The organism is Zhongshania aliphaticivorans, from assembly GCF_902705855.1.
GTDB classification, from domain to species: domain Bacteria; phylum Pseudomonadota; class Gammaproteobacteria; order Pseudomonadales; family Spongiibacteraceae; genus Spongiibacter; species Spongiibacter aliphaticivorans_B.
The window spans coordinates 57672-106275 of the sequence record NZ_CACSIJ010000002.1; the positions used below are offsets into that span (position 1 = coordinate 57672).

Genomic DNA, 48604 nt, shown 5'->3' on the forward strand with positions numbered 1-48604 from the left:
TGCACCAAACGCATCTATCCGTACTAACGCGAAAAATGTAGGGTCTTTTAAAGGCTCAAACATTGGACCGAAAAGCCGGTCGGCAAGACATACTTCACCACATACACCGTCATCAAAGGTGAGCACGAGGGTATATGCTGGCCTAACCTCTACATTGGTAACTCTACGCACACGCCTTACTCCAATGGCTCAATCTTGTTTAGGGGTTTGTGCTGCTCAGCTAAATGCCAATCATTTAGCAGGTCTTGTCGATGATCCATTGCCCATTCAATGACCAGCGCTTTTGCGCGCCTAGGCAATGCACCCTCCATTATTTCCAAGGTTTCAATCGAAACAGTTGCCTCATACTCACTGTAGTAAGCATGGAAATGCGGTGGATTATGATCGTCATAATACATTCGAATCAGAATGCCAAAAAATTCACTAATAGTAGGCACGCATACCCCTGAGCATTTTCTACGAGTAACTTACCAAAAGCTATTGTGCCGCAAACAACCCTACACACCAACCACAATTGCCTCGACGACTCTTTTGGCTTTTGTACGGGCATCTTCTATATCTTCACCCCGCGCCAAAGCAACTCCCATCCGACGCTTTCCACTCACCTCGGGCTTACCGAATAAGCGCAGCTGGGTGTCTGGTGCTTCTAATGCGTATTCAAGGTTGCCGAAGGAAACTCGCTTAGATTCGCCTTCTACTAATATCACCGCCGAGGCCGAGGGGCCGTTTTGTTGAATATTGGGGATGGGCAAGCCGAGAATGGCGCGAGCGTGCAGCGCAAATTCCGACAGGTCTTGGGATATAAGAGTGACCAAGCCGGTGTCGTGGGGGCGGGGCGAGACTTCGCTAAAGATGACCTCGTCACCTTTCACAAACAACTCTACGCCGAACAAGCCCCAGCCACCGAGGGCGCTGGTGACTTGCTCTGCAATTTGCTGGGAGCGCAGCAGGGCTGTTTCTGACATCGGCTGCGGCTGCCATGACTCTTGATAGTCGCCATCTTTTTGTAAGTGGCCAATGGGGGCGCAGTAGCTTGTTGTGGTGTCTTCGCTGTCGCCGCGATGGCGAATAGTCAGCAGCGTTATTTCGTAATCAAAATCGACAAAGCCTTCTACAATGACCCGCCCCGCACCAGCGCGACCGCCTTCTTGCGCGTAGCTCCATGCGGCGTCTACGTCGGTAAGGCGTTTTACTAAGCTCTGCCCCTTCCCCGACGAGCTCATTATGGGCTTAACCACACAAGGCAGACCAATTTCTGCAATGGCTGCGTCAAACTCGTCTTTGCTGTCTGCAAAGCGATAGGTCGATGTTGGCAATTCTAACTTCTCAGCCACTAAACGACGAATGCCTTCACGATTCATAGTGAGCTGCGCTGCTCGCGCCGTTGGCACGACGTTATAGCCTTCGCGCTCCAACTCGACGAGGGTGTCGGTGGCGATGGCTTCAATTTCTGGCACGATGTAATCTGGCTTTTCCAGTTCGATGACGCGTTGCAATTCTGCACCGTCTAACATCGAGAAGGTGTAGCTGCGATCAGCCACTTGCATGGCCGGCGCATTTTCATAGCGGTCGCAGGCAATCACTTCTACGCCTAAACGCTGCAACTCAATTGCGACTTCTTTACCAAGCTCGCCGGCACCGCAGAGTAAAACTTTGCATGCGGTGTCGCTGAAGGGGGTGCCTAAGGTAACCATGATTCCCTCTTATTTTTCGGATTCGCCAATAGCCAAATTGTCTATTAACTTAATACAAAGCACAGCTGCAGCACTAAAAAGGCATACACGCCGGCCAATACGTCGTCGATCATAATCCCAAAGCCGCCGTGCACTTTTGCGTCTAGCACACGAATGGGCCACGGCTTCCATATATCAAATAAGCGAAACAGACCAAAACCCAGCGCGACCCAAAAGATATTTGGCGGCACCAAAAACAGGGCAATCCAAAGACCGACAAACTCATCCCACACAATGCCGCCGTGGTCGTGCACACCTAAGGCTTTTGCGGTTTCTCCGCAGAAATACACCCCCGCCGCAAAGGCGATAATTAGCACGATAATATAATTTGCTGGCGACAGGTATTGCAGCAAAAACCAAAACGGTAGCGCCGCAAGTGTGCCGAACGTGCCGGGGGCTTTTGTTGCCAAACCGCTACCGAAACCGACGGAAAGCAAATGCACCGGATTTTTTAATAATGAAACTGGAATTTTTGTTGTCATAAATAAAGTAACCCAGTTTTAAAAGTGTTGGTAACCACCACGAGGTGAGTACAAATTTTGTTGCGCATCGTAGCAGCGCAGGCCATTACCCGCTTCTATATAGCCCACTTCGGTGAGTGCCAAATTCAGGCTTTCGCTCAGCACCGCGATGTCGGCGCGACGGGATGCTGGCACGGTAAAACACAGTTCGTAATCATCGCCACCACTGAGCGCCGAATCTAACGCGCCACCGGCGCGCTGCAAGGCCGGCGATATTGGCAGGTTTTGCAAATTAAGCACAGCGGCAACGCCACTGGCATTTACGATATGTGTTAAATCTGCGGCGAGGCCGTCAGAAATATCGATAGCGGCGGTGGCGAGATTGCGTAATTTCAAACCCAATGCCAAACGTGGCGTCGGCGCGTGGTAGCGCGCTAATAAATAGTGCTGATCGTCATTTAAGTTTTGCGGGGCTTGATCGAGACACGCGAGCGCCGCATGGGCATCACCGACGCTGCCAGATACAAAAATGGCATCGCCAATTTGCGCGCCGCTGCGCAACAAGGCCTGCCCAGAGGGTGTAGAACCCATTACCTGCAAACTCATACACAGAGGCCCGCGCGTGGTGTCGCCACCGACCAGCACCACGTCAAACTCAGCAGCCGCGCAGGCAAGCGCGCCAGAAAATTCGCTTAACCAATTTTCATTTACCTCTGGCAAGGTCAACGCCAAGGTAAAGGCAAGTGGTGATGCGCCGCTTGCCGCCAAGTCACTCACGCACACGGCTAAAGCACGCCGCGCCAATAAGGCGGGCGAATAATTTTTAGGGAAGTGAACGGATTCGACCAAGGTATCTACCGACAGCAGTAATTCTTCGCCAGCGGGCATAGCCAACACCGCACAGTCATCACCTATTCCGCAGCGAACGATCTTCGCGTGGGTGTCAGATACTTTGCCGGCACCCTCGCGAAAATAACGTTGGATTATGTCGAATTCAGTTGCCGGCATAATAGCTAACGCAAACTATTCTTCGTCGGCGGCTGGCTTGGCAGACTTGGGCGCCTTGCCTTTTTCTGCCGCCACTTCTACCGCGCGACACTCTACTGCAACACGATCAAGCACGCCGTTTAAATAGCGGTAACCGTCGGTGGCACCAAAGCGTTTTCCTAGATTTATGGTTTCGTTAATGGCGACTTTATACGGGACATCAATGCGGCGCAGCAGTTCGTACGAGCCCATGCGCAACAAACACAATTCAATAGGATCGAGGTCCGTTAATTTTCGATCTAGGTGCTTTTCAAACAGGTCATGCAAGGCCGTTAGTTGTGCGGGAATATTGTGCACAAGGTCGTGAAAAAATTCTTTATCGACATGACTCATATCGTAGTCAGCTTGGAACTGCGCTTCGATTTCGTTCAATGCTTGGCCGGCCATATGCCATTGATATAAAGCCTGCATTGCATAGTGACGCGCCTTGCGTCGGTCTGCCGCTAGCTGATTGCGGGATGGATTCTGAAGACGATTAGCCACAAAATATTCTCATGTTCAGTGGATAAAACCACAAATAAAAAACCGTGCTACCGCATGAGGGCCGCACGAAACAATGCTAGGCTGCTGCCCAGTTTTCAAACAAAAATTACAACTGCTTTAGAAGGCCAACCATCTCGATGGCCGACATCGCGGCCTCTTCACCTTTGTTACCAGCCTTGGTGCCGGCACGCTCGATGGCTTGCTCAATAGAGTCAACCGTCAGCACACCGAATGCCACCGGCACGCTGTATTGCATAGAAACCTGCGCCAAACCTTTTACGCATTCACCCGCAACATATTCAAAATGTGGTGTGCCACCGCGAATTACTGCACCCAGGGCGATGATGGCATCGTAGCTTTTACTGTCGGCCACTTTTTGACATACCAACGGAATTTCAAACGCTCCAGGGGCGCGCACAATAGTAACGCTGTCTTCGCTCACGCCATGACGGCGCAGTGCATCTAATGCACCTTCCAATAAACTTTCAACCACAAAGCTATTCCAGCGGCCAACCACAATCGCGTATTTTCCTGCCGCCGCGACAAAATTACCTTCGATAGTTTTCATGTTCTTTTCCTTTCAAAATTTACAAACGCAGTACCTGCCTACGCCTATTTTTTATTCCGCAGCCGTTGCAATATTATCGGGGCTGACAAATTCAACTACTTCTAAATCAAAACCAGAAATTGCGTTATATTTTACCGGCGCGCCCATCAGACGAATTTTACCAACGCCAACATCACGCAATATTTGCGAGCCCAAGCCCACATTAAAGTAGGTGGTTTGATACTGCACGCTATCGCCCTGCAATGGCGGCTGCGTACCCTGAGCAATGCCTAACTCCGCCAAGATCGACTCCGGCGTTTCGCGGTTTGCCAGCAACACCACCACGCCACCGTGGGCGGCAATGGTTTCTAAGCTCCGATGCATATTCCAGCCGGTGGTCAGACCCGGCGGCTGGGTTTGCAATAAGTCACGCACCGAGGAACCCAAATGCACCCGTGCAAGGCTTGGTGTGCTGGCGTTAATCTCACCTTTCAAAACAGCAAAATGAATTTCGCCTGCGACTGAGTCCTTGTAAGCATTCAGGGTAAAGTCACCAAAATCTGTGGTGATAGTCCCGCTGCTAATTTTTTCGATGGTTTGTTCGTGCAGGACTTGGTAGTGAATTAAGTCGGCGATGGTGCCCATTTTTAAGTCGTGCTCGGCGGCGAAGATTTCTAGGTCTTCGCGACGGGCCATTGTGCCATCTTCATTCATGATTTCGCAGATAACGCCGGTGGCTTCAAAACCTGCCAGCCGCGACAAATCGCAGGCGGCCTCGGTGTGGCCGGCGCGACTTAGCACACCGCCCGGCTCGGACATCAGCGGGAAGATATGACCAGGCTGGACAATGTCGGCGACAACCGCATTACGCGCCGCCGCTGTGCGAACGGTATGCGCCCGATCTGCAGCAGAAATACCTGTGGTCACACCCTTGGTGGCCTCAATCGACAGAGTAAATTTGGTGCCAAAACCGGAGGCGTTGCGATCTACCATTAAAGGCAGATTTAACTGTTTGCAACGCTCGCGAGTCATCGGCATACAAATTAAGCCGCGACCGTATTTGGCCATGAAGTTGATGTCTTGCGGGCGCACGCACTCAGCGGCCATGACGAGATCGCCTTCGTTTTCGCGATCTTCGTCATCCATCAATATCACCATCTTGCCCAGACGGATATCCTGAATCAGGTCTTCTATTTTGCTTGTCGCCATAGTAATGCCTTAATTAGCCACGCTTATTTGCGCGCTCTCAAAAACCCATTGTCGGCCAAGGTGGCCATAGAAATCCCATTTCCAGCAGACTGCTTTGCCTGCAATAGTCGCTCAAGATAACGCGCAAGCACGTCTACTTCCAAATTTACCGCTGTACCGGCGCGATAATGCTGAATAATCGTTTGCGCCGCCGTGTGGGGCACAATATTTAATTCAAACACGCTGCCTTCTACGCGGTTAACGGTGAGGCTCACCCCATCAACGCAAATTGAGCCCTTAGTGGCAATATAGTGCGCCAAGTTGGCGGGCGCTTCGATACTGAGGCGAATTGATCGCGCATCACTGGCGCAATTTACTATTTGCCCAAGGCCATCTACGTGACCGCTGACTATATGACCATCTAAACGGCTGCTCGCCAACATCGCCCGTTCTAGATTTACCACCTGCCCCACCTTGGCATTCGCGAAGCTACTTAGGGACAAGGTTTCGTTTGAGACATCTGCCCAAAAACCATTGCTCAATAGCGACACAACCGTCAAACATACGCCATTAGTGGCGACGCTATCACCGAGCTTTACCTCGGCCATTGGCAGCGTCGCGCTGTTAATCTGCAAGCGCATATCGCCGCCGCGCTTTTCAATTGCGGCAATACTGCCTAGCGCTTCGATAATGCCGGTGAACATTTATGACTGCTCCACAACACTGCCATCGCGCTTGGGCACGCGGCACTGTATTCGCCAATCCTTACCCACCGCACGAATGTCGACAATATCAACCGCCTGTTGTTCTGACATCGCCGCCATCGGCCAGTTAATTAAGGGCCTGCCACTGCTGCCCATTAAGCACGGGGCCATATACACAAACCATTCGTCGACCAAGCCCGCCCGCAGCGCGGCACCGGCCAAAATCGCGCCCGCTTCTAGCAGAACTTCATTGCAACTGCGATCAGCCAGATATTGCATCACGGCAGGTAACGATACCTTGCCGTGGCCGTCATCTTCCAGCACTACAACCGTCGCGCCCGCCGCTATCAGCGCTTGATGATGTTTGCTGTTTGTCACCCGCGTGGCGATGACGACCTCGCCACCGGCTTTAAATAATGTCGCGCCTACCGGCGTGCGCAGCGCGGAGTCCACAATAAGCCGCAGCGGTTGACGCCAATGACCGTCAAGCACCGACGCTGACGGATCATCCGCCGAAAAGCTCTCGCCCCTAACAGTCAGTGCGGCGTCGTCATGCAAAATGGTTTCTACGCCACTCAAAATTGCACAACTTTGAGCGCGCAATTTCTGCACATCAGCCCGTGCTGCTGGGCCGGTGATCCACTGGCTTTCGCCAGACGCCATCGCCGTTCTGCCATCAATACTGCTGGCTGACTTTAAGCGCAGCCACGGCAAACCGCCGCGCATACGGCGCATAAAACCGATATTTAATGCTTCGGCCTGAGCGGCCATCAAGCCCACGTCGACCTGAATACCCGCTTCACGCAGACGCGTAATACCGCGGCCCGCCACCAGCGGATTGGGGTCTTCTACTGCAACAACTACGCGACTCACGCCGGCATTAATTAAGGTGTCGGCACAGGGCGGAGTTCGCCCCTGATGACTACAGGGTTCAAGGGTGACATAGGCCGTGGCCGCCCGCGCATCACTAAGCTGCTCTAGGGCCTTCACCTCGGCGTGGCCTTCGCCAGCACGTTGGTGCCAACCCTGCGACACGATCTGATCATCGCGGCAAATTACACAGCCAACACGGGGATTTGGACTGGTAGAATAACGGCCGTGCTCTGCCAAGCGCAGGGCCTGTGCCATCATCTGCCGGTCAACATCAGTAAAACTCATGATTAATCAATTAGCCCAGAACGGGGCTCCGCGGACAGACGATCAATTTCTGCACGGAATTCATCTAAATCTTGAAAACTGCGATACACCGAGGCAAAGCGAACATAGGCAACATGATCTAAGGCCTTTAAGGCTTCCATCACCTGCTCGCCCACATCGCGGCTGTCTATCTCGCGCTCACCCGTCGCCTGTAGGCGACGCTTAATACCACTAATTTCTGCTTCTATATGCTCAACACTGACCGGCCGTTTTTCAAGTGCCTTCAACACGCCAGAACGCAATTTTGCCTCGTCGAAGGGCTCCCGCGAACCATCGGTTTTGATGATTTTAGGCATCAATAACTCGGCGCTTTCGTAGGTAGTAAACCGCTCGGAGCAAGACAAACACTCGCGACGGCGACGAACCTGACCACCCTCGGCAACTAAGCGGGAGTCGATTACTTTGGTGTCGTCAAAATTGCAAAACGGACAGCGCATGAGAGTGCCTCGAGGCGGTAATGATTGACCGAAAGTTTAGCACAGGAGCGGGAGATGCTTGACGGGAGATGGGAGACGCCAAGAATTACGCGGCTACGCCGCGCTGGCCCCTGCGCCTCCCGTCTCCCGTCCAGCGTTATGCGTAAACCGGGAAGCGTTTACAGATTTCCAGCACCTTCGCCTTTACTTCTTCGATTTTGGCAGTGGCGTCGCCGGCTTCCAGTGCTTCTAGCACGTCGCACATCCAGTTTGCCAATTCGATACACTCCGCTTCTTTAAAGCCGCGAGTGGTTACTGCAGGTGTACCAACGCGCAAGCCACTGGTGATGAACGGCGAACGCGGGTCGTTTGGCACCGCGTTTTTGTTCACGGTGATATTTGCCGCGCCCAGTGCTGCATCAGCGTCTTTGCCGGTGTATGACTTACCGATTAGATCAACTAGCATCAGGTGGTTTTCGGTACCGCCAGACACAATGTTAATGCCGCGCTCGATAAAGGTTTTTGCCATTGCTTTTGCATTAGCCACAACCTGCTTTTGATAGGCCACGTACTCAGGTGCCATCGCTTCTTTAAAGCTAACCGCTTTTGCTGCGATTACGTGCATTAAAGGACCGCCCTGACCACCGGGGAATACCGCTGAGTTCAGTTTCTTTTCGATCTCTTCGTTGGCTTTGGCCAGAATCAATCCACCGCGTGGACCGCGCAGGGTTTTATGAGTTGTGGTGGTAACCACGTCTGCGTATTTCATTGGGTTAGGGTAAATCCCCGCCGCCACCAAACCGGCAACGTGAGCCATGTCTACCATCAGGTAGGCACCGACCATATCGGCGATTTCACGGAATTTTGCCCAATCAACAATACCTGAGTAAGCAGAGAAACCCGCCACAATCATTTTTGGCTTATGCTCAAGGGCAAGCGCCTCAACCTGCGCGTAGTCGATCTCGCCGGTCTCATTATTCAAACCGTACTGAACCGCGTTATAAGTCTTGCCTGAGAAGTTAGGCTTGGCACCGTGAGTTAAGTGACCGCCAGCATCTAAGCTCATGCCCAATACGGTGTCACCTGGTGATACCAGCGCTTGATATACCGCGCCATTGGCCTGTGAGCCTGAGTGGGGCTGAACATTGGCGTAATCTGCACCAAATAACGCTTTTGCGCGCTCAATAGCCAGATTTTCGGCCTTGTCGACGTATTCACAGCCACCATAGTAACGCTTGCCGGGATAACCTTCGGCGTACTTATTAGTCAGAACCGTACCCTGCGCCTGCATTACTGCTGGGCTGGTGTAGTTTTCAGAAGCGATCAGCTCGATGTGCTCTTCTTGACGCACTTCTTCTTCCTGAATCGCAGACCAGATTTCGTCGTCGAAACCGGCAATTGTCATCTCTTTGCTAAACATCACTACCCCCGAGGCATACACAGGCTTTGAAAAGCCGCGCATTGTACAATAAATGTGCGTTATCGGCACCGATTAATACCATCAAAGCCAGCTTGCAAAGCAATTATTCGCAAACCGATATCCCCAGCCCAACTACTCGCCACAGGGCAGTTGCCACGCCAATGCATACCTGAGGAACGCAGCCGAGCTATTCTGCGCTCATTGCACACTACAATTGATAGAACTAGCATCCACAAAGCATTGCGGAAGCACGCCGCTTTCGGTACCTTTTCCGCCTATTTCATCGTCGCCGAATCTCGGCGGCTTAGTGCTTTGTCAGGAGTCAGCATGGCGCAATTCGTCTTTACCATGAACCGCGTAAGCAAGGTTGTACCGCCCAAGCGCGAAATTCTGCACGACATTTCATTGTCGTTTTTCCCCGGTGCCAAAATCGGTGTACTTGGCTTAAACGGCTCGGGTAAGTCCACCCTACTCAGAATTATGGCCGGCGTAGACACCGAATTTAACGGTGAAGCTCGCCCCCAGCCCGGCACCAAAATAGGCTATTTATCGCAAGAACCAGCGCTTGACCCCGCCAAGGATGTGCGCGGCAATGTGGAAGACGGCGTTGCAGAAGCCAAAAACGCACTCACCGAATTAGACCAAGTGTATGCCGCGTATGCGGAGCCCGATGCCGATTTTGACGCACTGGCCAAACGACAAGCCCAGCTTGAGGACATTATTCAAGCCACCGATGCCCACAATTTAGATCACAAATTGGAAGTTGCCGCCGACGCCCTGCGCCTGCCACCTTGGGATGCCGATGTCACCACGCTTTCAGGTGGTGAGCGTCGCCGTGTAGCGCTGTGTCGCCTGCTGCTATCCAACCCCGACATGCTGTTGCTGGACGAACCTACCAACCACTTAGACGCTGAGTCAGTACATTGGTTGGAGCGCTTTTTATGCGACTTCCCCGGCACCGTGGTGGCCATCACCCATGACCGTTACTTCCTCGACAATGCCGCCGGCTGGATTTTGGAATTAGACCGCGGTCGCGGCATTCCTTATGAGGGCAATTACTCCGACTGGCTAGAAGCCAAAGACGCCCGCCTTGCCCAAGAGGCAAAAGCGGACGCCTCGCGCAAAAAGACCATCGCCACTGAATTAGAGTGGGTGCGCAGCAACGCCAAGGGACGCCAGAGCAAAAGCAAGGCGCGTTTGGCCCGCTTTGAAGAAATGAACTCACAGGAGTTCCAAAGCCGCAGCGAAACCAACGAAATTTATATTCCACCAGGACCGCGCCTGGGCGACAAGGTCATTGAAGTTAATGGCATAAGCAAAAGCTACGGCGACCGCCTACTCATTAACGACCTGAGCATGTCGGTTCCCAAGGGCGCAATTGTCGGCATTATTGGTGGTAACGGTGCGGGTAAATCGACCTTGTTGCGGATGCTGACCGGCAAGGAAACGCCAGACAGCGGCACCATTGATATCGGCGAAACCGTTAAACTAGTGTCGGTAGAGCAGATGCGCGACAACCTAGACGACAAAAAGACCGTATGGGAAGCCGTGTCGGAAGGCCAAGATATTTTGCGCATTGGCAGCTATGAGGTGCCGTCGCGGGCTTATATTGGTCGCTTCAACTTTAAAGGCAGCGACCAGCAAAAACGCGTTGGCGAATTGTCTGGTGGTGAGCGCGGTCGCTTACATTTAGCTTGCACCTTAAAAGAAGGCGGCAATGTTTTACTACTCGACGAACCCTCAAACGATTTGGACGTTGAAACCCTGCGCGCACTCGAAGATGCCCTGCTGGATTTCCCCGGCTGCGCAATGGTGATATCGCATGATCGCTGGTTCCTAGACCGTATTGCCACGCACATTCTTGCCTACGAAGGCGACAGCGACATCGTTTTCTTTGAAGGGAACTACACGGAATACCACGCAGACTTTGTGGCTAGGAAAGGTAAAAACGCCGGACCAAAACGGGTCAAATACAAAAAACTAAAATAAGCTTAAAACTCGTCGGGAGGTGCTATTCACCTCCCGCACACACCTCTCCGACTCAAAGCTGGGTCAAAGTTTTGTCCTTTTCTAACTGATAACTTTGCAGGTCTTCTGCCAGCTGCAAATTGCCTTGGTAATACAACTTAGCCTCTATATACAGATCATTAACGCTATACTCTTTCGCGCCACTACCCGATCGGTAGCGCTGACTAAAATGGGTAAGAAGTAAGTGTTTTAGCTTGGCATTTTCTGCTGTTTTTGCGACCATCGCGGCGGTGCTATGCATATACTGCGGCCCAACACGGGCAAGCACATCCTCAGTAAAGGTCGCCTCGTGAACGAGCAAATCACTCTCTTGCAGCGCGCTTAAAAGCAAGTCTGGCTTGTCATTGTCGCCACCTATAATTGCACTGCGCGGCGCCCACGCAGCGCATCTAACCTGCTCGGCATGAACAAGCCGCCCATCATCAAGAGCAACACTTTCGCCCTGTTGCAGCAAGCCCCAAAGCGGGCCTCTTGGCACCTCTAGAGCGTCCAAGGCGCTCTCATCCAAGTGATATACCGGATGCTCCTTTACCTGAAATGCAAAACACGGAACCCTGTGCGACATGGCAATTGCCTGCACCGAAATCTGGCCATCGTCATACTGAAAAGCCTGGTCATCAGTGCGAACAAAATGCAGGGGAAAACGCAAATTATGCACATCAGTAAACGCGAAAGTGTTACGCACATACTGCTCAATACCGTCAGGAGCACAAATAGTCAGCGGCTCCTTTCGACCACTCATATTTGCACTGGCAATTAAGCCCGGCAGCCCATAGCAATGATCACCATGGACATGGGTAATAAAAATTGCCTTAAGCCGAGCGGAGGAATAACGCGATTTAAGTAAGCGATGCTGGGTACCCTCACCGCAATCGAATAGATACCAATCACGCTTGTCCTCAACAGACAAGGCGAGCGCAGTGACATTGCGACTTGCCGTTGGCGTACCGGCACTGGTGCCCAAAAAAGTAAAACGCATAAGCCAAATAAAAATAAATTAAGTTAGTTGTGGGTCTATTGTGGGCTATTTTGTGGGGAGAAGGCTAATTACACTTGGGAATATCAGGCGCGCATTGATCAAATTTCTGCGCAAGTGGTCAAGTGAGGATTAATTAAAACAAGCCCATGCCTGTTTTAACCTCTTCGGGGCTGCGTCTCTCCGCTCCTTGTTTAAATTGCGCCTAAGGCACAATTTATCGAACCTAGAGAGGGCAGCGTGGCCCGAGAGCGGAGCGAGTGCTTTGGCCATCTCACCGATCAAGCAAACCATAACCAAAACCAAAAAAACCGGCACAAGGCCGGCCATGATCAAATTTCCACACAAGCGATCAAGCGAGGATTAATCAATACAGCCTAGGGGCTGTATTGCCCCCTCTGGGGCTACGTCGCTCCGCGCCTTGTTTAAATTGCGCCTAAGGCACAATTTATCGAACCTAGAGAGGGCAGCGTGGCCCGAGAGCGGAGCGAGTGCTTTGGCCATCTCACCGATCAAGCAAACCAAAACCAAAAAAACCGGCACAAGGCCGGTTTTTTTGGTTTTGGTGCGCCCGAGAGGATTCGAACCTCTGACCTCCGCCTCCGGAGGGCGGCGCTCTATCCAGCTGAGCTACGGGCGCAAAATGGGTAATTCACGAAGCGCGACACTATAACAGAGGCTGTTTCCCTCCTCAATCTGCGCCGCCTATTTACTTGCCAATATTAGCCCTAATCCACTTTGCGGCCAAAACGTGACCATTTTGTGACCACACGAAATTACAGCTGTCAGAAAAGCCCAAATTTACGACTACTGCTCTCCGCAACCAAAATGGCGGTTTAATATATCCGCAATCCATTCTACTTTTAGTATTTTAGTCGACATATGCTCAGCCAACGGCTCAATCGGACGCGCAAAGTAATCGCGGAGGTCGTCTAGATTCTTTACTCCGCCTGCAGCTAGCTCAGCTTGAAAAAGTCATTCGGCGTATACCTGAAATCTCAACAACAGCAATGCGCCAGCGTTCACCAAACTACTTTTTCGTAAGTATTGCTTTAATACTGAGCGCAACATCAAAACATCACTCTTATGTTGTACGCCACGCTACATCATTCTAAATTCACCAGATCGCTAAACACTTCGCCTGCTAGTATTCAGATAACACTCACAACAGCCTACGCTCAAGCCATTGCTAAAGTTAACTCTTTAACTCCTTAATTATTTTAGCCCACATCTCATCAGGCGCGGCATACGGAGCATATATTGCCAATCTATCAGCATAGCTTCCGTATTGCTTTTTTAGCTTTCCAGCAATCTCATCGGGCTTGCCTCGAATACAGAAAGCATCTAAAAATTCGTCATTAATATAATCGCCTAGCTGCTCCCATTTACCTTCTTTTGAAAGCGCATTGAGCTTAGGTTGCAAATCACCAAAACCCACAGCATTCATTGGCGGAAGATACGCAGGCGTAGAGGCATAAAATCCTAATAAGCCTTTTACACTCTGCTCAGCTGCGTGATATGCCGCATCCGTTTCACCCGTTATTACTATGGCGTTAACCTGAATAATAAAATCTTCTTCACGGCGACCAGATTTCTCAAGTCCCTTTCGAACTGCAGGCAACGCATGGTCTTGCACAAAAGGTACGCTATTGAATGGATGAATGATCAAACCATCCGCAACCTCACCGGCAACCTGAGTCATCATGGGGCCAAGTGCTCCAAGTAATATCGGCGGCACACCATAGGGATTGGGGCCAGGGTTGAACATGGGTGTCATTAAAGTATGACGATAATATTCGCCCTGAAAATCCAATCTACTGCCATTCTGCCAGCAATCAAAAAACGCTTTTACCGCCAGAGTATACTCACGCATACGCGCGGCTGGTGGACTAAATGCCAAACCAAAACGTTTTTCAATATGCGCTTTTATCTGCGACCCTATCCCAAGCATAAATTTACCTTGCGAGAACTTTTGTAAATCCCAAGCTTGGTAAGCGATATGCGAAGGGTTTCTAGGGAAGGCCACGGCAATTCCCGTAGCAATGTCTAACTCAGGCGCGTGCTCAGATGCTAGCGCGAGCGGCAAGAACGGATCCCAACTGCCTTCAAGGGTATAAACTCCATCGTAGCCAATTGCCGCAAGACGTTTAGCCTCAGCGGCGGCACCCGCCATATCGGCATAAAATGGACCGTCAATTTTCATAGATATACCCTTAGATATTAATTAAAAACTCGCATTATTTACTAACTGGATTTGGCCGATTGTATTCTAGCCACCCCATGCTTTCTTCACCGGAATCGAAATGACAACGTATTAAGGTACGGCGATACTCAGTACGCTTAGGAGGCGTAAATGCATGAGTAATATCGATTTCCCCCCCCGCAACTGACTCTATTTTTCCAGCAATCAATCTGCCGCTATCGCACACCAAAGAAAAACTCCCTCGAACCGCGGCAAAGGGTTGCTCACTCATAAACTCCAACTCAAACTTGGTTTCCGACAAATGCTCCATGCCCTGCCCAAGCTCATGAAAGTAGCCCATCTGAATCAAAGGCCACTCAGGAATTTCCACCTGCGTGGCTTGCAAGCTAAATTTCTCGTTGTTCACTACAAAAAATTGCCAATTCATATCCCAAGGCCGCGGCCCCCACGAGTGATCGCGCTCACCACGCACGACGAGCTCAGTGCCATGCTGGTCAATGGTCATTCGTCCAAACGCCTGAATGGGTTGTTCATAGCGATTAGTACTAAAGCCCTGCGCGCTATGGCCTTCGACACTTCCTGCCCCGCGAGAATACGCCGAACCCAATGCGCTTACGTCAAGCTCGACGCTGACCGGCAAGACCATTCCTTGACGTGGGCCGTAGGCAACGCGAGCAAAACCGTCTATTTGTAAGCGCCCAGACTGCAGCGGTGCCATGCAATCGTAGCTAAATTTCAAACCCCATTGCTCGTAACAAAATACATCTTGGCCATCTAACTTTAATGCCGAGAATGGCAATCGATTTTCCTCAATAATTAACCATTCTTCTCCGTTCCAAAGATGTAACCAGAACAAGATACGCTGCTGAACAGGGTGCCACCCAATGCGACAATGACCTGCCGCGCTACCATCTTCGGTATACCAATCAAAAAAATATGACTCATTCCAATCGTCGTGAGCCTGGCTAAACGGATGACTAAACTCATCTTTCAGCTCAACACCAAATTGCGTTAATTCCTGCTCGGAAAGCATACCTACCCCTTGTTTAATTTTCCTGCGCGTCCGCTTTAGCTACCCAATACTGAGCAAGACGCAGAAACTACAATATGGTGACCACACCTGTATCGGCGTTCAGTCGAATCATATCGCCGGTTTTTATTTGCTTGGTACCTCGACGGGTGTTCACTATCGCTGGCAAGCCATACTCTCTTGCGATAACGGCGCCATGAGACACCGCGCTGCCAACGTCAGTCACTAAACCTGCAATCATACTGAAATACGGCGTCCAGCCAACATCGGTAATGGGTGCGACTAATATTTCGCCGGGCAGAATGGCCGCCGCCTCAGCAACACTGAACGCTACCCGCGCCCTCGCCTCAACAATGCCTTTAGAAACTGGACGCCCGACTATCTGCCCTTCAATGTCGTAATCACTATTTCGGATATCTATTGGCTGAGGAGTGCCAACACATATTTCTTCAAAATCGAGTCGATCCTGAAAATCCAGTGCTCGCCGTCGCATTTTAGTGTGCTGATTCCAATATGCCTTAAGTTCTTGGGAGCTGGCATTGCGAACAAACGTCATTAACTCATCGTGTAAAAAGAAAAACACCAAATCCGCATCATCGAGCTTATTTTCAGCCACGAGCTGCTTTCCCAATGCTCGATATCCACGCTTGAGCCTATTCGTTATATCCACTAATAAAGACTTTGTCGCCTCCCTACGTCGCACCGCGTTATGCGCCTTAGGCACGATCCAACGCAGGCCGCGATTTAATTCTGATAGCTTTGCGACGTCCGGTCGTACGCTACTCATGGTTCCCATTAAGCGTGCAGCAACAGACGCCTGCATCGTTGCCACCAATGTTTCTGGGGCATCTGACCAGCACACTTCTCGAACACAGAGTTCTCGGTAAGAGCGATGGCCATGACGATTCAAGAACGCCGAAAATTTATGACTGATACCTGATCCATTGCCGCGCAACCACGCCAAGGCCACTCTCGGTTCAGTGTCGACAAAACAAGTTTGAGCATCGTGATGACACGAAATATCTTTTACGATTTCATCAAGCTGATCGACGAGCACCGCAGACTCTACGCCCCGAGCGCCCGCCATCAATCGGCCCGCTTCAGCCTCCTCCTCAGGACTGCTTTCTTGCCCGCCAGAAATCATCGCCTGCAATATATTACTGGCAAAACCCGAGGTAGTTGATGACTGTAAATGAACCGCAAACGCCTCGTAGAAAAAGGTCCGGCTCCCATCTAAGGCTTTAGCTAATTCAGCACTGCTACCCTGAACAGGAATCTGAAAAGCGTTAGCCCGCAGCTTAAAGTCATCTATCACCGCATCGGCGCGCTGCAAATACCTAAGCATTTTTAACATGCCAAACAGACGAATAAAGATGGAGCGCTTAGCTGGCGGATTTAATTCTTCGACAATGCGCCCACATAAACTCAGCCCCATCGACTTAACGTCGATACCAAGTACGGTGGCACCAGCTGCAGCGGAGCCCGTCATATTGAGAAACATTTTACCGCTGCACATTGCGACCTGCGTCCACGCCTCTGTGACCGCGGGTCTGCCTGCGTAACTGACATGCATATGCTGCATACCATGTTCAATCGCGCGACCAGTTGTCGAAAAAGTTAGCGGGCAACTTGCACCGGGCATCATCTCGCCGATATTACACCGCGTCAGAACGTCATCTTGATTAATAGGCGTGTTTAATTCATTCAGGTCTGAACCAACCGTAGTTACGGGGCGAGCCTGCAACCAGTAAAGCTCTCCGCTTTTATCAAACGCCCATTCCATGTCCAAGGGATCACCGGCAGCAGCTACCGCTGCCCGAGCTTGCTGTACGAGCAAACATCGTTGCGCTGCCGTCAGAATCGCGGTATCACCAACAAGCTCCTCATAACAGAGGGTATTATCTAAACCGTATTCATAATGGTCTGGTGTTTCATCCCCACTAACTAGCGCCTCACCTAAACCGGGAACAGCATCTATCACCAAGCGGTCGTGCCGTCCCGATACCGGATCCACACTAAACAGCACGCCCGCCGCTTGTGCATCCACCATCCTCTGCACCACCACACACATCGCGCTCTCAGACATGCCCTGCTGATGCCGATACTCACTAGCCCTATGGCTATTCAGCGAATCAACACACTTGCGCACCGCATCTATAAGCTCAACTTCACCCACAACATTGAGTACGGTCTCGTAAAGCCCGGCAAAAGAGTGATCACTGCCATCCTCTCCCAACGCCGAAGAACGCACAGCGACCTTTCCGCCCCCCATAGATTGGTAATACTCTGTTAACGCATCTACATCCACGTCTTTTTGGGCATCGACAATGACAAAGCCAGCAGGTATGGCTAAACCCCACTCAATCAGCTTACGCAGCCCCGCAGCCTTGCCTCCGACCTCATCAACGCTGAGATCTATATCTTTTACCCACTGAACACGCATTCCCATTGATATCGTCGCCGTAATTTTATCGTTATCAAATCAGCAGACTATACGATCGTATCTTTTTATGTAAAAGTCAATCACCCAAAAGTAACAAGCACATTAATAACGGTATAATCCGCCGGCAAGCCAGTAAACGCCGCAACATCACTGACATAGACCTTGAACATGAAAGCAGCTGATCAGAAATTGCCTATCACAACTAACGAAGATGATTTTTCTCGGCGAAGTAAAATACTCGCCGCCGCCGCCGACGTCTTTGCGCAACAGGGCTTTGATGGCACCTCCTTTGGCGCTGTTGCCAAGGCCGCAGACGTAAAGAAATCTCTGGTGCAATATCATTTTAAAAACAAGGACAATCTTTGGCAGGAAAGCATTCACTGGGTATGGAAGCAACGTGACCAAGCGCTACCGAAATATTTACAAAAGTCACATTTAAATGAGGACAACGACAATTCTCAGATGGTCCGCGAACTGTGCAAACAAATTTTGCAATTCACCTTCGACCACCCGCAGTGGATAAAGCTAATGTTTCAAGAAGCGTCGACGCCCGGTCCCCGGTTAGACTGGATGGTAGCAACATTTTTCAAAAAGGATTTTTCAGATGGCAAGGCTGTTATCGAACTTGCACAGCAACAAAACTTACTACCCAAGGTTAATGCCATGGACTTGCTCCATATACTATCAGGCGCCCTGATCTACCTAGTTAACGTTGCACCGATTAGCGAGAGGGTATTAGGCGAAAATCCCAATAACGAGCAGTACATAGATAGGCACATCAATACTCTTATGTGTCTACTTCAAGGCGCCCCTCAAAACAGCCGCTAACGTCCTCCCGCTTGCGGCCCAACAAAGAGTGCCCCAACGGTGCTAACCAAAATAACATTATTGAAAATGCATATGCATTGAGAGAATGATCGGCTTTCACGATTGGGCAAGAAAGCACACGCGAGCTGTCCATCGAAAACGCCACAAACACCTCTTGGGCGATATAATGAATGAACCCAAGCTTACCGACAAATTCAAGACCTCGGCTCAACCATAGAATAATTCAACATTTGGATGCTTGTTTATTAATACGGCGCAGCGCCTTAATCTAAGTGATGTATTTACTTACGATTATTCAGCAACATCATCTTATCCGGGAGCATTCCCACACCCCCTTCAACTGTCTTGCAGAGCCACCACCGCCCGCCCTTCCAACAACAGTTTGCGCTTATGGTAAAGACTAAAGCGATAGCCAAAGCCATTCGCGACCGCTTCTTGTCGCTCTGCGATTACCGTTAACGCCTCTGGTATATCGTCCAGCCGTGAGCAGTACCATTCAACACCGGTTAATACCGCCAGATACGCTATTTTCGGCTTGTCTTCCTCGGCTTTACATAAGCTGCCATGCACCACCATGGCTTGCGCAGCGTACTCAATACCCGCATGTATCGGCAGCACACCTCGGTTTCGTAGTGGGTTATTGGGGAAGTGATGCGATACTGTTCGACAGCTAATGACCCGCTCATCCCACGAATGAACGCTGTCTAATAAACACATCGTACCGCTATGCGGTAACAGCGTTGCGAGTTCCTGCGCATTTATCACTACCTGTTCGACCACAGCGCTACTCTACCCTCAAAAGAAAACGTCTTGGATTGTAATGGAAACCCTCATTTACAGCGATCTATAATACCGGCCACTCTTAACAGGTCGTCATCCATGATTGCGAACAAAGACTCGGTTAGTCACCGCATCAGCCGTGACCACCCTTCTCTAGCGGGGCACTTCCCCGAGCAACCGATTGTTCCCGGCATGGTGATACTCAGCACGCTATTCAACGATCTGGCCGACGAATACCCAAGCTGGCATTTCTGCGGGATTAAAAAGCTTAAATTTCTGCATCCATTGCTACCGGAACAAACATTCACCATTAGCTATGGCGATATCAAAAACAAGGGATTACGCTTTAAGTGTTGGCTAGTCCAAACTAATACTCTGGCAACCGACGCCACAGCGCCCAAGGTACTGATGGCCGAGGGGCATCTAATAGTCGAACCGGCTAGAGTTTGACGTAAGCCCTGTGCAATAATGCCGCGCTAAGGATTGCGATCAGGAAGGATCTCACTGACAGTGAACAAACGGATACTTGTTATTTATTACTCCCAATCAGGTCAACTCACCGATGTGGTAAGGTCCATCACTGAGCCCTTGCAACACGCTGCTGATATTGAGCTGGTATTTGAGTGTCTGCGTCCGCTTAAACCTTATCCCTTTCCCTGGCCTTTTTTATCTTTTTTTGATCACTTTCCAGAAACAGTCTACGACGAACCACAAGCCATTGCGCCCTTGTCCTGCGCGACGGATCAGCCCTTCGATCTAGTTATTTTAGCCTACACCGTGTGGTTTTTATCACCAGCGCAGCCCATTACTACCTTCCTACAATCGGCAGATGCTAAGCAATTATTGCACAACACCCCCATTACCACCGTCATCGCGTGCCGTAATATGTGGTTGATGGCGCAGGAAAAAGTAAAACAACACCTGAGCCGACTCGGGGCTAGGCTGATCGATAATATTGTACTCACCGATCCCACGCACACCGCAGCCACGTTTATATCTACTCCTCTCTGGATGCTAACCGGCAAGAAAGGCCCCTTTTTAAATGGTCTTATTCCCGCCGCCGGCATCAGCGTTGACGCCATTAAAGAGGCATCGCGCTTTGGTGAAGCCATCGCCCAACAACTCCCCACCAGAGCGTTCGATGACAGCAGCCCAATATTGCAGAACCTCGGCGCCGTCACTGTCAGCGAGCGCTTGATTGCATCTGAACGCATCGCCTTACGCAGCTTTCGCCTATGGGGCGGGTTATTGCGAGCGCTGGGCGAGCCTGGTACGCCGTTGCGCCGCGCAGTACTCATTCTTTATATACTATTTTTGATCACCCTAATCATCACCGTAGTGCCCGTATCAGCCATTCTGAAAAGGCTATGCGCGCCGCTAATGAAGAAGCGCATCGCCGCCCAGCGGCTATATTTTGCGGCACCTTCCGGCGAATAAACCATGTAATGGATCCATTAGTTATGAGTGATAACGCCGTTTATATCACCAACATTTCTGCCTTTCTGCCCAACGCCCCAGTCGCTAACAATGAAATGGAAGGTATTCTTGGGCAAGTGGGCAGCCGGACATCACGCGCCCGCCGCTTAGTCTTGCGCGCCAATGGCATCACCAGTCGCCACTACGCGATCGACCCCGAAACGCTATTACACAATTACAACAATGCCGACATGACCGCCGAGGCTATTCGCGCCCTTGATGGCCCTGAATGGTCACTGTCAGATCTTAATTGCTTGAGTTGCGGCACCTCAATTCCTGACCAAATAATGCCCAATCACGCGGTGATGGTACAGGGTCAGCTGGGGCTACATCACTGCGAGGCCATTGCCACCTCCGGTATTTGTATTAGCGGCGTAACGGCATTGAAGTATGCGTATATGGGTGTGCTTTCTGGTATACACCAAAACGCGATAGCGACGGGCTCAGACTTATCCTCAGCAAGCATGAAGGCAGATAATTTTAGCCATGAGATAGAAGCCAACGTCGACAATCTTGAAAAACAACCCGAACTCGCCTTTGAAAAAGATTTTCTACGCTGGATGCTATCCGACGGCGCCGGTGCCATGCTGCTACAAAACAAACCAGCAGCAAAAGGCTTGTCACTGCGCATCGACTGGCTGGATATTATTTCTTACGCAGGGGAAATAGCGCCCTGCATGTATGCCGGCGCAGTAAAAAACGACGACAACTCCCTTACTGGCTGGCAAAACTTTAGTCAGCAGCACCGCGCTGAAAACTCAGTGATGGCCGTCAAACAAGACGTAAAATTACTCAACGACAACATCATTCGCTATACCGTCGAAAAACCGCTGGCCGAGCTGCAAGAGAAATATTCATTACGCGCCGACGAGATCGATTGGTTTATTCCCCACTATTCATCGGCCTTTTTCCGCGAAAGGCTTTTGGCCGGATTGATGTCCGTCGGTTTCAAAATTCCCATGACGCGCTGGTTTACCAACCTCGCCACCAAGGGCAACACTGGCGCCGCTTCAATTTATATTATGCTGGAAGAGCTGTTCCACTCAGGCACCTTAAAACCCGGCCAAAAAATGCTGTGCTATATCCCCGAGAGTGGGCGCTTTTCCACCTCCTTTATGCATTTAACCGTGGTGCAGTCTTAAATCATGAAAATCGATGAGGTTCCTCAGGACACTGAAAACAGCACCTATGGCGATGCCCGTAAGTTGGTTTACGCAGTCGACGAGCACGGCGATTTTGTCGGAGTAAAGTCTAGCGGCTGGGTGGTTGAAGCCGAGGCGACTCAATCCGCACTAAACCTAATCGAACAGCAATGCGATGCAGCTTGGCAGCGCGCCCGCAATGGTGAAACCGCTCCGCTGGAATATTATATGTGTTATCAGCGCATGGATTTGGCACTACTCTCACAGGTTAGCGGCTTGTTTCAATGGCGAATTCGCCGCCATTTCAGACCAGCGATATTTAAAAAACTTAACCATAAACTTTTGCGCCGCTACAGCGAAGCCTTAGGCCTTGGTATCGACACATTACAACAACTTCCCGACCACCCACTCCACGGCCGTCAAGCTCATGTTTAAACACCAACAATCCGCCCACTGTGAAAGTGGCGTTACCTCCAGCTTGCTAAACCACAGTGGTCTTAGCCTGTCTGAGCCAATGGTTTTTGGTTTAGCGAGCGCCTTGGCATTTGCCTACATTCCCTTAGTTAAAATAGCCGGTATGCCGCTCATCGCTTACCGCATGCCACCGCGCAGTATCATCAAGGGCGTACAAAAGCAGCTGGGCTTGAAGATGTGCTACCAAACCTTCAGCAACCCCGAACAAGGTATGGATGAGCTTGATCGTCAGCTCGATCAGGGGCGTATCGTCGGCCTACAAACCTCAGTGTTCTGGCTACCTTATTTTCCCGACGCCATGCGTTTTCACTTTAATGCACACAACCTCTTGGTGTATGGCCGCGACGGCGACGACTACCTAGTCAGCGATCCCGTGTTTGAGGACGTGGTGCGCTGCGACGCAGCCTCGCTTAAAAAAGCCCGCTTCGCCAAAGGCGCACTTGCCGCTAAAGGTATGATGTATTACCCCACCCAAGTGCCACAGAGTATTGATTTAGCCAGCGCCTCGGTTAACGCGATTAAAAAAAATCACCGCACCATGACCGGTGCGCCTCTGCCGGTGATCGGTCTGCGGGGGATTCGGCATATGGGTAAATGCATAATCAAACTCAGCCGCGAACCCAATAAGCGCGAAAAATACCTGCCGCACTACCTAAGCCACATCGTACGTATGCAGGAAGAAATTGGCACGGGCGGGGCGGGATTCCGGTTTATCTATGCATCTTTTCTTAAAGAAACAAGCAAGGCGCTCAACAATGAATTACTTGCTGAAGCCGCTGAGATTATGGCCGAGGCCGGCGATGAGTGGCGTCAGTTTGCACTGGTTAGTAGCAAGATGTGCAAGGGGCGCAAAGACATGAACGGCGAAGAACTCGCTGCGCTGCTCAACAACTGCGCAAACCAAGAAGCCAAAGCGTGGCAGCTGTTAAAGCAGTACCGCTAATCAGCAGCTAATCACCACCGCCATATAACGCCCCACTGGATCGCGGTTCAAATAAATTAAACGGCCAGCCCCGCGGCGGACAAACTCGCAAAACACGAGGCCAGCCAGACTCTTAAAGTAGGCTGGCGCTTCGCGAAAATTAAAAGGCGGCAATCCTGTTTCGACCAACCAATGATCTGCCTCGTCTGACTCAATCGACTGCCCTAAGGCCAGGCAATCGTCTGCCTCAACAGGCAGCTCTGCCAGCCACGCCGACAGCGCCTCACGATCAGTAAAATGCTGCACCGCATCCAGCGTTGCCAAAACTGTTCTATCGCTCGCATCCGCGACCAGCTGAAACCAGTGACTGCCTTCCGCCACGTCAGTTTGCGCATTGATCCTTAGTCGTTGCCTATGCTCTTCAATCGGCAACACCACCGAATCTACCGCGCCAACTAATGCCGCCTTTTGTTGGCCCTGCTCCAGCGCCAATAACGCCACTCTTAAGCTTGTTTCCACAGTAAAATAGCGGCTACTGACAAAGCTACTCGCGCCGTTTAACTGCAGTGATTGGGCAATGTAAAAACAGGCAGCGTTACTCACCGTATTAATAAAACTGAGTGGTCGCGGCGGCTCTGCCTGCCGGTAAATTGTATTTAGCACGCCCACCGTCGCCTCTACATCGCCACTACCGGAGGTAAGGTAAACCGCTGCTTCATTGGATAACTGCGAAGACGCTCGGCCTCCACCAATCAACGCCAGCTGAATAAATCGCCCCACTCGGCGTATATTGGAACCCACCGTCTCTTGAACTAATTTTTTCAAGGGCGGGAGTTCATCACCGACCGGTTCGTAATAACTACCCACAGCAACAATGTACGTTGTCATGACTCATCCTCGCCATAATGGCTAACCTGATTACTAATAATCAGCGAGGTATTATTCCCACCGAAGCCAAAATAATTGAGCATAAAGCAGCCTGATTCCACCGAGCTTAAACGCTGGTTAAGCACAACATTCAAGTCACCGGCATCCGCACTAATACCCGGTGTCGCGATCAGGAATCCAGCCTCGATAGCGCGATAAAACAAGATCAACTCATTCAAACCGCAGGCACCCAGCGTATGCCCAATAAATGGCTTTAAAGCACAAACGCGGGGTAACGACGAAAACACCGCATGCATCCCGACTGACTCCGCCTCATCGTTGGCAAGGCTTGCCGTGCCATGCACTTTAATGACATCAAGCTCTGCGGCACTCACACCCGCATTGGCCAATGCCCGTGTCATTACCTCGGCAATCGCACTGCCATCAACATTGGACATGGTGATGCTGTAGGTATCGCAAAGATTGGCGCCGCCACGCAGATGAAATCTTCGCCGCCCGTCGTTTGGGTCGCGACCAATTACCAATGCAGATACACCCTCGCCAAGCACCAGTCCATCTCGGGCACTATCAAAGGGTCGCATGACCGAGCGAGTGAGTAGATCTAAGCTGTAAAAACCCAACGCAGTGACATCGTTATAAAGTTCAACACCCACCACCAGCGCGTGATCAATCAGGCCCGCTTCTACATGCGCCACCGCAGTTAATAAAGCGTTAGCACTGGCGGTGCACGCGGTATTAAAACTGACGTCTTCACCTCGAATGCCCAACGACCCCACCAGATAATCAGCCAGATTCGCCATACTAGGGTCAAGCAAAGCGAGGGCTTTGCAGGACTCACTTTCGCCTGCCAATTGCCGCTGATAATCAGCTTCGCTTACCCCGATATCAAAAGACGATGAGCCAAGATACAAACTCATATTTCGGCGCTCAGACTCGCTCAAACCGGCGTCGCTTAAAGCCTGCTCCGCAACATCGTCGATTACCCGATACAATCTGTGCTGTAACTCGGTAAGCGGTGATTCGAATAATAATTTATAAGGAATCTGCAGGGCTTCATCAGTGACGGTGTTGTTCAGCAAGGTAGGCGCTTGCGGTGCAGTTTTAAGCGCCGCGAGGTTAGCCTCTACCCCATTGCCGAGACTGCTATGAATACCCGCACCTAAAAATACTGCCTGATGGCGTGGCCGTGTGACGTTCAAACCCGATGCTCAATAATGGTTTGCGCTAAGGTCGTAATCGACTGCAAGGCTTTCCTCGCATCTGGGCCGCCCTCAATACGTACGCCGTAATTAGATTTAACTGCCATACATATCTGTAGAGCATCAAGCGAATCTAGCTCCAGCGCGCCATCAAACAAAATTTCATCATCAAGAATGTCATCGATCTCAACATCCTTATCACACTCTTCAATTATCATTAACTTAAGTGCTTGCTTTAATTGCGTCAGCGACAAAACATTATTCATTACATTCGATCCCTCAAGATTCACTGTGCCGATGCAGTAACAACAACGCCAAGCCCAGCATAACAGCGCCCAGTAAAAACAGTGACCCAGCCTCTGGGCACACTTCGGCAACCCCGCCACCGCGCAACAATATATCCAAAAATCCCTGCAAACCCCAGGACATAGGCGACACGACTGTAAACGTCTGCATAAACTCAGGCATGACAAAAGCAGGCACCATAATGCCGCCTATCGCCGCTAAAATAATATTGCCCGCGCCACCCAGTGTGGTTGCCTGCTCGGTGGTACGACTCACCACCGCAATCAACATCGCATAACCTAATGCGGCCACGCTCAGTGCCGTTGAAATCAGCACCAAACCTGCGACTGAACTCCCCAAGGTTAAGCGGTCACCTCCTAATAGGGGCACCAAGGTCACGCCAACGACAAGCATCAACATCACTTGAATTTGATTGATAAAAAAATAGGGAATAATTTTTCCCACAATCAATTTCCAGCTAGCCACAGGGATAGTTTGTATCCGCCGCAAAGTGCCCAACTGGCGTTCATTAATTAACGTATTAGCCAGTGGTATTACCACAAAGAACATTGAAAAAACGAGCCAGGCCGGCACATTTTGCTGCACCGACGTTGGCGCTTTGGCTTCTTCCTTGGCACTGAATGCATAACGCGTCGAGACCAAGCCCTCGTTGCGCTTACTATCTGAAAAGACATCCAAACCTTTCAAGTCAGGGGAATATTCCTGCAAGGCCTTTATCGACAACCCCATATTTTGCTCTGCCGCCGCATACGTCAATGTCGCAAAAAACAATTGCGTCACCGCGGGGCTGGTAGCGGGAGCGACCAAGACATCGGCTACCGCGACACCTGCGGCCTGCTCAGTAAATGCCTGTTCTGGCACCGTCACCAAAAAACTATAACGATCTTTTTTTATCGCCAGTTCGACATCAACGTCAGTATCAAGATCAGCCACTTTAATTAAATTAAACTGTTCATTCTCTGCCACTTTAGCCAACATGTTCTGCGTGATAATTGAATGCTCTAAGTCCGCGACAAGTACATCCAACCGCACACCGGAGCGACGATCAAAGTCGCCTTTCATCGCCAGCGACATGATTAAAATAAAAACTACCGGCATAACAAACAACAGTAATAAGCCATGTAGATCACGACACAGCAGCAACAGCTCCTTACGAATAATAGCCAATAGCTGCACAGTTACTGCCTCAATTTACGATGGGTGGCTTGCAGGTAAATATGTTCAAGACTACTGCTGCCAAAATGCATTTTATTTACCACAATGCCCGCCCCCTCAGCCAACACCAACACCTCAGATAAAGTCCGGCCATCACCAAGTTCTAGTGTGAGATGCTCGCCATCCCAGACCGCAACGCCTACCTGCTGTAATAGTGCTAACGCTTCTGGTAATGGTGGCTGAGCCGGTGTAATCACCAACTGCCGGTCATTCTGCAGCAGCGCCGCCATGGGTGCCTGCAGCAAGACTTCGCCGTGGTCAATGATCGCCACCTCATCACATATTTGCTCGACCTCTTCCATATAGTGCGAGGTATACACAATGGTCATGCCACTGGCTTTTAACTGCTGAATAGCCTGTAAAATAAAATAACGTGACTGTGCATCTATACCGACCGTGGGTTCATCCAGATAGAGAATTTTTGGATTGTGTAACAAACCCAGCGCAATGTTTAAGCGACGTTTAATGCCGCCCGAATAGGTCGCCGCTCGCTGATCTAGCACATTTTCTAAACCACACACGGCCACGCAATAATCTACTCTCGCGACAACATCAGCGGTCGCTATTTTATAAAGCCCTGCAAAAAATTGTAAATTCTCACGCCCCGTAAGCGCTGGATAAAAAGCGTAATCCTGTGGTACCAAGCCAGATACTGCCTTGATCTTGGCTGCATCGGATGGATAATCGAAACCAGAAATTTGAATACGACCCTGCGGCGTTTGAACGCTTTTTTGTGGCGAGATAATGCCGGTCAACAAGGAAATCAGCGTGGTTTTACCTGCGCCGTTAGGCCCGAGTAAACCAAAACAGCAGCCCTCAGCTATCGTCAGGCTTATATTCTTTAATGCGGCAACTGCAGCGCCAGAATAATAATGATTGATAGCGTCTACTATCACTATCGGCGAGGGAGAATCATCCTGATTCATGCAGTACATATTTCCTTAAATAAAAATTATTGCGACAAGACGCATTGTGCACCAGACATAGCCGACAAACGACCAAATTGCATAGAAATTTGCTAAGCAGGTCTATTACGGCCATATATTATCTAAACCTGTGCCCGATTTTAAGGCAATGACGCCCACATTGCCTCCACACGATAATGAGCCTGCCCCCTCGCTCCGAGGGCCAGTAAATGGCTTTATCGACGATTATTCTGTCTTTCCTGATTTTGACCACAATAACACCAGCGGTAAACCGCATCAGGCAGACAATTTTGCCCCTACTACACAATTCCACTGTCCTGATACGCCACGCTTACTGTCGCCTCAAGTCATAATTACGCGCCAGCGAACATGCAAATACTCCTAGGTAGTGCTACCTTCACTACTAATGATAGCTACTGATCTGTAACCAAACAGCCAAGTACGCCCAATATAATAACGACAGAAGGTCTCCGATGCGCCAGCAATCCGTCCCCACACGTAACCTACTCCGTTTTTTAAGTACATCAGCCCTTATCGTTACGGGCAGTAGTTTGCTAAATAGCACGCTACATGCAGCCCCGCGTATTATCGAGGAGGTGATTGTTACGGCCAATAAAAAGGCAGAGAGCGCGCAGGATGTACCACTGTCTATCTCTGTTATTGGGGCCGACTTCATTCAAGAGGCCGGCCTCTCCGATGTTGGTGAAATTACCCGCTATATTCCCAACGTCAGTTTCGACTCCTCCCTGGCGCTGTACACCAGTATTACCATTCGCGGCTTTGGGACTCCGCCACTTGGCGTTGGCTTCGAACCCTCTATTGGTCTGGTAATCGACGACGTACCTTATGGGCGCTCAACCTTTGCGCAGGATGCCGTGTTTGATATCGACCGCTTAGAAGTATTGCGCGGCCCGCAGGGCACGCTATTCGGGAAGAATACCTTAGGTGGCGTGCTTAATTTCCACACCATGGACCCTACCTCCGAACCTGAAGGCTTCATCAAATTTGGTCACGGTGAGAATATTGAAAGCAACAATGTCGAAGGGGCAATTTCTGGCCCCATATTTGGCGACAACTTTCTCGGCCGATTAGCATTTCGCTACAACGACGCCGACACCCTTGAATACAATAGCACCCGTGACGAACAACAAACTCAAGAAGACAAGGCTGTCCGCTTAAAGCTCAGCTGGTTTTTAAGCGACACCTTAACCGCAAACTTTACGGGCCTGTATGCAGAGTCACTGACCAAGGGTTATACCCAATCCTTATTTATCGCCAGTGAGCGCAGCCTGCGGGTTTTCCGCGAATACGATCCGCAAACCGAGATCGACGCCTACGACCAAAATACCTCTACCGATGCGCCAACCCGATCTGACCGCGAGGTAAAAGCAGCGTCTTTAAGTTTAATTTGGCGGCCTGACGAACTAATGGGTATTATCGCCCCCGAACTCACCACTATTGCATCGTGGTCTGAAGTTATTACGCCCTACTCGCTAGACGTGGATTACTCACCCGTACCATTAGTAGCATTTAACGAGCCGCCAAAGGGCAACCCTTACACCGCTGAGGCAATAGAAGTTCGTTTGGCTGGTGGTCTAGACGCACCGTTTGATTGGGGCGAAGGTATGGACTTTGTTGTGGGTGTGTTTGCGCAAGAATCCACCAATGATGTTTTCCAAGATATCGACGTCAGCCTAAATGGTCTTGTCGCATTTGCCCGCGCTGGAGCTATAGTTCAAAACCTTCAATTACCGTTTGATCCATTACTCATTGATCTGCCGATATCACTCCCAAACTTAATTCCGGGAATTATCGAACGCGAACGTTATATTTCAGCCACACAATCTACAACACAATCCTTCGCCATTTTCTCGCAATTTAATTGGATATTAACCGACCGCCTCACCGCGACTGCTGGCCTGCGTTATGGCGAAGATGAATCTGAGGGGGCATCTTATTCTCAAGTTGCGGCAGGCCTTAGTATATCGGGCGGCTCACTCAACCAAAGCAATTTCGACGCACCTAATTTGAAGAACAAAGAGACCAATGTGTCGCCTAAGATCGCCTTTAACTACGAAGTGCTACCCGACGTAAACGTGTATGTGAATGCGGCAAAAGGCTTTAAAGCCGGCGGTTTTGATCCCGCACCGCTGAATGACAACAACCTGACCTATAAAGGCGAAGAAACCTTAACCTATGAAGCTGGTGTTAAATCCCGCTTACTTGGCGGTTCATTAACCTTGAATATGGCGGTATTCGACAGCGATGTAAAAAATCTGCAAATTCGCACCTTCTCTGGCGTGACCTTAACGACGTTCAACGCACCAGAATCATCAAGCCAAGGCGCGGAAATGGACTTCTTCTGGCTACCACCAATTGACGGTGTAAGCCTAGCCGGTAGCCTTGCCTACCTAGATGCAAAATACGATAGCTTCACCGAAGGCCCACCACTTTTCCAATCGGCACAAAACCCTCCTCAAGACTTGAGTGGCAAACCACTCCCCTATGCGCCGCGCTGGTCCGGCTCTTTGTCACCACGCTGGGAATTCCCACTGTTTGGCAGCGCGGATCTTCTGGGCAGTGTGCGTATGAATATTTCCTACACTGACGAGCGCTACTTAGATTCAGATATCGACCCCAACACCTTGCAAGATGCGGTGACTCGCACCGATATCGGTTTAGGACTGCGCTCAGAACTTGGCGGCTGGTCGGTGAACTTCCAAGCGCGCAATGTTACTCAGGAACAAGATGCAGTTCTAATTCTTGATCAGCCGCTCATTCCAGGTAACTACACGAAGACACCCCACCCAGATCAAACGACCTATCAGCTAGATTTTAGAGTTGGGTTTTAAAACAGGAAGATGATAAAAAAATAAGGCACCTAATTCTGCGCATTGCTAATACCAATGCGCAGAATAAAATATTTAAGTGAGTAAGATACTCACAGAATAAAAATTAATAACTAGAAATATCTTAACGAAAATAATCCGGTTTACCCTGCATCCACAAATCACCCCATAACTGACCACCACCATCTAAGGTAAGCACTTCGCCGGTAATAAAACTACCACTGGGACCACCTAGATACACACAGGCTTGGGCAATATCCCAGGGTGTGCCAAAACGTTTCATTGGGTTGGATTTGTCGAATTCGCTCAACGCTTCTGGGCTGTATGCACCCATACCTTCGCTAAAGATGACACCGGGAGCAACGCAGTTAACGCGAATATTATATTCCGCCCATTCCACCGCCACGGTTTTAGAAAGATGAATAACACCGGCGCGAGCAGCACATGTATGTGCGCCGCCGCTCATACCGCGCGGCACCACCGCTACGATATTAACAATACTGCCCTGCTGCTTGCGGTCACGCCATTGGCGCGCCACATGTTGCATCATATACCAGCTGCCGTTGAGGTTATTATTTACTACCGCATCCCAGCCGTTCTTTGAAAAGTCGATGGCAGATTGAGGGAACTGACCACCGGCGTTATTCACTAAAACATCCAGACGACCAAACTCAGCAAAAATCTCTGCATACATCGCAGCAATGCCGTCGTAGTCTCGAATATCTTGAGTTTTATAACTAGCAGATAAACCTGCAGAGGTGAGCGCAGCAACTGTATCAATCAGCTTTTGCTCGGTGCGGCCGGTAATAATGACATGAGCGCCAAGGCGGGCGAAACACCACGCCGTGGCTTTACCAATACCACTACCACCACCGCTAACTAATACTACTTGGCCGTTAAAACCGCCTCCGCTAAATGGCAGCGGGGCCGTTGCAAAATCAGCGTCACTGGGAACCGTCATCGGCTTTGTCATTAATTTTACTCAGCCGATGACCATACCCTTAACGGAGTAGTTCACCAGCAATAATTAGTTTACGAACTTCGGTTGTACCGGCACCAATCTCTAACAACTTGGTCGCGCGGAACAAGCGGTTAATTTCAGATTCCCAAATATAACCGCTGCCACCATGTACTTGCACGCCGTCGTCGAGGACTTTGTTCAAGGTGTTGGCTACAAACATAATTGCCGCTGCCGTTAGCTTGTGAATCTCGCCACGACCGGCTTCGCCGTGAGCAACACCCTGGCAGGCAGACAGTGCACGGTAAGTCATCAACTTCATGGTTTCAACATTGGCGTACATATCGGCCAAGCGGCTTTGTACCATTTGGAAGCTCGCGATAGGCTTGCCAAATTGCTGACGGGTTTTTGCGTAATCTACCGACAATTCCAATGCCCGTTCAGCAATACCGACACAAATTGGATTAATCATGGCGCGTTCAAGATCCAGACCGCTCATGACAACGCGGTGGCCCTGACCTAATTCGCCCACAATATTTTCTGCAGGTACGCGGCACTCTTCAAAAACCAATTCCGCAGTTTGGCTGCCACGGAAACCCATTTTAGTGAGTTTCTGTGCAACTTTAAAACCGGGAAAATCTTTCTCAACCAAAAATGCGGTAATGCCTTTTGAGCCCGCGTCTTTTTCGGTTTTTGCATAAACCAACAACACATCGGCAACGGGGCCGTTAGTGATGTAAATTTTGCTGCCGTTCAACACGTAGTGATCGCCGTCTTGACGGGCAGTGGTACGCATAGAACCTAGCGCGTCGGAACCTGCACCAGGCTCAGTCAAACCCAAAGCGCCAATCTTGGTACCGGCGCAGACATCTGGCAGGTATTTCTTTTTCAGAAACTCGCTAGCGTTTGCGTAAATATTATTGGCAAACAAATTGTCGTGAACCACCCAACTCAAACCTAGCGCATGGTTCCAGCGCGAGAACGCCTGGGCGATAACGCCGCAAGACAAAAAGTCCATACCGGCACCGCCGTACTCAGGCGCAACGGTAACGCCCAGTAAACCGAGTTCGCCTAATTTTGGAAACAGCTCAGACGGCCACCACTCTTCGTTGTCCATACGTTCAGACAGCGGATACAGCATGTCACGCGCGATACGGTCAGCGTGATCGAGTAAACCTTGATGCTCTTCACCAAGTTCAAACATATTGCTCATGACTTTTTCCTCAATTCTTTCAATGCTGTTTAGACACGCAATACGCCGTAACGCGGATCTTCAATCGGTGCGTTCATTGCCGTGGCAATTGCCATGCCCAATGCATTGCGGGTGTCGGCCGGATCGATAATACCGTCATCCCAAATTAATGATGACGTGTAGTAGGCGCTACTTTGATGCTCGTAGTCGTCAGTCACATCGCTGTAAATTTTGGCGCGCTCCTCGTCGCTCAAGGTTTTACCTTCGCGCTCAAGTTGAGTGGTTTTAATGGTCGCCAAAGTTTTTGCTGCTTGCTCGCCACCCATTACCGAGATTTCGCTATTGGGCCAGCTGAACAAGAAGCGACTGTCAAAGGCACGACCACACATACCGTAGTTACCTGCGCCGTATGAACCATTGGTCATAATAGTGAACTTAGGCACTTCACTGCCCGCCTGCACCATAATCATTTTAGCGCCGTCTTTGGTAATACCTTCACGCTCGTATTCACGACCAACCATGTAGCCAGTAATGTTCTGCAAGAACACCAGCGGCGTTTTATTCTGATTACAAAGCTGTATAAAATGCGCTGCTTTTTTCGAGCTGTCGTTAAATAGAATACCGTTGTTACCGATAATGCCTACTTTATAACCCCAGATGTGCGCAAAGCCGCAGATCAGGGTTTTACCATAGGCAGGCTGGTATTCATGGAAACGGCTGCCATCGACTACACGGGCAATCACTTCCATCATGTCGAACTGAGTTTTGATATTGGCCGGGATAATGCCGTACAACTCTTTAGGGTCGTAATACGGTGCTTCCGGCGCTTGCTGCTGGGCATCCCATTTTTTCTTTTTGCTCCACTGGGCAACAATCTCGCGACCGATAGCAATGGCTTCTTCTTCGGTGTCTGCAGGGTAATCACAGGTGCCGCTCACCGAGGTGTGCATATCTGCACCGCCCAGCTCTTCAACCGTGACTTCTTCGCCGGTTGCCGCTTTAACTAATGGCGGCCCACCAAGGAATACTGCGCCGGTGCCGCGAACGATGACGCTGTAATCACTTAAGGCCGGTACATAAGCACCACCCGCGGTGCAGTGACCAAATACTAAGGACAACTGCTTGCAGCCCATCTTACTGAGGATGGCTTGGTTGCGGAAAATACGGCCCGCAAAATATTTGTCACCAAACAATTCAGACTGCAACGGCAAGAAACCACCGGCGCTGTCGCATAAGTGAATAACGGGTAGATGATTTTCAATGGCGATATCCATCGCGCGAACAATCTTTTTGATTGTCATTGGATACCACGCACCACCTTTTACGGTGCTATCGTTGGCGTGAATCAATACTTCACGACCGCAGACGATACCGATACCGGTTATGCAGCTTGCTGATGGCGAGTCGCCGTCATAATGCTCGCCAGCGGCTAAAGTAGAAAGCTCTAGAAATGGCGTGCCTGGATCAAGCAACATTTCCAAACGTTCGCGAGGCAGCATTTTACCTTGGCGCTCTAAACGGTCTAAATCCCGCTGAGGACGCTCGTGGCGAGCGGCGTTTTGGCGACGATGGAACTCGCCCAAACGCACTTCATTGGCTTTTAGGTTTTCTTGGTACTCTGGCGAGTTAACATTAACTCGCGATTGAATTCTACGCATGGCGATAGTCCAGCCGATATCAATGAATGTCTAAAAGGTTTAGTCGTCGCTTTCGATCTCAACAAGAACATCGTCCTTGTTGAACTCAGAACCTTCACTTACGTGTATACGCCCAACAACACCGTCACAGGCTGCCCTAACGGTCGATTGCAATTTCATGCTTTCGATAGTCAGCAATTTATCGCCTTCAACGACGATGTCGCCTTCGGCAACCAGCACTTCAACCACAACACCGGGCATTGGTGCGCTAATCGCACCCGCGCCAGCACTGGCGCCAGCAGCCGCAGCACGAGGGTCAATAGCCGTAACTTTGAAATAGTGGCCGGCCATTTTTAAGTAAATGTCGTCGCCGTCACGAGCCACCCAAGACTCATAACTGCGCCCGTCCAACGTTAAGGTGCAACGTCCTTCGCGACCGTGATCAAAAACAACGCGGCAATCCTGCTCGCCAATGGCCAAAATGAGTTCATCAGCCAAGCTGCGCGGCGCGACCTTAACTAGCTCTTCGCCAATTTTGAATGTGTATCTCAACTCAGTTTCTCCATTCTTTCATGAGGCGATAGGGATAAGGCACTTCATCCATCGCGGCCACAAATTGACGATCACTCAATGCTGCCGTCGCTAGTACAGCTGTTTGTAAATCTGCACTCAGCGCATCTGGCCCAAGATCGGCCGCGTGGTCTTTAATAAAACCGGTATTCGTCTCACCAGCAATAAACGCGGGGTGACGCAGCAGACGGCCAAGGTAATCTGAATTAGTCTCAACACCGAGCAATACAAACTGCTCTAGCGCCTCACCGGCACGGGCAATTGCCGCATCGCGATCTTCAGCGTGAACAATAAGCTTGGCGATCATAGAGTCAAAGGCGGTACCCACTTTTTGACCTTCGTAACTGCCACTGTCAAAACGCATGCCTTCGCCAACTGGCGGACGCAACATGAGAACCTTACCCGCAGCAGGCGCAAAGTCGTCGTCGGGAATTTCTGCGCAAATACGGCATTCAATAGCATGACCGACCTGCTTAATCTCTTCTTGGCTGTAGCTCAGGGGATGGCCCATGGCGATCCGCACTTGCTCCGCAACCAGATCAACACCAGTAACCATTTCGGTAATGGGGTGCTCTACCTGAATACGGGTATTCATTTCCAAGAAGTAGTAATCGCCATTGGGGGCGAAAATAAACTCGATGGTACCGGCACCGGTGTAGTTGGTTGCCTTGGCGATACCCACTGCTGATTCGCAAATATCTTTGCGCAGCTCTGGGGTAAGCGCAGGTGACGGCGTCTCTTCAATTACCTTTTGGAAACGGCGCTGAATAGAGCACTCGCGCTCCCACAAATGCACGCAATTGCCGTGCTCATCGCCTAATACCTGCACTTCGATATGGCGAGGGCTTTCGATGTAGCGCTCTGCGTATACACGCGGATCACCAAAGTAACGCTGGGCTTCTACTTTTGCTGTCGCAACGATGTCGCGCAGGCCATCGGCTTCGCGAACGATCTGCATACCTTTACCACCGCCGCCAGCAGAGGCTTTAATCAAAACTGGGAAGCCAATTTCGATAATACTGGCGATCAGCTTGTCTTCATCGCCATCATCAATAACCGAGGGCGCGATGGGGAAACCGCGTTCAGCAACAAAGTCGCGCGAGCCAATTTTGTCGCCCATCAAGTTCATCACTTCTGGGCGTGGGCCGATAAAACAAACACCGGCTTCATCTAGAGCACGCACAAACGCCGCGTTCTCAGCTAAAAACCCGTAACCCGGATGCACCGCATCAACACCATGCTTTTTGCACAACTCAACAATCTGCGGGATATCGAGATATGAACTGACCGGTGTATCACCAAAGACCTCAAAGGCCTCATCAGCAAAGCTAAGCGCTGGGCTTTCAATTTCTTGACGGTGATAAAGGACGGCAGACTGCAAGCCAAGATCCTTTAGCGTGCGCAAGATCCGCATCGCAATTTCGCCACGGTTGGCGACCAAAACTTTTTTAAAACTTCGTACAGCTGACATTGAATTTTCCAGTGTGCTTAGTTGACGACAATATTTATACAACACAATTGAGTACGACTCAATATAAACCTTAAATTAATCCAAACCCTAAATCAAATATGACTACTTATTACTAAAACCCTTACAAATCCATATAAAATACAGCATCACCCTCAAAACACTTATTTTATAATTCTCAATAAGGGCTAATATTCATTACATTGACAAGCAGAGCCACTGCGCCCTACGCAGTATCACAACTGCGCATCCAGCAACCCCGCCCAGAATAAAAAACCCCGCCTGTAACAGCGGGAAAGAATCGCACCTGGAAGGGCACTTGCCTCGAACCGTGCAGCATTTCTGCCTGCTGCACGAAAAATTCCAACCCAACAAAACCGCTATTGAGTACGGATTAATATAGTAACTAATGACCAATTCGTCAATAAGGGTGGCCAATAACTGCGGCATGATGGTAAGCACGACGACACAATTAACGCCCAAATATCGTCAGAAAAATCTCCGAAAAACTGCATATCACCTTGTTTTTAATGACTTTATTTGCGCAACACCCACAAAAAATCCAGCGCCGATACGAACCTAAATACGACCGAGGCCGGCACTCACCACAGGGGCAATATTGAGCTTTACTCAATTATAAGCTAAATTACGACCAAACCCTGCGAAAGGAAAGTACCGTGTTTAAAGAAAATACCCTAGAAGGCAAAGTTGCATTCATCTCTGGCGGCACCAGCGGCATAAACCTTGGTATCGCCAAATCCATGGCGAAGCTCGGCGCAAAAGTCAGTGTAATTGGTCGCGATCTAGAAAAAGCCAAAAAAGCGGCAGCAGAAATCAGTGCGGTTGGCCCACATGAAGCTCTAGCATTCAGCGCCGACGTGCGCGATTACGCCGCAGTGGATGGCGCCATTGTCGCTACCGTCGAGAAATTCGGCCCCCTCGATATCGTGGTTGCAGGCGCCGCGGGTAATTTCTTTGCGCCAGCGGTGGATATTAGCCCCAATGGCTTCAAGACCATTATCGATATCGACCTGATCGGCAGCTATCACGTATTTCGCGCCGCCTTTGATCACTGCACAAAGCCCGGTGCGCGCTTTATTGCTATTACTGCGCCGCAAGCGGTTAACCCAACGCCACTGCAAGCGCACGTGTGCGCAGCCAAAGCAGGCGTAAACGCGCTACTTAAAACATTAGCTATGGAATGGGGCCCCGCTGGCATATGCGTTAACGGTATTGCACCGGGGTTGACGGCAGAAACCGAGGGCCTTAAACGCTTATTTGCCACCGAACCCGCAGCAGGAAAAAAACTGGTCGATGCATTACCACTGCGCTACCTCGGCTCGGTCGATGACATTGGCGCCGCTGCCGTTTATTTAAGCAGTGATCTCGGCAAATACATCACCGGCACAATTCTAGATATCGATGGCGGCTACCAAATAGGTGACGCAACCGTCGACTGCCTGACCTCAAGCAAAAAGAGCTAAGGACTAAGTTATGATTGAAGTTAGCGATAACGGCTATGTACGCACAATTGCCCTAAACGACCCAGCGTCTTTTAACAGCATTACCGAAGAATCTGCCAACGCCCTGTTAGACGCGTTGCGCGCTGCCGTAGCCGACCCACAGGTTCGCGCAATATTACTCACCGGCAATGGCAAGTTTTTCTGCGCAGGTGGAAATCTTAAAAATTTCATGGCCCAAGAAGGACCACTGGACGACTATGTAAACCAAGCCATTGAAGACACTTACAACCCGCTAGCCGAATATATGATGTCGATGCCAATTCCCGTGGTATCCGCCATCAACGGCCCAGCCATCGGCGCCGGTGTTGGGCTTGGCCTGAATGCCGACATCGTTTTAGCGGCTAAATCTGCTTATTTTTCTCTACCATTTGTACCAAAGCTTGGCGTCGTACCCGACATGGGTTGCTCCTGGCTGGTTACTCGCGGCTTGAATTATAATCAGGCACTGGCACTGTTTTTAACCGGTGAAGCCTTATCCGCAGAGAACGCTGCGCGCGCAGGAATGATCTGGAAGTGTGTTGACGATGACGCGCTAATGACCGAAGCTTCGGCTCTCGCCGCAAACTTAGCCAAGCTATCTCCTGCGGCGATACGTAGAACAAAGCAAGCTCTGCGCTCAGCCTGTGAAAGCAACTTCGCATCACAGTTAAAATTAGAGCAACAATTACAAACAGCCAGCTTCGGTGGAAATGCCTTTCAGGAAGGCTTACGCTCATTTAAAGAGCGACGCGAAGCGGATTTTGTCGCACATGGGGATGACTAAAACACCCCCTAGCGATAACGCAGCCAAGAGATAAATACGTGATCACTAAAACAAAAAAACCAGGCACCCGCACACGCTTGTCACGGGAACATCGCGAAAAAGAAATCATCACAGCGGCTCGCATAGTTTTTATTTATCGCGGTTATGAGAACGCCACCATCGCTGAAATTGCCGACTCCGTCGGCGTCGTCGAGGGCACTGTGCTGCATTACTTTAAAAGCAAGCGCGCCCTGATGGTGAAAGTCATCGAAGACTTTTACCAAGACATTACGGCCACAATGGAAAGCGGTGTTGGTGCTATATCCGGCGCACAAAATAAGCTGCGATATATTATTCACACCCATATGTCGCTGCTACATAACAACAGCGATCTTTGTACCGTTATTCTTAATGAATCTCGCGGCTCACAAACTGAATTACTAGAAAAGGTTCATAACTTTAACCGCCGCTACAGCAATATTGTCATTAACGTTGTGCGCGAAGGTAAGCAAGCTGGCGAAATTGCAGAGTCGGCTTCGCCCACGCTTATTCGCAACGTCGTTTTTGGTGCAATTGAGCATTACCTGTGGGATATCGTTGCGGGAACTAAACGTGAAGACGCCGATGTCATTGCAGATCAATTGACACATTTGGTCTTCAACGGCATCGTCAGCAACACAGAAAATTCGCAAAGCGAAATTAACCACCTCATTACCAAACTCAATAAGCTGATCGACTAATAACACTTATATCAGGAGAAATTTATGAGCGACAATGTCACCCACAAAGGTCAATGTGCTTGCGGCGACTTTACCTACACTTGCGCCGGCGAGCCTGCCAGCGTGATGGCCTGTCACTGCCGCGACTGTCAATATGCCTCCGGTAGTGCCTTTGCCACCGTAGCATTCTTTCCAGCGGCAAGCTGCGAAATGTCTGGATCAAGCAAGGTATACACCGTTAAAGGCGATGCTGGCATGACCGTAAATCGTCATTTCTGCGGCAACTGCGGCACCCCGCTTTATTCTGTATTATCAGAAATGCCAGATATGCTTTTTATTAAAGTCGGCTCACTCAACCAACCCGCATCCGTTAAACTTCAAGGGCATATGTGGTGCGCCTCTAAGGTGCCTTGGTTAAAACTAAATGACGGCTTGATGGAATTACCCGGTAACCCACCGCTATAATTTATTTTTTAATATTTAAAGTCATAAAAAAACCGCCAATTGGCGGTTTTTTTATGACTTACTAAGGGAGTCAAAGGTCTACATAAAGACAACCGTGCTCTCATGCTTCGCTTCAATTTGAGCATTAAAGTGCGCAATGATACTTTTACGCTTGAGCTTCATTGTGGGTGTTAACAAGCCATTCATAATCGTCCACTCTGGCGTAATAACAATGTGGTTCACACGTTCGTATGCAGCATGAGTCGAGTTAATACGCTCAAGCGACGCCTCCAAGCTTGCTGCCAAATCTTCAGGTGACAGCGCTTTGCCCAGCTCAGATAAGGTCGCCAGTAATATGGGTTGATCAAGACCATGACCACAAATACAAACTTGCTCTAGTTCAATAAGCGAACCGAAATCATCCTCAAGTTTGATCGGCTGTATAAACTTACCCTTGGTGGTTTTAAATACTTCGCTGATACGACCCGTAATCCAAAGATTGCCATTGTCATCGACCTTGCCAGTATCGCCAGTGTGATACCAACCATCAACCAGAGCTTCGGCAGTCTTCTCAGGATTTTTATAGTACCCGGTCATCAGACCATCACTTTTAAAACACACCTCCTCGTCATCAGTGATTTTAATTTGCACGCCGTTCAGCGGAATACCAACACAGCCGGCTTGTGGACGCTCGTCAGACAACCAGAAGGTACCGTCGCAGAAGTTCTCTGTCATTGAGTAGCCTTCGCGCAACACCACACCCATATCAATAAACCAGTTCTGCACGTCGCGTGGGCAAGGAGCGGAGCCGGTCAAAATCATGCGCGCTTGATTTAGGCCAAGCTGCTTTCTAACTTGTTCTTTCTGTTCTTCACCAAATCCAGCCTGAACCTCCGGCGGTATTTTGGCATCGATGGCGGCTTTAAATTTCACCCAGAGGCGAGGCACCGAAAAGAAGAAGGTTGGCTCAACATCACGCAGTTCCGCCGCAAATGTTTCCAAACCTTCAGAGAAAGAAATAATACCATTGCAATACAGGGCGTTCATTTCAACAATACAACGCTCCGCTGCATGGGACAAAGGCAAGTAAGACATCAGGCGCTCGCGCTCTGGGCCACCACCTATTTTCCAATCTTTTTGCATGCGCGGCAAAATGCGCCCCGGCGTGCCGTGAACATGCATCACGCCCTTTGGATTACCCGTTGTGCCAGAGGTATACAGAATCGTCATTAAGGCTTCTGTATTAGGCACAGGTGACGCTGTCATTGGCTCATGACTAGCGACAATGACATCAATGTCCGTCTCTACGTCGCAACCACAACCTAATATTCCAACGCGTTTAATGTCTGCGGGTAATACCTCGTCGGCTTGGCTAGCAATATCAAACTGGCCCAAGAAAATCATTCGACTTTCACTATGCTCCAAAATATAACGCGACGACGGTGCATCTTGGCCGGGGTACAAAGGCACGCTGACGTGGCCGCTGAGCATAATAGCGAAATCCACCGCTATCCAATCTGCACAGTTCTTTGCGAATATAGAAATACGACTGCCCGGCTCATAGCCTTGAGCAGAAATATATGTCGCTAGGCGACGTGCACGATCAGCAAGCTGCGCCCAGGTAAACTCAGTCCACTGTAGTTCTTTTGGCTGACGCAAAAATACTTGATCCGCCGCAACAGATTCCCAGTGATAGAACATTTCCAATGGTGTTTTTATCGTTTCGCTCATTACTCAGTACTCCGGCAGATCATTATTGTTGATTAAGCCAAGCCTACACTTGGCCATTATTCAAGGCTATTGAAACAGCTCACCAGCATCGGCTTTATCGATAGCTATTTGAGGCGGTGCAAAGCGCTTACCGTATTTGCTTTCCAACTCTCGGCAACGCTCAACAAAGCGCGGCAAACCATAGGTATTAACAAACTGCAGATAACCACCCGTCCATGTTGGCGCGCCGATACCCATTATCGACCCAATATTCCCGTCAGCCACCGTTCTTAGCACGCCAGTTTCCAAGCACACTAGGCTTTCAATCACTGGCCGGAACAATAGACGATCACGAATATCTTGATCACTCACAGCACTATCGGTGTCCGCATTAAAATATAGCTCACGCAAACCGCTCCAGATTTGTTTACCCGCATCGCTGTATTCATAATAGCCGCCGCCGTGAACACGCCCACCACGCTTGTGCTCGCTTAACAAGCAGCGCATTAAAGCGGTACCTTCTGGCGTAGGATCATCTTCAGCTTTGCGCAGACCCATACTGATTTGAGCATCAATAATATCTAAAGACAACTTTTGGCTAACTTCATCTTGCAAGGCCAAGGGCCCAACCGGCCAGCCCACAGATTTACCTACTGACTCAACACGCACCGCATTCACGCCTTCCGCCATTAGCTGAGCGGCTTCCTGTATTGGTGTGCTGATGGTGCGTGAGGTGTAAAAACCCGGTGAATCGTTAACAACGATCGGGGTTTTCTTCAATTGGCGGGTCAAATCAAAGGCTTTAGCTAAAGTCTCTTCACTGGTTTCTTTACCACAAATAATTTCTACCAGCGGCATTCTGTCTACTGGCGAAAAGAAATGCATGCCGATGAAATTCGCGGGCTTACTGCTTGCACTCGACAACGACGTAATGGGTAATGTTGAGGTGTTAGATGCCCACACGCCTCCTTCTGCCAAGCAAGATTCCGTAGACTTCGTGAGAGAGTGCTTAAGCTCAACATTCTCAAATACCGCCTCAATAATAAAATCACAGCCCTGTAAATCGTCATTGCTAATACTAGGGGTAATACGAGCCAACACCTCGATTGCCGCGGCCTCGGTCATCCGACCTTTTTGAACCAACTTAGCCAAACCTTTTTCTGAATAGGCCTTGGCCTTCTCAGCAGATTCGATGGTCACGTCTTTAATAACAACATTAATGCCGACCATTGCAGCAGACATGGCAATACCCTGCCCCATCATACCGCCGCCCAAAATACCCAAACGCGATACCGTATTTTTTTCAAAACCCGTTGGCCGACTTTGACCGCCAGCAACTTGGTTCATTTGGAAGAAAAACGCATTGATCATGTTCTTCGCTTCTGGCGTTGTTACCAGCTGTGAGAACTGACGGCTTTCTATACGTAGAGCGGTATCTAAATCAACCCGCAGAGTTTCTACCATGATATCTAGGATCATTGCAGGTGCGGGCAACAAGCCGCGAGTTTTCTTTTGCAAGCCTGCAGCCGCAAACACGATGCCTTGACGGATAAGTGGGTTTTCTTCACCACCACCCGGAATTTTGAAGCCTTTCACATCCCAAGGCTGTACTGCATTATCGGGGTTAGCCAATATCCACGCCTTAGCACGCGGTAATAATTCTTCCGGTGTGGCCACCGTTTCGTGAATCAATCCCGCTGCAAGCGCAGGTGCAGCGCCCAATTTTTTGCCATCAATTAAAAATGGAAACGCTTTTTCAAAACCGAGCAAAGATGTTAAACGAACAACACCGCCGCCGCCGGGCAGCAAACCTAGACCTACTTCAGGAAGGCCAAGCAGCACTGCACGCGAATCTACCGCAAGGCGATAATTACAGCATAAACAAACTTCTAAACCGCCGCCAAGCGCCGCGCCGTTTATTGCCGCAACAACAGGTACAGGCAATTTTTCTATTTGTCTCAGCAGCGCTTTAATTCCCTCGGTACGCACAAAAACACCGTGCTCTTCACCCGGCTGTGCCGCCACCAAATCATTCAGGTCACCACCGGCAATAAAGGTTTTCTTAGCCGAGGTAATCACAACACCAGCCAAATCTGCTTCGGCCTTGAGTTTGTCTAGTGTGCTGCGCATTGCGTCGATAAACTCATCATTTATCGCATTGACGCTGCCACGCATATCCATAGTAACGGTAACAATGTTACTGCCGTCTTTTTCGTACTTAAAAGAATCTGTCATACCGAATTGTCCTGTTTGTTCTGAACACCACACTGAAACGCCAGCGGTTTAGGTCTTGGGCCGGATTTCCACCGGTACTCGCAAACAACAATCGTTGCTTTAAACCCGTTCAATAATCGTTGCTATACCCATACCGCCACCCACACATAGGGCGACTAAACCGCGCTTCAAGTCGCGGCGCTCTAGCTCGTCTAAAATCGTGCCGATTAGCATGCCGCCGGTCGCACCTAGCGGGTGTCCCATTGCAATAGCGCCGCCGTTCACATTGGTAATGCTGTCATCAATGCCAAGGTCTTTCATAAAGCGCAGCGCTACCGATGCAAACGCTTCGTTAATTTCCCATAAATCAATATCAGCGACTTCCAAGCCTGCTTTCTTAAGGCATTTCAATGCCGCAGGCCCCGGACCAGTAAGCATAATAACGGGGTCAGTAGAGGTCACAGCGGTCGCCACAATGCGCGCACGCGGGGTTAAACCCAGCTCTTTGCCAATTTCTTCGCTGCCGATTAATACCGCGCTCGCACCGTCAACAATCCCTGAGGAATTCGCCGCCGTATGAACGTGATTAATTTGCTCTACCGCGGTGTATTTAGATAAGGCCATGTCATCCATGCCGGCCTTGCCAAGCGCCTCAAATGACGGACGCAAACCACCGAGAGATTCGACCGTGCTATCTGGCTTGATGAAGTCATCCTGCGCCAGAATGACCGAGCCACTCGCATCCACTACCGACACGACAGATTTAAAATAACCGTTGTCGCGCGCAAAACTAGCGCGCTTCTGTGACAGCACCGCGTATTCATCAACGGCTTTGCGATCCCAACCTTCAATGGTTGCAATCAGATCTGCGCCCACACCTTGCGGTACCGCTTTCTGACCAAGAATAAATTCAGGGTCAGAGAACATGACGCCGCCGTTGCTGCCCATTTGCACCCGTGACATGCATTCGACGCCGCCAGCAACAATCAAATCATCCCAGCCCGACGCGATTTTCTGTGCCGCGGTGTTCACCGCCTCTAGGCCAGATGCGCAAAAGCGATCTAGCTGTAAGCCTGCAACCGCTTCATCCCAGCCTGCAAATTGGGCTGCTGCCTTACCAATATTGCTACCTTGCTGGGCAATGGGTGTTACACAACCCAATAAAACATCATCGACACGGCTGGTATCTAGCTTGTGACGCTGCTGAATTTCTTTAAGTAATCCCGCGATTAACGCAACGGGTTTTACTTCGCTTAAGGAACCGCCCGCTTTGCCTTTACTACGTGGAGTACGGATGGCTTCATAAATATATGCTGCTTTGGTCACGACATACCTCGCGTTCGCCTTGCTGTGAATCAAAGGTGGGCCAAAATTAGGGTAAAACTGGCCCGGTGCCGCAGTTTGAGAGATAGGGAGGATTGATACAATGATCATAAAATGACACAAAAATTACCATTAGAATGCATAAATTATTATATAATCGTTTTCTATGGGTAATTTTGACTCTTTAACAATCGCCATCGCCACCGTCAGCAGCAGCTTAACGGGCGCCGCCGAACAGGGCGTAAACGTCCTCGCCCTGCTCCGCAAATGCGGTATAGACCCGCGCCTGCTCAACTCACCGCAGGCACGTATTCCAGTGCGCCAGTTTATTAAACTGTGCCGACTTAGCAGCGGCCGCCTTAACGACGAGCAATACGGCTTATTAGAAAAACCCCAGCGCCTAGGCACTTACCGCGCTATTGCTATCAATGTCGTTCACGCCAAAAATCTCGGCGACGCCTTGAACCGCTACGCCGAATTCAGCAATCTATTTGAAAACAGTTTTGAATTTCAACTTAAAACCAAGGCGCGTCGCGCGGAATTTATTATTCGCCGCCGCCCGCACATGGCGGTACATAATAACTTCGCGGTTGAATCAGCATTAATGATTGCGCACCGCTTTAGCAGCTGGCTAATCAACGAGCGAATCGCATTGCAGGGCGTACATATCGATTACCCAAGCCCACCTTTTCATGAGTACAACTACCTTTTCTACGGCGCGCCGATCTTAAGCAAGCAAGATCATTCCGCTATTGAGTTCGATGTCGCTTATTTAGAACGACCCGTTGTGCAAAACGAGGTTCACCTAGAGAGTTATTTGCAAAATGCACCGGCGAAGCTGTACCTACCTCTGGATGAAAGTGGGCAACTATCATTACAAGTACGAAAAATTTTAAGCGACTTGCCGGACTCGCTAAGCTCAAATACCGCACTTAGCGACACCAGCAAAGTACTCGGCGTTAGTAGCGACACTTTACGGCGACGACTAAAGCGCGAAGGCACAAACTTCCAAGCTATTCGAGCCAATATCCGCCGCGAGCTGGCAATCCATTACTTAGCTTCCAGTACCGAAACCATCGAAAGCATCGCCTATAAAACCGGTTATACCGAGCCCGGCGCGTTCATTCGTGCGTTTAAAAACTGGACTGGATACACCCCACTGAAATTCAGAAAACAGCTAGAACACTAATCGCAAGCATACTATATCCCGCCCTCAGATTTATTGACTTGAATATCATTAAATGCCAACATCCGAGCCCAATGGGCTGGCTAACCACACGCGATTCGCTGCATTTCGACCGACAATAAATTAGATAGTAATAATCTAAATCGCCGCTACAGCTCTAACTCATTTGTATGTTCCACAACATTTTGGCAGCACAAAACCATTCTTTTTTATTATTGACACCCACCCTCAACGCCGAGGACAGCGAATATGAACAGCGCCCTACTGACCGAAGAAACACCCGCTAGCGACTTCCAACAAATTCAAAAAATCGTTGAACTTCAACGTAATAGTTTTATTCAAGATGGCTACCCAAGTGCCAAAACTCGCATTGATCGTCTAGATCGCCTTATCGCGATGCTGCGCAACAACAAGCAAAAGCTAGCAGCCACATTAAAAAGTGACTACAGCGCGCGGTCACATTTTGACAGCGTTGTTTTTGATATTTTAGTGCCCATAGAAAGCCTCAAATACTGCCGCAAGAATACCGCAAAGTGGATGAAGCCAGAAAAACGTGGCGCCAAGTTCCCGCTGAATTTACTGGGTGCAGATGCCCATGTGTTCTATCAACCTATGGGCGTGGTCGGCATTGTCGCGCCATGGAACTTCCCCATTCAGCTCACATTCTCGCCACTGGGCAACGCTATTTCTGCCGGCAACCGCGCCATTATAAAACCTTCTGAACTCACTCCAGCAACATCGGCTTTATTAGAAGAGCTATTCAAAGCCGACTTTGGGCCGGAAGAGATTAGCGTTGTAAATGGTGGCCCTGACGTTGCAGCGGCCTTTACCGCACAGGCTTTTGATCATTTGGTATTCACTGGCGCGCCGTCGGTTGCCAAACACGTTATGCGTGCCGCCGCTGAAAATCTAGTTCCACTAACACTTGAACTCGGCGGCAAATGCCCGGTTATTATCGGCGAGGGTGCAGATTTAAAATCCGCTGTTGAGCGTATTTTTACTTTTAAAACCATGAACGCCGGACAAATCTGTCTCGCACCTGACTACACCTTTGTTCAGGCTGAAGTCTTACCACAGTTTATAGAATTAGCTAAAAAATTCGTCGCCGACAACTTTGGCACCTTGGCCGACAACGACGACTACGGCTCCATCATTAACGAACGTCATCGCGCTCGCATCGCCGGCTATATTCAAGAAGCAATGGATAAAGGCTTCCAAACTATCCCACTCAGCGACGATATTGGTTTAGACAAACTCGCCCATAATCACAAGCTCGCCCCAACTCTTGTGATCGACCCCTCTGATGACTGCAAAATTATGAGCGATGAGATTTTTGGGCCGGCAATGCCGATAAAGACGTATACCAACATCAACGACGTCGCCAGCCATATCAACCGAGGCGAGCGCCCACTGGCGCTGTATTATTTTGGCAAATCAAAATCAGAAATTAATCTATTAAAAACCAATACCACCTCTGGCGGCATGGTTGTCAACGATATTGCGGCTCACGTTCTGCAAGACACCATGCCTTTGGGCGGTGTTGGTCACAGCGGCATGGGGTCTTACCACGGCTTCGACGGTTTCCGTCAGCTAAGCCACGGCAAAGGATTTTACAAGCAAGGTATGCTGAGCTTAACGCCGTTCTTTAAGGCGCCGCACACCGACAAGATGCTGGCGTTGCTTGAAAAGATGATGGGTTAAAAATTCGCTAACACCTTAAGAGATCACAATATGAACATTGAACCGTTTATTATAAATATCGACCAAGCGCAATTAGATGACTTGGCGTCGCGTTTAAAAAACGCCCGCATCGTCCCTGACTTCGGCAACAGCAATTGGGAATATGGCACCAACACCGCTTACTTACTACCTAGGCGGCAGCAAAGGATACAGTCGCTTCTTTAAAAAAGGATTTTACGAGCTTCTTGTTTCGTCGAATTTTCTCTAAATCCACTATCGCTCGATTTTTAAGCGACTCGCCTTTCTTAAGAGGCTTTTTCGATGTACCCATATTTCTCATCTGGTTCCAAACCAGTT

45 protein-coding genes and 1 tRNA gene (1 of these 46 running past the window's edge) are annotated in these 48604 nt (G+C 49.9%); 15 read left to right on the forward strand and 31 right to left on the reverse strand.

Going from position 1 to position 48604, the window contains the following annotated elements:
* The 12 genes from GVJ32_RS03510 to glyA all read right to left on the reverse strand — a co-directional run.
* Positions 1-171: the 5' portion of a DUF2442 domain-containing protein gene (locus GVJ32_RS03510; protein WP_159238679.1), read on the reverse strand. 66 nt of this gene lie to the left of the window's left edge; only the first 171 of its 237 coding nucleotides appear in the window; it begins with the start codon at positions 169-171; the stop codon falls past the left edge of the window.
* 5 nt (positions 172-176) lie between these two features.
* Positions 177-437, reverse strand: coding sequence for a DUF4160 domain-containing protein (locus GVJ32_RS03515; protein ID WP_159238680.1), 261 nt, complete (start codon positions 435-437; stop codon positions 177-179).
* Between the two features lie 60 nt (positions 438-497).
* On the reverse strand, positions 498-1694 hold the full coding sequence (gene purT, locus GVJ32_RS03520) for a formate-dependent phosphoribosylglycinamide formyltransferase (protein WP_159238681.1): 1197 nt from the start codon (positions 1692-1694) through the stop codon (positions 498-500).
* 44 nt (positions 1695-1738) lie between these two features.
* Positions 1739-2215, reverse strand: a complete 477-nt coding sequence (locus tag GVJ32_RS03525; protein ID WP_159238682.1) for a phosphatidylglycerophosphatase A family protein — start codon at positions 2213-2215, stop codon at positions 1739-1741.
* Between the two features lie 18 nt (positions 2216-2233).
* Entirely contained in the window at positions 2234-3202 is a 969-nt protein-coding gene (gene thiL / locus GVJ32_RS03530) for a thiamine-phosphate kinase (RefSeq protein ID WP_159238683.1), read from the reverse strand.
* Positions 3203-3217: 15 nt separating this feature from the next.
* On the reverse strand, positions 3218-3724 hold the full coding sequence (gene nusB, locus GVJ32_RS03535; RefSeq protein WP_159238684.1) for a transcription antitermination factor NusB: 507 nt from the start codon (positions 3722-3724) through the stop codon (positions 3218-3220).
* A 106-nt stretch (positions 3725-3830) separates the two neighbouring features.
* Entirely contained in the window at positions 3831-4292 is a 462-nt protein-coding gene (ribH, locus tag GVJ32_RS03540) for a 6,7-dimethyl-8-ribityllumazine synthase (RefSeq protein WP_159238685.1), read from the reverse strand.
* A gap of 51 nt (positions 4293-4343) precedes the next feature.
* A complete protein-coding gene (gene ribBA / locus GVJ32_RS03545; RefSeq protein WP_159238686.1) occupies positions 4344-5480 on the reverse strand; it encodes a bifunctional 3,4-dihydroxy-2-butanone-4-phosphate synthase/GTP cyclohydrolase II in 1137 nt (378 codons plus the stop codon).
* Positions 5481-5503: 23 nt separating this feature from the next.
* Positions 5504-6163: a riboflavin synthase gene (locus GVJ32_RS03550; protein WP_159238687.1), complete on the reverse strand. Its 660-nt coding sequence runs from the start codon at positions 6161-6163 to the stop codon at positions 5504-5506.
* Positions 6164-7321 (reverse strand): bifunctional diaminohydroxyphosphoribosylaminopyrimidine deaminase/5-amino-6-(5-phosphoribosylamino)uracil reductase RibD, encoded by a 1158-nt coding sequence (ribD, locus tag GVJ32_RS03555; protein ID WP_159238688.1) that lies wholly within the window; start codon positions 7319-7321, stop codon positions 6164-6166. It lies immediately after the preceding gene.
* 2 nt (positions 7322-7323) lie between these two features.
* Complete coding sequence (gene nrdR / locus GVJ32_RS03560; RefSeq protein WP_103684491.1) at positions 7324-7797, reverse strand: transcriptional regulator NrdR; 474 nt, start codon at positions 7795-7797, stop codon at positions 7324-7326.
* 136 nt (positions 7798-7933) lie between these two features.
* Positions 7934-9196, reverse strand: a complete 1263-nt coding sequence (gene glyA, locus GVJ32_RS03565; RefSeq protein WP_103684537.1) for a serine hydroxymethyltransferase — start codon at positions 9194-9196, stop codon at positions 7934-7936.
* 327 nt (positions 9197-9523) lie between these two features.
* Here glyA and ettA point away from each other — a divergent pair, with 327 nt between their 5' ends.
* Positions 9524-11185 carry an energy-dependent translational throttle protein EttA gene (gene ettA / locus GVJ32_RS03570; protein ID WP_159238689.1) on the forward strand — a complete coding sequence of 554 codons (1662 nt, stop codon included), beginning with the start codon at positions 9524-9526 and terminating at the stop codon, positions 11183-11185.
* Positions 11186-11237: 52 nt separating this feature from the next.
* On the opposite strand, the gene GVJ32_RS03575 is transcribed toward ettA, so the two are convergent.
* The 5 genes from GVJ32_RS03575 to GVJ32_RS03595 all read right to left on the reverse strand — a co-directional run bounded on the left by GVJ32_RS03575 (position 11238) and on the right by GVJ32_RS03595 (position 17882).
* Positions 11238-12203 carry a ribonuclease Z gene (locus GVJ32_RS03575; protein ID WP_159238690.1) on the reverse strand — a complete coding sequence of 322 codons (966 nt, stop codon included), beginning with the start codon at positions 12201-12203 and terminating at the stop codon, positions 11238-11240.
* A 560-nt stretch (positions 12204-12763) separates the two neighbouring features.
* Positions 12764-12840 (reverse strand) — tRNA-Arg (locus GVJ32_RS03580).
* Positions 12841-13395: 555 nt separating this feature from the next.
* On the reverse strand, positions 13396-14403 hold the full coding sequence (locus GVJ32_RS03585; RefSeq protein WP_159238691.1) for a TIGR03617 family F420-dependent LLM class oxidoreductase: 1008 nt from the start codon (positions 14401-14403) through the stop codon (positions 13396-13398).
* A 34-nt stretch (positions 14404-14437) separates the two neighbouring features.
* Positions 14438-15436: a hypothetical protein gene (locus GVJ32_RS03590; protein ID WP_159238692.1), complete on the reverse strand. Its 999-nt coding sequence runs from the start codon at positions 15434-15436 to the stop codon at positions 14438-14440.
* A gap of 67 nt (positions 15437-15503) precedes the next feature.
* Entirely contained in the window at positions 15504-17882 is a 2379-nt protein-coding gene (locus tag GVJ32_RS03595) for a PEP/pyruvate-binding domain-containing protein (RefSeq protein ID WP_159238693.1), read from the reverse strand.
* Between the two features lie 162 nt (positions 17883-18044).
* Between GVJ32_RS03595 and GVJ32_RS03600 the strand changes: the two genes are divergently transcribed.
* Entirely contained in the window at positions 18045-18704 is a 660-nt protein-coding gene (locus tag GVJ32_RS03600) for a TetR/AcrR family transcriptional regulator (RefSeq protein ID WP_159238694.1), read from the forward strand.
* Positions 18705-19040: 336 nt separating this feature from the next.
* Here GVJ32_RS03600 and GVJ32_RS03605 read toward each other — a convergent pair whose 3' ends face one another.
* Positions 19041-19484 carry a hypothetical protein gene (locus GVJ32_RS03605; protein WP_200841327.1) on the reverse strand — a complete coding sequence of 148 codons (444 nt, stop codon included), beginning with the start codon at positions 19482-19484 and terminating at the stop codon, positions 19041-19043.
* 99 nt (positions 19485-19583) lie between these two features.
* Between GVJ32_RS03605 and GVJ32_RS03610 the strand changes: the two genes are divergently transcribed.
* From GVJ32_RS03610 to GVJ32_RS03630, 5 genes are read left to right on the forward strand one after another with little or no spacing between them, the layout of a single operon-like run.
* Positions 19584-19934: a hypothetical protein gene (locus GVJ32_RS03610; RefSeq protein WP_159238695.1), complete on the forward strand. Its 351-nt coding sequence runs from the start codon at positions 19584-19586 to the stop codon at positions 19932-19934.
* Positions 19935-19994: 60 nt separating this feature from the next.
* Entirely contained in the window at positions 19995-20921 is a 927-nt protein-coding gene (locus GVJ32_RS03615; protein WP_235035032.1) for a dialkylrecorsinol condensing enzyme, read from the forward strand.
* A gap of 23 nt (positions 20922-20944) precedes the next feature.
* On the forward strand, positions 20945-22102 hold the full coding sequence (locus GVJ32_RS03620) for a beta-ketoacyl-ACP synthase III (protein WP_159238696.1): 1158 nt from the start codon (positions 20945-20947) through the stop codon (positions 22100-22102).
* Between the two features lie 3 nt (positions 22103-22105).
* Entirely contained in the window at positions 22106-22537 is a 432-nt protein-coding gene (locus GVJ32_RS03625; RefSeq protein WP_159238697.1) for a hypothetical protein, read from the forward strand.
* A complete protein-coding gene (locus GVJ32_RS03630) occupies positions 22530-23519 on the forward strand; it encodes a BtrH N-terminal domain-containing protein (RefSeq protein ID WP_159238698.1) in 990 nt (329 codons plus the stop codon). The genes GVJ32_RS03625 and GVJ32_RS03630 overlap by 8 nt, the downstream gene beginning before the upstream one ends.
* Here the strand turns inward: GVJ32_RS03630 and GVJ32_RS03635 are convergent, their stop codons facing one another.
* Genes GVJ32_RS03635 through GVJ32_RS03655 form a run of 5 tightly spaced genes read right to left on the reverse strand, consistent with a single transcriptional unit; the run spans position 23520 to position 28032 of the window.
* Entirely contained in the window at positions 23520-24386 is an 867-nt protein-coding gene (locus GVJ32_RS03635; RefSeq protein ID WP_159238699.1) for a beta-ketoacyl synthase N-terminal-like domain-containing protein, read from the reverse strand.
* Positions 24383-25585, reverse strand: coding sequence for a beta-ketoacyl synthase N-terminal-like domain-containing protein (locus tag GVJ32_RS03640; RefSeq protein ID WP_159238700.1), 1203 nt, complete (start codon positions 25583-25585; stop codon positions 24383-24385). The genes GVJ32_RS03635 and GVJ32_RS03640 overlap by 4 nt, the downstream gene beginning before the upstream one ends.
* The gene (locus GVJ32_RS03645) at positions 25582-25851 is read right to left on the reverse strand and encodes an acyl carrier protein (RefSeq protein WP_159238701.1); all 270 of its coding nucleotides are present in this window, start codon (positions 25849-25851) and stop codon (positions 25582-25584) included. Before GVJ32_RS03645 ends, GVJ32_RS03640 begins: the two co-directional genes overlap by 4 nt.
* A 13-nt stretch (positions 25852-25864) precedes the next feature.
* Positions 25865-27067, reverse strand: coding sequence for an ABC transporter permease (locus GVJ32_RS03650; RefSeq protein WP_159238702.1), 1203 nt, complete (start codon positions 27065-27067; stop codon positions 25865-25867).
* 2 nt (positions 27068-27069) lie between these two features.
* Positions 27070-28032 carry an ABC transporter ATP-binding protein gene (locus GVJ32_RS03655; protein WP_159238703.1) on the reverse strand — a complete coding sequence of 321 codons (963 nt, stop codon included), beginning with the start codon at positions 28030-28032 and terminating at the stop codon, positions 27070-27072.
* 473 nt (positions 28033-28505) lie between these two features.
* Here GVJ32_RS03655 and GVJ32_RS03660 point away from each other — a divergent pair, with 473 nt between their 5' ends.
* A complete protein-coding gene (locus tag GVJ32_RS03660; RefSeq protein WP_159238704.1) occupies positions 28506-30884 on the forward strand; it encodes a TonB-dependent receptor in 2379 nt (792 codons plus the stop codon).
* Positions 30885-31005: 121 nt separating this feature from the next.
* Here the strand turns inward: GVJ32_RS03660 and GVJ32_RS03665 are convergent, their stop codons facing one another.
* The 5 genes from GVJ32_RS03665 to GVJ32_RS03685 are packed head-to-tail and all read right to left on the reverse strand — an operon-like array spanning position 31006 to position 36709.
* Entirely contained in the window at positions 31006-31842 is an 837-nt protein-coding gene (locus tag GVJ32_RS03665) for an SDR family oxidoreductase (protein ID WP_235035033.1), read from the reverse strand.
* A 40-nt stretch (positions 31843-31882) separates the two neighbouring features.
* Positions 31883-33052: an acyl-CoA dehydrogenase family protein gene (locus GVJ32_RS03670; RefSeq protein ID WP_159238706.1), complete on the reverse strand. Its 1170-nt coding sequence runs from the start codon at positions 33050-33052 to the stop codon at positions 31883-31885.
* 29 nt (positions 33053-33081) lie between these two features.
* Positions 33082-34689: an acyl-CoA carboxylase subunit beta gene (locus tag GVJ32_RS03675; protein ID WP_159238707.1), complete on the reverse strand. Its 1608-nt coding sequence runs from the start codon at positions 34687-34689 to the stop codon at positions 33082-33084.
* A gap of 39 nt (positions 34690-34728) precedes the next feature.
* Positions 34729-35220 carry an acetyl-CoA carboxylase biotin carboxyl carrier protein subunit gene (locus GVJ32_RS03680; RefSeq protein ID WP_159238708.1) on the reverse strand — a complete coding sequence of 164 codons (492 nt, stop codon included), beginning with the start codon at positions 35218-35220 and terminating at the stop codon, positions 34729-34731.
* A 1-nt stretch (position 35221) separates the two neighbouring features.
* On the reverse strand, positions 35222-36709 hold the full coding sequence (locus tag GVJ32_RS03685; RefSeq protein WP_159238709.1) for an acetyl-CoA carboxylase biotin carboxylase subunit: 1488 nt from the start codon (positions 36707-36709) through the stop codon (positions 35222-35224).
* 674 nt (positions 36710-37383) lie between these two features.
* Here GVJ32_RS03685 and GVJ32_RS03690 point away from each other — a divergent pair.
* Genes GVJ32_RS03690 through GVJ32_RS03705 form a run of 4 tightly spaced genes read left to right on the forward strand, consistent with a single transcriptional unit; the run spans position 37384 to position 40155 of the window.
* Positions 37384-38190 (forward strand): SDR family oxidoreductase, encoded by an 807-nt coding sequence (locus GVJ32_RS03690; protein WP_159238710.1) that lies wholly within the window; start codon positions 37384-37386, stop codon positions 38188-38190.
* A gap of 10 nt (positions 38191-38200) precedes the next feature.
* A complete protein-coding gene (locus tag GVJ32_RS03695; protein ID WP_159238711.1) occupies positions 38201-38992 on the forward strand; it encodes an enoyl-CoA hydratase/isomerase family protein in 792 nt (263 codons plus the stop codon).
* Between the two features lie 38 nt (positions 38993-39030).
* Positions 39031-39711, forward strand: a complete 681-nt coding sequence (locus GVJ32_RS03700) for a TetR/AcrR family transcriptional regulator (RefSeq protein ID WP_159238712.1) — start codon at positions 39031-39033, stop codon at positions 39709-39711.
* A 24-nt stretch (positions 39712-39735) separates the two neighbouring features.
* A complete protein-coding gene (locus GVJ32_RS03705; protein WP_159238713.1) occupies positions 39736-40155 on the forward strand; it encodes a GFA family protein in 420 nt (139 codons plus the stop codon).
* 78 nt (positions 40156-40233) lie between these two features.
* On the opposite strand, the gene GVJ32_RS03710 is transcribed toward GVJ32_RS03705, so the two are convergent.
* The 3 genes from GVJ32_RS03710 to GVJ32_RS03720 all read right to left on the reverse strand — a co-directional run bounded on the left by GVJ32_RS03710 (position 40234) and on the right by GVJ32_RS03720 (position 45384).
* Positions 40234-41865: an AMP-binding protein gene (locus GVJ32_RS03710; RefSeq protein ID WP_159238714.1), complete on the reverse strand. Its 1632-nt coding sequence runs from the start codon at positions 41863-41865 to the stop codon at positions 40234-40236.
* A gap of 66 nt (positions 41866-41931) precedes the next feature.
* Positions 41932-44079 carry a 3-hydroxyacyl-CoA dehydrogenase NAD-binding domain-containing protein gene (locus tag GVJ32_RS03715; protein WP_159238715.1) on the reverse strand — a complete coding sequence of 716 codons (2148 nt, stop codon included), beginning with the start codon at positions 44077-44079 and terminating at the stop codon, positions 41932-41934.
* Between the two features lie 99 nt (positions 44080-44178).
* Complete coding sequence (locus GVJ32_RS03720) at positions 44179-45384, reverse strand: acetyl-CoA C-acetyltransferase (protein ID WP_159238716.1); 1206 nt, start codon at positions 45382-45384, stop codon at positions 44179-44181.
* Between the two features lie 163 nt (positions 45385-45547).
* On the opposite strand from GVJ32_RS03720, the gene GVJ32_RS03725 reads away from it, so the two are divergent.
* From GVJ32_RS03725 to GVJ32_RS03735, 3 genes are all read left to right on the forward strand, one after another.
* Positions 45548-46570 carry an AraC family transcriptional regulator gene (locus GVJ32_RS03725; RefSeq protein ID WP_159238717.1) on the forward strand — a complete coding sequence of 341 codons (1023 nt, stop codon included), beginning with the start codon at positions 45548-45550 and terminating at the stop codon, positions 46568-46570.
* Between the two features lie 246 nt (positions 46571-46816).
* Positions 46817-48268 (forward strand): coniferyl aldehyde dehydrogenase, encoded by a 1452-nt coding sequence (locus GVJ32_RS03730; RefSeq protein WP_159238718.1) that lies wholly within the window; start codon positions 46817-46819, stop codon positions 48266-48268.
* Between the two features lie 30 nt (positions 48269-48298).
* Positions 48299-48472 (forward strand): epoxide hydrolase N-terminal domain-containing protein, encoded by a 174-nt coding sequence (locus GVJ32_RS03735; RefSeq protein WP_159238719.1) that lies wholly within the window; start codon positions 48299-48301, stop codon positions 48470-48472.
* The last annotated feature ends 132 nt before the right edge of the window (positions 48473-48604 follow it).

Excerpts from the sequence above, each read along its gene's own strand:
- purT (WP_159238681.1), bottom strand. The coding sequence starts at position 1,694 with ATGGTTACCTTAGGCACCCCCTTCAGCGACACCGCATGCAAAGTTTTA.
- GVJ32_RS03525 (WP_159238682.1), bottom strand. The coding sequence starts at position 2,215 with ATGACAACAAAAATTCCAGTTTCATTATTAAAAAATCCGGTGCATTTG.
- thiL (WP_159238683.1), bottom strand. The coding sequence starts at position 3,202 with ATGCCGGCAACTGAATTCGACATAATCCAACGTTATTTTCGCGAGGGT.
- ribH (WP_159238685.1), bottom strand. The coding sequence starts at position 4,292 with ATGAAAACTATCGAAGGTAATTTTGTCGCGGCGGCAGGAAAATACGCG.
- ribBA (WP_159238686.1), bottom strand. The coding sequence starts at position 5,480 with ATGGCGACAAGCAAAATAGAAGACCTGATTCAGGATATCCGTCTGGGC.
- GVJ32_RS03550 (WP_159238687.1), bottom strand. The coding sequence starts at position 6,163 with ATGTTCACCGGCATTATCGAAGCGCTAGGCAGTATTGCCGCAATTGAA.
- ribD (WP_159238688.1), bottom strand. The coding sequence starts at position 7,321 with ATGAGTTTTACTGATGTTGACCGGCAGATGATGGCACAGGCCCTGCGC.
- nrdR (WP_103684491.1), bottom strand. The coding sequence starts at position 7,797 with ATGCGCTGTCCGTTTTGCAATTTTGACGACACCAAAGTAATCGACTCC.
- glyA (WP_103684537.1), bottom strand. The coding sequence starts at position 9,196 with ATGTTTAGCAAAGAGATGACAATTGCCGGTTTCGACGACGAAATCTGG.
- ettA (WP_159238689.1), top strand. The coding sequence starts at position 9,524 with ATGGCGCAATTCGTCTTTACCATGAACCGCGTAAGCAAGGTTGTACCG.
- GVJ32_RS03575 (WP_159238690.1), bottom strand. The coding sequence starts at position 12,203 with ATGCGTTTTACTTTTTTGGGCACCAGTGCCGGTACGCCAACGGCAAGT.
- GVJ32_RS03585 (WP_159238691.1), bottom strand. The coding sequence starts at position 14,403 with ATGAAAATTGACGGTCCATTTTATGCCGATATGGCGGGTGCCGCCGCT.
- GVJ32_RS03590 (WP_159238692.1), bottom strand. The coding sequence starts at position 15,436 with ATGCTTTCCGAGCAGGAATTAACGCAATTTGGTGTTGAGCTGAAAGAT.
- GVJ32_RS03595 (WP_159238693.1), bottom strand. The coding sequence starts at position 17,882 with ATGGGAATGCGTGTTCAGTGGGTAAAAGATATAGATCTCAGCGTTGAT.
- GVJ32_RS03600 (WP_159238694.1), top strand. The coding sequence starts at position 18,045 with ATGAAAGCAGCTGATCAGAAATTGCCTATCACAACTAACGAAGATGAT.
- GVJ32_RS03610 (WP_159238695.1), top strand. The coding sequence starts at position 19,584 with ATGATTGCGAACAAAGACTCGGTTAGTCACCGCATCAGCCGTGACCAC.
- GVJ32_RS03620 (WP_159238696.1), top strand. The coding sequence starts at position 20,945 with ATGAGTGATAACGCCGTTTATATCACCAACATTTCTGCCTTTCTGCCC.
- GVJ32_RS03625 (WP_159238697.1), top strand. The coding sequence starts at position 22,106 with ATGAAAATCGATGAGGTTCCTCAGGACACTGAAAACAGCACCTATGGC.
- GVJ32_RS03630 (WP_159238698.1), top strand. The coding sequence starts at position 22,530 with ATGTTTAAACACCAACAATCCGCCCACTGTGAAAGTGGCGTTACCTCC.
- GVJ32_RS03635 (WP_159238699.1), bottom strand. The coding sequence starts at position 24,386 with ATGACAACGTACATTGTTGCTGTGGGTAGTTATTACGAACCGGTCGGT.
- GVJ32_RS03645 (WP_159238701.1), bottom strand. The coding sequence starts at position 25,851 with ATGAATAATGTTTTGTCGCTGACGCAATTAAAGCAAGCACTTAAGTTA.
- GVJ32_RS03655 (WP_159238703.1), bottom strand. The coding sequence starts at position 28,032 with ATGAATCAGGATGATTCTCCCTCGCCGATAGTGATAGTAGACGCTATC.
- GVJ32_RS03660 (WP_159238704.1), top strand. The coding sequence starts at position 28,506 with ATGCGCCAGCAATCCGTCCCCACACGTAACCTACTCCGTTTTTTAAGT.
- GVJ32_RS03665 (WP_235035033.1), bottom strand. The coding sequence starts at position 31,842 with ATGACGGTTCCCAGTGACGCTGATTTTGCAACGGCCCCGCTGCCATTT.
- GVJ32_RS03670 (WP_159238706.1), bottom strand. The coding sequence starts at position 33,052 with ATGAGCAATATGTTTGAACTTGGTGAAGAGCATCAAGGTTTACTCGAT.
- GVJ32_RS03675 (WP_159238707.1), bottom strand. The coding sequence starts at position 34,689 with ATGCGTAGAATTCAATCGCGAGTTAATGTTAACTCGCCAGAGTACCAA.
- GVJ32_RS03685 (WP_159238709.1), bottom strand. The coding sequence starts at position 36,709 with ATGTCAGCTGTACGAAGTTTTAAAAAAGTTTTGGTCGCCAACCGTGGC.
- GVJ32_RS03695 (WP_159238711.1), top strand. The coding sequence starts at position 38,201 with ATGATTGAAGTTAGCGATAACGGCTATGTACGCACAATTGCCCTAAAC.
- GVJ32_RS03705 (WP_159238713.1), top strand. The coding sequence starts at position 39,736 with ATGAGCGACAATGTCACCCACAAAGGTCAATGTGCTTGCGGCGACTTT.
- GVJ32_RS03710 (WP_159238714.1), bottom strand. The coding sequence starts at position 41,865 with ATGAGCGAAACGATAAAAACACCATTGGAAATGTTCTATCACTGGGAA.
- GVJ32_RS03715 (WP_159238715.1), bottom strand. The coding sequence starts at position 44,079 with ATGACAGATTCTTTTAAGTACGAAAAAGACGGCAGTAACATTGTTACC.
- GVJ32_RS03725 (WP_159238717.1), top strand. The coding sequence starts at position 45,548 with ATGGGTAATTTTGACTCTTTAACAATCGCCATCGCCACCGTCAGCAGC.
- GVJ32_RS03730 (WP_159238718.1), top strand. The coding sequence starts at position 46,817 with ATGAACAGCGCCCTACTGACCGAAGAAACACCCGCTAGCGACTTCCAA.
- GVJ32_RS03735 (WP_159238719.1), top strand. The coding sequence starts at position 48,299 with ATGAACATTGAACCGTTTATTATAAATATCGACCAAGCGCAATTAGAT.